General features: G+C 38.8%; 62 protein-coding genes (1 of these 62 cut by a window edge). 6 read left to right on the top strand and 56 right to left on the bottom strand.

What is annotated here, in order from left to right:
• The 14 genes from ABXH06_RS10155 to gspC all read right to left on the bottom strand — a co-directional run.
• Positions 1 to 1,747: the 5' portion of a bifunctional diguanylate cyclase/phosphodiesterase gene (locus ABXH06_RS10155; RefSeq protein WP_353518136.1), read on the bottom strand. The gene continues 578 nt to the left of window position 1, outside the view; only the first 1,747 of its 2,325 coding nucleotides appear in the window; it begins with the start codon at positions 1,745 to 1,747; its stop codon lies off the left edge, out of view.
• Positions 1,737 to 2,387: a methylamine utilization protein gene (locus ABXH06_RS10150; protein ID WP_353518135.1), complete on the bottom strand. Its 651-nt coding sequence runs from the start codon at positions 2,385 to 2,387 to the stop codon at positions 1,737 to 1,739. Before ABXH06_RS10150 ends, ABXH06_RS10155 begins: the two co-directional genes overlap by 11 nt.
• Before the next feature lie 238 nt (positions 2,388 to 2,625).
• Complete coding sequence (locus tag ABXH06_RS10145) at positions 2,626 to 3,369, bottom strand: type II secretion system protein N (RefSeq protein WP_353518134.1); 744 nt, start codon at positions 3,367 to 3,369, stop codon at positions 2,626 to 2,628.
• Positions 3,369 to 3,839, bottom strand: coding sequence for a type II secretion system protein M (locus ABXH06_RS10140; RefSeq protein WP_311581283.1), 471 nt, complete (start codon positions 3,837 to 3,839; stop codon positions 3,369 to 3,371). Before ABXH06_RS10140 ends, ABXH06_RS10145 begins: the two co-directional genes overlap by 1 nt.
• A complete protein-coding gene (gene gspL / locus ABXH06_RS10135; RefSeq protein ID WP_353518133.1) occupies positions 3,836 to 5,062 on the bottom strand; it encodes a type II secretion system protein GspL in 1,227 nt (408 codons plus the stop codon). The genes ABXH06_RS10140 and gspL overlap by 4 nt, the downstream gene beginning before the upstream one ends.
• Positions 5,062 to 6,048 carry a type II secretion system minor pseudopilin GspK gene (gene gspK / locus ABXH06_RS10130; RefSeq protein ID WP_353518132.1) on the bottom strand — a complete coding sequence of 329 codons (987 nt, stop codon included), beginning with the start codon at positions 6,046 to 6,048 and terminating at the stop codon, positions 5,062 to 5,064. The genes gspL and gspK overlap by 1 nt, the downstream gene beginning before the upstream one ends.
• Complete coding sequence (gspJ, locus tag ABXH06_RS10125; protein WP_353518131.1) at positions 6,045 to 6,776, bottom strand: type II secretion system minor pseudopilin GspJ; 732 nt, start codon at positions 6,774 to 6,776, stop codon at positions 6,045 to 6,047. Before gspJ ends, gspK begins: the two co-directional genes overlap by 4 nt.
• Positions 6,777 to 6,778: 2 nt before the next feature.
• The gene (gene gspI, locus ABXH06_RS10120; RefSeq protein WP_353518130.1) at positions 6,779 to 7,156 is read right to left on the bottom strand and encodes a type II secretion system minor pseudopilin GspI; all 378 of its coding nucleotides are present in this window, start codon (positions 7,154 to 7,156) and stop codon (positions 6,779 to 6,781) included.
• Positions 7,156 to 7,806 carry a type II secretion system minor pseudopilin GspH gene (gene gspH / locus ABXH06_RS10115; protein WP_353518129.1) on the bottom strand — a complete coding sequence of 217 codons (651 nt, stop codon included), beginning with the start codon at positions 7,804 to 7,806 and terminating at the stop codon, positions 7,156 to 7,158. Before gspH ends, gspI begins: the two co-directional genes overlap by 1 nt.
• Before the next feature lie 41 nt (positions 7,807 to 7,847).
• Positions 7,848 to 8,288, bottom strand: coding sequence for a type II secretion system major pseudopilin GspG (gene gspG, locus ABXH06_RS10110; RefSeq protein WP_311581301.1), 441 nt, complete (start codon positions 8,286 to 8,288; stop codon positions 7,848 to 7,850).
• A 1-nt stretch (position 8,289) separates the two neighbouring features.
• Positions 8,290 to 9,513, bottom strand: coding sequence for a type II secretion system inner membrane protein GspF (gene gspF / locus ABXH06_RS10105; protein WP_353518128.1), 1,224 nt, complete (start codon positions 9,511 to 9,513; stop codon positions 8,290 to 8,292).
• 7 nt (positions 9,514 to 9,520) lie between these two features.
• The gene (gene gspE, locus ABXH06_RS10100; RefSeq protein ID WP_353518127.1) at positions 9,521 to 11,053 is read right to left on the bottom strand and encodes a type II secretion system ATPase GspE; all 1,533 of its coding nucleotides are present in this window, start codon (positions 11,051 to 11,053) and stop codon (positions 9,521 to 9,523) included.
• Between the two features lie 5 nt (positions 11,054 to 11,058).
• Positions 11,059 to 13,161 carry a type II secretion system secretin GspD gene (gspD, locus tag ABXH06_RS10095; RefSeq protein WP_311581310.1) on the bottom strand — a complete coding sequence of 701 codons (2,103 nt, stop codon included), beginning with the start codon at positions 13,159 to 13,161 and terminating at the stop codon, positions 11,059 to 11,061.
• Between the two features lie 29 nt (positions 13,162 to 13,190).
• A complete protein-coding gene (gene gspC / locus ABXH06_RS10090) occupies positions 13,191 to 14,117 on the bottom strand; it encodes a type II secretion system protein GspC (RefSeq protein ID WP_311581312.1) in 927 nt (308 codons plus the stop codon).
• Positions 14,118 to 14,316: 199 nt separating this feature from the next.
• On the opposite strand from gspC, the gene ABXH06_RS10085 reads away from it, so the two are divergent.
• From ABXH06_RS10085 to ABXH06_RS10075, 3 genes are all read left to right on the top strand, one after another.
• Complete coding sequence (locus ABXH06_RS10085; RefSeq protein WP_311581315.1) at positions 14,317 to 14,724, top strand: RNA-binding S4 domain-containing protein; 408 nt, start codon at positions 14,317 to 14,319, stop codon at positions 14,722 to 14,724.
• A gap of 3 nt (positions 14,725 to 14,727) precedes the next feature.
• On the top strand, positions 14,728 to 15,591 hold the full coding sequence (hslO, locus tag ABXH06_RS10080; protein ID WP_311581318.1) for an Hsp33 family molecular chaperone HslO: 864 nt from the start codon (positions 14,728 to 14,730) through the stop codon (positions 15,589 to 15,591).
• Between the two features lie 167 nt (positions 15,592 to 15,758).
• Entirely contained in the window at positions 15,759 to 17,186 is a 1,428-nt protein-coding gene (locus ABXH06_RS10075; RefSeq protein ID WP_353518126.1) for a tetratricopeptide repeat-containing sulfotransferase family protein, read from the top strand.
• A gap of 70 nt (positions 17,187 to 17,256) precedes the next feature.
• Here the strand turns inward: ABXH06_RS10075 and ABXH06_RS10070 are convergent, their stop codons facing one another.
• Both ABXH06_RS10070 and ABXH06_RS10065 read right to left on the bottom strand, forming a co-directional pair.
• Entirely contained in the window at positions 17,257 to 17,748 is a 492-nt protein-coding gene (locus ABXH06_RS10070; RefSeq protein WP_353518124.1) for a DUF3016 domain-containing protein, read from the bottom strand.
• A gap of 198 nt (positions 17,749 to 17,946) precedes the next feature.
• A complete protein-coding gene (locus ABXH06_RS10065; RefSeq protein WP_311581328.1) occupies positions 17,947 to 20,898 on the bottom strand; it encodes a TonB-dependent receptor in 2,952 nt (983 codons plus the stop codon).
• A 443-nt stretch (positions 20,899 to 21,341) separates the two neighbouring features.
• On the opposite strand from ABXH06_RS10065, the gene ABXH06_RS10060 reads away from it, so the two are divergent.
• Positions 21,342 to 21,695 (top strand): DUF3802 family protein, encoded by a 354-nt coding sequence (locus ABXH06_RS10060; RefSeq protein WP_311581331.1) that lies wholly within the window; start codon positions 21,342 to 21,344, stop codon positions 21,693 to 21,695.
• Positions 21,696 to 21,762: 67 nt separating this feature from the next.
• Positions 21,763 to 22,167, top strand: a complete 405-nt coding sequence (locus ABXH06_RS10055) for an OsmC family protein (RefSeq protein ID WP_311581335.1) — start codon at positions 21,763 to 21,765, stop codon at positions 22,165 to 22,167.
• A 32-nt stretch (positions 22,168 to 22,199) separates the two neighbouring features.
• Here the strand turns inward: ABXH06_RS10055 and ABXH06_RS10050 are convergent, their stop codons facing one another.
• From ABXH06_RS10050 to ABXH06_RS09895, 32 genes are all read right to left on the bottom strand, one after another.
• The gene (locus ABXH06_RS10050; RefSeq protein ID WP_311581338.1) at positions 22,200 to 23,099 is read right to left on the bottom strand and encodes a phosphoribulokinase; all 900 of its coding nucleotides are present in this window, start codon (positions 23,097 to 23,099) and stop codon (positions 22,200 to 22,202) included.
• A gap of 171 nt (positions 23,100 to 23,270) precedes the next feature.
• Positions 23,271 to 23,678 carry a 50S ribosomal protein L17 gene (gene rplQ, locus ABXH06_RS10045; protein ID WP_303455115.1) on the bottom strand — a complete coding sequence of 136 codons (408 nt, stop codon included), beginning with the start codon at positions 23,676 to 23,678 and terminating at the stop codon, positions 23,271 to 23,273.
• A 41-nt stretch (positions 23,679 to 23,719) separates the two neighbouring features.
• On the bottom strand, positions 23,720 to 24,709 hold the full coding sequence (locus ABXH06_RS10040; RefSeq protein WP_303455114.1) for a DNA-directed RNA polymerase subunit alpha: 990 nt from the start codon (positions 24,707 to 24,709) through the stop codon (positions 23,720 to 23,722).
• A gap of 25 nt (positions 24,710 to 24,734) precedes the next feature.
• A complete protein-coding gene (gene rpsD, locus ABXH06_RS10035) occupies positions 24,735 to 25,355 on the bottom strand; it encodes a 30S ribosomal protein S4 (RefSeq protein ID WP_303455111.1) in 621 nt (206 codons plus the stop codon).
• A gap of 33 nt (positions 25,356 to 25,388) precedes the next feature.
• Positions 25,389 to 25,778, bottom strand: a complete 390-nt coding sequence (gene rpsK, locus ABXH06_RS10030) for a 30S ribosomal protein S11 (protein ID WP_076420861.1) — start codon at positions 25,776 to 25,778, stop codon at positions 25,389 to 25,391.
• A gap of 13 nt (positions 25,779 to 25,791) precedes the next feature.
• Positions 25,792 to 26,148 carry a 30S ribosomal protein S13 gene (gene rpsM, locus ABXH06_RS10025; RefSeq protein ID WP_303455101.1) on the bottom strand — a complete coding sequence of 119 codons (357 nt, stop codon included), beginning with the start codon at positions 26,146 to 26,148 and terminating at the stop codon, positions 25,792 to 25,794.
• Between the two features lie 130 nt (positions 26,149 to 26,278).
• Positions 26,279 to 26,392: a 50S ribosomal protein L36 gene (rpmJ, locus tag ABXH06_RS10020; protein ID WP_068545060.1), complete on the bottom strand. Its 114-nt coding sequence runs from the start codon at positions 26,390 to 26,392 to the stop codon at positions 26,279 to 26,281.
• 17 nt (positions 26,393 to 26,409) lie between these two features.
• Complete coding sequence (secY, locus tag ABXH06_RS10015; protein ID WP_303455091.1) at positions 26,410 to 27,735, bottom strand: preprotein translocase subunit SecY; 1,326 nt, start codon at positions 27,733 to 27,735, stop codon at positions 26,410 to 26,412.
• A gap of 8 nt (positions 27,736 to 27,743) precedes the next feature.
• The gene (gene rplO / locus ABXH06_RS10010) at positions 27,744 to 28,178 is read right to left on the bottom strand and encodes a 50S ribosomal protein L15 (RefSeq protein ID WP_303455090.1); all 435 of its coding nucleotides are present in this window, start codon (positions 28,176 to 28,178) and stop codon (positions 27,744 to 27,746) included.
• 2 nt (positions 28,179 to 28,180) lie between these two features.
• The gene (gene rpmD, locus ABXH06_RS10005; RefSeq protein ID WP_074496183.1) at positions 28,181 to 28,360 is read right to left on the bottom strand and encodes a 50S ribosomal protein L30; all 180 of its coding nucleotides are present in this window, start codon (positions 28,358 to 28,360) and stop codon (positions 28,181 to 28,183) included.
• A gap of 6 nt (positions 28,361 to 28,366) precedes the next feature.
• Positions 28,367 to 28,876: a 30S ribosomal protein S5 gene (gene rpsE / locus ABXH06_RS10000; RefSeq protein ID WP_303455086.1), complete on the bottom strand. Its 510-nt coding sequence runs from the start codon at positions 28,874 to 28,876 to the stop codon at positions 28,367 to 28,369.
• A gap of 9 nt (positions 28,877 to 28,885) precedes the next feature.
• Positions 28,886 to 29,239 carry a 50S ribosomal protein L18 gene (gene rplR, locus ABXH06_RS09995; RefSeq protein ID WP_303455085.1) on the bottom strand — a complete coding sequence of 118 codons (354 nt, stop codon included), beginning with the start codon at positions 29,237 to 29,239 and terminating at the stop codon, positions 28,886 to 28,888.
• Positions 29,240 to 29,248: 9 nt separating this feature from the next.
• Complete coding sequence (gene rplF / locus ABXH06_RS09990; RefSeq protein ID WP_311581358.1) at positions 29,249 to 29,782, bottom strand: 50S ribosomal protein L6; 534 nt, start codon at positions 29,780 to 29,782, stop codon at positions 29,249 to 29,251.
• A gap of 11 nt (positions 29,783 to 29,793) precedes the next feature.
• On the bottom strand, positions 29,794 to 30,183 hold the full coding sequence (gene rpsH, locus ABXH06_RS09985; protein ID WP_432280234.1) for a 30S ribosomal protein S8: 390 nt from the start codon (positions 30,181 to 30,183) through the stop codon (positions 29,794 to 29,796).
• Between the two features lie 19 nt (positions 30,184 to 30,202).
• Positions 30,203 to 30,508, bottom strand: a complete 306-nt coding sequence (rpsN, locus tag ABXH06_RS09980; protein WP_303455078.1) for a 30S ribosomal protein S14 — start codon at positions 30,506 to 30,508, stop codon at positions 30,203 to 30,205.
• An 11-nt stretch (positions 30,509 to 30,519) separates the two neighbouring features.
• Positions 30,520 to 31,059, bottom strand: a complete 540-nt coding sequence (rplE, locus tag ABXH06_RS09975; RefSeq protein ID WP_303455076.1) for a 50S ribosomal protein L5 — start codon at positions 31,057 to 31,059, stop codon at positions 30,520 to 30,522.
• A 15-nt stretch (positions 31,060 to 31,074) separates the two neighbouring features.
• A complete protein-coding gene (rplX, locus tag ABXH06_RS09970; RefSeq protein ID WP_303455075.1) occupies positions 31,075 to 31,389 on the bottom strand; it encodes a 50S ribosomal protein L24 in 315 nt (104 codons plus the stop codon).
• A 12-nt stretch (positions 31,390 to 31,401) separates the two neighbouring features.
• Positions 31,402 to 31,770 carry a 50S ribosomal protein L14 gene (rplN, locus tag ABXH06_RS09965; protein WP_303455072.1) on the bottom strand — a complete coding sequence of 123 codons (369 nt, stop codon included), beginning with the start codon at positions 31,768 to 31,770 and terminating at the stop codon, positions 31,402 to 31,404.
• 283 nt (positions 31,771 to 32,053) lie between these two features.
• Positions 32,054 to 32,302 carry a 30S ribosomal protein S17 gene (gene rpsQ, locus ABXH06_RS09960; protein WP_303455070.1) on the bottom strand — a complete coding sequence of 83 codons (249 nt, stop codon included), beginning with the start codon at positions 32,300 to 32,302 and terminating at the stop codon, positions 32,054 to 32,056.
• Positions 32,302 to 32,493 carry a 50S ribosomal protein L29 gene (gene rpmC, locus ABXH06_RS09955; RefSeq protein ID WP_303455069.1) on the bottom strand — a complete coding sequence of 64 codons (192 nt, stop codon included), beginning with the start codon at positions 32,491 to 32,493 and terminating at the stop codon, positions 32,302 to 32,304. Before rpmC ends, rpsQ begins: the two co-directional genes overlap by 1 nt.
• Positions 32,493 to 32,906 (bottom strand): 50S ribosomal protein L16, encoded by a 414-nt coding sequence (rplP, locus tag ABXH06_RS09950; protein WP_242283930.1) that lies wholly within the window; start codon positions 32,904 to 32,906, stop codon positions 32,493 to 32,495. The genes rpmC and rplP overlap by 1 nt, the downstream gene beginning before the upstream one ends.
• Positions 32,907 to 32,916: 10 nt before the next feature.
• Positions 32,917 to 33,609, bottom strand: coding sequence for a 30S ribosomal protein S3 (rpsC, locus tag ABXH06_RS09945; protein WP_303455063.1), 693 nt, complete (start codon positions 33,607 to 33,609; stop codon positions 32,917 to 32,919).
• A gap of 11 nt (positions 33,610 to 33,620) precedes the next feature.
• Positions 33,621 to 33,953, bottom strand: coding sequence for a 50S ribosomal protein L22 (gene rplV / locus ABXH06_RS09940; protein WP_303455060.1), 333 nt, complete (start codon positions 33,951 to 33,953; stop codon positions 33,621 to 33,623).
• An 11-nt stretch (positions 33,954 to 33,964) separates the two neighbouring features.
• A complete protein-coding gene (rpsS, locus tag ABXH06_RS09935; RefSeq protein WP_284244759.1) occupies positions 33,965 to 34,240 on the bottom strand; it encodes a 30S ribosomal protein S19 in 276 nt (91 codons plus the stop codon).
• A 25-nt stretch (positions 34,241 to 34,265) separates the two neighbouring features.
• Positions 34,266 to 35,090: a 50S ribosomal protein L2 gene (gene rplB, locus ABXH06_RS09930; RefSeq protein ID WP_311581379.1), complete on the bottom strand. Its 825-nt coding sequence runs from the start codon at positions 35,088 to 35,090 to the stop codon at positions 34,266 to 34,268.
• A gap of 12 nt (positions 35,091 to 35,102) precedes the next feature.
• Positions 35,103 to 35,405 carry a 50S ribosomal protein L23 gene (gene rplW / locus ABXH06_RS09925; protein WP_303455051.1) on the bottom strand — a complete coding sequence of 101 codons (303 nt, stop codon included), beginning with the start codon at positions 35,403 to 35,405 and terminating at the stop codon, positions 35,103 to 35,105.
• Positions 35,402 to 36,007, bottom strand: a complete 606-nt coding sequence (rplD, locus tag ABXH06_RS09920; protein ID WP_303455048.1) for a 50S ribosomal protein L4 — start codon at positions 36,005 to 36,007, stop codon at positions 35,402 to 35,404. The genes rplW and rplD overlap by 4 nt, the downstream gene beginning before the upstream one ends.
• Positions 36,008 to 36,022: 15 nt before the next feature.
• A complete protein-coding gene (gene rplC / locus ABXH06_RS09915) occupies positions 36,023 to 36,661 on the bottom strand; it encodes a 50S ribosomal protein L3 (RefSeq protein ID WP_303455045.1) in 639 nt (212 codons plus the stop codon).
• A 15-nt stretch (positions 36,662 to 36,676) separates the two neighbouring features.
• The gene (gene rpsJ, locus ABXH06_RS09910) at positions 36,677 to 36,988 is read right to left on the bottom strand and encodes a 30S ribosomal protein S10 (RefSeq protein WP_019026497.1); all 312 of its coding nucleotides are present in this window, start codon (positions 36,986 to 36,988) and stop codon (positions 36,677 to 36,679) included.
• Positions 36,989 to 37,245: 257 nt separating this feature from the next.
• Positions 37,246 to 38,868, bottom strand: a complete 1,623-nt coding sequence (locus ABXH06_RS09905; protein ID WP_353518123.1) for a PDZ domain-containing protein — start codon at positions 38,866 to 38,868, stop codon at positions 37,246 to 37,248.
• Positions 38,852 to 39,376 carry a hypothetical protein gene (locus tag ABXH06_RS09900; RefSeq protein WP_353518122.1) on the bottom strand — a complete coding sequence of 175 codons (525 nt, stop codon included), beginning with the start codon at positions 39,374 to 39,376 and terminating at the stop codon, positions 38,852 to 38,854. The genes ABXH06_RS09905 and ABXH06_RS09900 overlap by 17 nt, the downstream gene beginning before the upstream one ends.
• Positions 39,369 to 39,905 carry an RNA polymerase sigma factor gene (locus ABXH06_RS09895; protein ID WP_353518121.1) on the bottom strand — a complete coding sequence of 179 codons (537 nt, stop codon included), beginning with the start codon at positions 39,903 to 39,905 and terminating at the stop codon, positions 39,369 to 39,371. Before ABXH06_RS09895 ends, ABXH06_RS09900 begins: the two co-directional genes overlap by 8 nt.
• Before the next feature lie 572 nt (positions 39,906 to 40,477).
• Here ABXH06_RS09895 and fusA (ABXH06_RS09890) point away from each other — a divergent pair.
• Positions 40,478 to 42,565 carry an elongation factor G gene (gene fusA / locus ABXH06_RS09890; protein ID WP_311581402.1) on the top strand — a complete coding sequence of 696 codons (2,088 nt, stop codon included), beginning with the start codon at positions 40,478 to 40,480 and terminating at the stop codon, positions 42,563 to 42,565.
• Positions 42,566 to 42,934: 369 nt separating this feature from the next.
• Here the strand turns inward: fusA (ABXH06_RS09890) and tuf are convergent, their stop codons facing one another.
• The 8 genes from tuf to rplJ form a co-directional block, all read right to left on the bottom strand.
• Entirely contained in the window at positions 42,935 to 44,119 is a 1,185-nt protein-coding gene (tuf, locus tag ABXH06_RS09885; RefSeq protein ID WP_311581407.1) for an elongation factor Tu, read from the bottom strand.
• A 230-nt stretch (positions 44,120 to 44,349) separates the two neighbouring features.
• On the bottom strand, positions 44,350 to 46,464 hold the full coding sequence (fusA, locus tag ABXH06_RS09880; RefSeq protein WP_353518120.1) for an elongation factor G: 2,115 nt from the start codon (positions 46,462 to 46,464) through the stop codon (positions 44,350 to 44,352).
• A gap of 158 nt (positions 46,465 to 46,622) precedes the next feature.
• Complete coding sequence (rpsG, locus tag ABXH06_RS09875) at positions 46,623 to 47,096, bottom strand: 30S ribosomal protein S7 (protein WP_303455514.1); 474 nt, start codon at positions 47,094 to 47,096, stop codon at positions 46,623 to 46,625.
• Positions 47,097 to 47,203: 107 nt separating this feature from the next.
• A complete protein-coding gene (gene rpsL / locus ABXH06_RS09870; protein ID WP_074499547.1) occupies positions 47,204 to 47,578 on the bottom strand; it encodes a 30S ribosomal protein S12 in 375 nt (124 codons plus the stop codon).
• A gap of 212 nt (positions 47,579 to 47,790) precedes the next feature.
• A complete protein-coding gene (rpoC, locus tag ABXH06_RS09865) occupies positions 47,791 to 52,008 on the bottom strand; it encodes a DNA-directed RNA polymerase subunit beta' (protein WP_311581418.1) in 4,218 nt (1,405 codons plus the stop codon).
• 103 nt (positions 52,009 to 52,111) lie between these two features.
• Entirely contained in the window at positions 52,112 to 56,140 is a 4,029-nt protein-coding gene (gene rpoB, locus ABXH06_RS09860; RefSeq protein WP_311581423.1) for a DNA-directed RNA polymerase subunit beta, read from the bottom strand.
• 268 nt (positions 56,141 to 56,408) lie between these two features.
• The gene (gene rplL, locus ABXH06_RS09855) at positions 56,409 to 56,777 is read right to left on the bottom strand and encodes a 50S ribosomal protein L7/L12 (protein WP_311581426.1); all 369 of its coding nucleotides are present in this window, start codon (positions 56,775 to 56,777) and stop codon (positions 56,409 to 56,411) included.
• 124 nt (positions 56,778 to 56,901) lie between these two features.
• Positions 56,902 to 57,396 (bottom strand): 50S ribosomal protein L10, encoded by a 495-nt coding sequence (gene rplJ / locus ABXH06_RS09850; RefSeq protein WP_303455501.1) that lies wholly within the window; start codon positions 57,394 to 57,396, stop codon positions 56,902 to 56,904.
• Between the last annotated feature and the right edge of the window lie 275 nt (positions 57,397 to 57,671).

Below are 57,671 nucleotides of genomic sequence, written 5' to 3'. Positions count from 1 at the left end.
TAACAATGAGCCCTGACTTTTCAGCTAAACTGACAAAATGCTCTGGATTAACAAAGTTACCTGCTTTATTGATCCAACGTATTAACGCTTCCGCTTTCTCAATTTTATTATTTGATAAATTTAACTTAGGTTGATAGTTAAGAAATAACGGACTATTTTCCGAATGAATCGCCATTCTTAACTCTTCAATCATTTGAATTTTCTCTAGATAAGCTTCATCTTCTCCGTCTTCATATTGACGGATAGCTTTTTGCTCTTTTGTGGCTGAGCGCATTGCCATAATCACTCGGCGCATCAGTAATTCAGGTGTTTTGCCATGCATAATCGAGTTAACTGAACCAATATGTAATTCAAGGTTCATTTTAATATCATCAACCCAATAAGCTTGTGTTAATCGGTCGTGTAAGCTTAATAATTCAGGCTCAATTTCTTTTAAATCGGCAATGGCTAACACTAAAATAAATTCGTCTGAATCAATTCTTCCCGCAGCACCAAGATTAATATTTTCATGATGTGCGTTTATAGAATCTTGCAGTCGTTTTGCTAACTCTTTCAATATAACATCACCATTTTCAGGACCTATGGTGTCATTAATTTGGTTAAAGCCTTTTATATTGATACTGGCTAATAACAAATTTGCGTGTGCACTAATACACTTATCAATAATATTAAGCAACATTTGACGATTATATAAACCGGTCAGATGATCATGTTCCGCTTGAAATTTAATCTCTTTTTCTCGATGACTTATCGCTTCACCCATTGTAGAAAAGGCATAGTAAAGTTCATTAAACTCCGTCGGTAAACGGTGTTCATTTTTTTCAATTTTCAACTCTCCACGACTTATTCTGGCGGTAAGTTTCATTAAGTAATTAAGCGGTGTTGAGATGCCTTTAGAAAGCAGTCTGGATAAAAACATTGAAATTAATATGATCAACAAAGCAATAAACAAGATAGATGAAATAAGTTGATTAAATTCTTCGTGGACTTCTTTCAGTGATGTTGATAACAAGGCAGAAATCCCTGCATTTTCATCAAAAGGCACTTTTTTGTTAAAGTAATTTGTTTTACTAATCAATAAATCTAAGGTGGTAATAGGAGCAATTGAAAGATCATTACTGTCATTCTCAAGATCGCTAATACTGGAAACAATATTTTGTTCCTTCACTACCAAGGTAATATCTAACGACGTTAAGTTTTTCAAATTAACTAATGAGGCTTTACTCAATTGAAAACCAACAATAGCGTACCCTATTTCTCTTGGCGCTTTAACGGGGAGAATAATGAGCTGATAAATACGATTATTGAGGACTAAAAACTGAGTCAGGTTTGAACTCGAAATGAGTTTTTTCACTTTTTCCGTGACTTGTGCATTAGTAACCTTTTGCTTGGCGCTGATTGAAATTAGCTCACCTTGCAAATCAACCATCACCATCAAGTCAGCATTTATTCTTTCCCCATGATTGAGTAAAACACTTTCAATGGTATTTTTATCTCGTGTAGCAATCGCTTGCTTAAAGCCAAAGTCCGCCGTTAAAACACGCGTAGCGGTTACCAAAAGCTGTTCTTGTGAAGATAAATATTCAGTTAATACATTTTGAGCATATCGCATTTGACGCTCAATTTGTTTTTCCGTTAATTGCGCGGTTCTAAATGCGTAACTTGTCGTCAGCGTAATTGCGGTAATAACAATTAGTAATGCTGATAACCAGGCAACCTGTGATCGAATACTTAACCTAGTGAGCATGTTTACCTAACTCTCCAAAAGTGTTGCGTGGAACTGGAGTTTTCGTATTTAAAGTAAGGGTGATTTCTTTGTTATTAGCCTTAAGCAATGCAATGGGTAGCATTTCTCTATGTTCAACACCTTTCTTTGCATTTGGATGCCATAAATAAAATGATTTCGCCAAAGCAGGTATCTCATCTATTTCAATTTTTCCTGTCACATTAGATTTAACCGTATAGGTATTGTCATGAACATAAATATAGCCAACCATAGAGTCGTGAATATTACACCCCAAAACGACAATACCCTCTTGTTCAAATTTAATTGGATTTTTTGGGCGAGCAGCATACAACTTTAATTCGAAGGTTTTAGCCGCTGAAAATGAATACACATGGTGACGAATATCATCACTATTAGGAAAAGAGACTAAGCTGTTTTTTGGCGCTATTAAAACGTTAGGAGCAAACGATTTATCGATTTGGTCCATAATCAACGGTGTAGTGAAATCATTTTTTTCTGAGTGATGAAGAGGAATTTCGAGCACAACATCCGCTAATGGCTGACCATCTTGATTAATAACATTTATGGTTGTAGCGTGCGCCACATTACCAAGAGAAATGAGGAGAATGAAACCAACCAATATTGTTTTTTTATCAAGCATATTATTCTTAAATTAAACTTAGACGTTAAACAATGATGACTTGATTATGACAAGCTAACTCCAAATACGCAAAAATACTTAACCATCAGATCCTTAGGTAATTTTATCTTCCATTCAATCAATTATTCATTGAAAACGAACAGAGCCAAATCAACTACTTAAGTATTTTTTATATTCTACACTTTGTAAGCAGTTCTGAATCTTTAAAACGCAGGTTTTTCTCGCTAGCTAACAAACCTTAAAAACGTAACAAATAACGTCCTTGCCGATCAGGTTTTCCTAAAAAAGGTAATACTTGTTCAAGTGCTTTTGGCATAGTATTGTTCGGCGTCAAAAAGCCATTGCCAGAAACAGCAAACCCTTGACTGACAGAAGCGGTAAAACTTAACCCTAACTCATTTTGTTCATCTAAAGTGAGCACTACATCACCTTGCTCACAACTAAGTGATGTTGATAATTTTCCTAAGGCGACTTTCTGATCTAGCACAGTTACGGCCGCTTTATTCCAGGCAATGTCTCCTGTTAAAGACTGACAAATCGCATTACCGGCAACAAATTCAGACACGTTAATATCAACAAAGTCATGCGCTTTAACCGGCAGTGGTAACTTTAAATGAGAGGAAATATTATCAGCGCTTAGGGTTATTTTCGCATCCGTTATCCGTAATGCTGAAAATAATCCATGAATATTAGCAACACCTTCTGGACCTGACACCAACGCACCGCCGAAGGTAAGGTCAATGTTAGGATCAAGCGTTAATAATGACAGCGGGCTTACGTCTATTTTAATATCATTGACAATAAATCCATCATAATTAGCTGTTTTTATTTTACTCTGCCAAATAGTGCCATTAACAGTACTTAGCTGTAATTGACTAGGCAAAGTTACCCACTGTAAAACAAAGCTCGCTGGCATTAACGCCAATAAAAATATTACATAAGCGCCAATAACACCGACGCTGATCTTAAACCACTTAGCCATTAAATCTTTCCTAACTGCAAGCGTTTCACTCGCACTTGTCCAGGTTGCTCACCTTTTGTTAAATCAATTGTTTCTACTTGAATACCTTCATCGTTCGCGAGTTTTTCTAACCAGGATAATAATTGTGTAAAGGCAATATTATCTATCCACACTTGCACACTATCACTTTGCGGTTGAATACGCGTAATAGTTATCGCATGTTGTCTAGCACTACGATTGACTATTGACGACAGACTGCCTGAGCTTGCCTGAGTGTTACCCGCCTTTTTTGCCGCTTTATAACGTTGTGTTTCACTGGCGACAAAGGTTAATAACGTTTGTTGGCGCGTTAATTTACTCTGCCCTTTGTCAATATTTTCATGTAAAGGTTGCCAAACAAAGCTATAGAAAATAAACACGAATAAAACGCCAGCTAAAGAACCAACTAAACGTTGCTCGCGCGAATTAAGGCCTAACCACCAAGTTTTCATGAACGACCTCCTTTCGGGGCAGTAATACTAAATGATCCAGTAATTTGATCGCCTTGATTATTTTGAGCACCTTGCGAAACAGAAAAGCCTTGTCGTTCTAATAAGGTTTTAAATTGTTCAAACTGTTGATAACTCGTTGCCGTGGCCTGCATACGTAACTCATTTCGCTTACCATCAAACTTAATTGACTCGGGTTTTAACTGAGGAACTTGTGAAAAAGCGGGTTGTATAGTTGTTAACATCACCAAAAAACTTCCCTCATTGCTGGTGGTTCCGATCTCAGCCATTTTTCTTTTTAATTGTGAACGAATCGTTGAAATGCGCACTCGTTTAGTTTCAGGGAAAGCTAATTTATATTGCGCTATAATTTGTTGCTCAAGTGCGTGATTTTGATTATTTATCTGCCATAAAGTTGCAGATTTCAAAAGCAAATTAACCAACAAAGCTAGCCCAGCAAAACCTGCTGCCCAAACCCACGTTTTTAGCAAAGGGGAGCGTGTTGATTTAACTTGAAACTCACCCTGTAATAGATTGAAATTTGAATGAGAAAGTTGCTGAGCAAATAATGCCAGTGGTAATTCTTCGGGTTGAGGATGAATTAAGATATTTTCTTCACAATCGGGTAACGTTGAAAAAGCATCGATATTGATAGTTTCGCCGTTTTTCCAAAGCATATTTGCTTGTTGCCAAAGGTTTTCATCAAATAAGCCACCTTGCCAATTGTGTTGTTTTAATAACACTTGATTGTCAATCATAATTGCTTGCCAATTCTCTTGTGCATCAGGTAAAGCTAAAACATCAGGTAGCATTCTTTTTGTTGAAATACCCGCTTCATTTAACCAACTGAGCCAATAATTCATCTGTTGCTGTTCAACAACCGCAACAAAACAATTTTCATCCGATTGAGGGGCTTTATTGTCTCCGTAAGCAAAAAACAATTGCTCTACGTCTTGGGCCAATTCGTCTTCAAGCATGTAAGGTGCCGCTAAGCGAATGGCTTTCTGTGATTTTGCCGGCACATGTAAGCTTTTCAACGTAACATCGCAGCTAGGAACCAACACAACGACTTCTCTTGATTGTGCTTTTTCGGTTAATTGCGAGAGTTGATCAACGCCTGATAGCTCGCCGCTGGCAATGATTTCTTGCCCATGAGTGTTCCACACCATCCAATGAATAGTGTTGTGATGATTACTGCCTAAACGAATGATTAGATTTTCTGCCATTAGTCACGTCCTATAGTGCGGCTAATTACGCTAATTTTATTATTATCAGCTACATATAAAGTAGAATTTAATTGAAAGTAGCTATTATTAAAGTTTGCTGTTGCCTTTAGTTTAAAGTATTCACTATCAACAACAAACCGCTGTTTTTGTTCTTCGGTCAATTTTAACGTTTTAATTTCAGGTAATTCGAAAAACGCATTTACATCTTTAAAACCATTTTCTTCTCTTGCAGAAAGCGCTTGTTCCGCATCTTCTCGAGACATAGACAACATTGCTTGCAATATTTCGGGCGATTCCTGTGATAGCGTATTGATATTCACTTGATACAAGTTATTGTTGGGTATTACACATACATAGTCTTTCAATGCTTGGATCACCGGAAGTGTAAAATGCTCGATAACTCGTAATTCATTCACACTCGCCAAGAAGTTATTCGCTGAAAAATATGGAAATTCTTTTGCCGCATAATCATTATCCTCCGCGCCGCCTGCACTGACGATAGCAGAATCACCATCAAGCCAATCTGTCAGGGCATCCGCCATATATTCGGCCGAAAATTCATCGACCTCGTCAATATTTAACGCGATTAATAATTCTTCAAAGGCAAGTCTCGCCGGTGCTTTTTTATTACTTCCCCTTTCGACAGGTTGTGAACGTAGAGCATTTAAATTAAAACACGCTTGTAAATCGGTTATTTCACCCGATATTTCACCGTAATCAACAGGATAAGTGGTTTTTCCTTGTGCCCACATTTGCCCTAAATGTGTGCTGTCTTTTTCTTCATTAAAGGTAGTTAATAGTACACGTTTAGCAAAAGCCTCGGCCCCCATCGCATACCAATAAGCCTGTTGATTAAAGTTTATATTAGTGGTGCGTTGCACTTGTAATTGTAAACGGGCTAACATTTGAGTAGCAATAATGGCAGCTAATGCCACCACTAACATCACGGTAATTAATGCAACACCTTGGCATTTTATCGATTTCATCGTCGCTCACCTTGTGAAGAAGCAGGCGTATTACCACGTTGTGCATTTTTTGAATTGTTTAGACTCTCATCATTTGAGTTAGGTCTTCGAGGATCAATTGAACGAACTTTGTTCAATCCATCTGCCACTAAAAATTTTCGCTCGATAATGCCAATATCTTCTGTTTCTACAATCAATTTTATTGCTTGTGGAAATTGCGCTTTAATTAAAGTGTTCTGCCATTTATTTTTATAATAATATTCAATTTCAATCCCCGTTACTTGTTCAATTAATTTTCGAACTCTAGGCTCTTCTCCGGTTACTGCATCAACAAAATTAAAATGTAATCGCTCTAAAACATTTTCATTTATACGATAAGCGACTGATTGTAAGTCACTACGCGGGATCAATAACCCTGGGTTGGTCCAGCCATGTCTTACGAAGGCAATACTTTCATCACTAGTAGAAAAACTTCCTTGCTCAGTATGGATAAAATTTTCGAGTGGCGCTTCGCCCTCTATCCGCATTGAACGGGCCGCAATTTGTAGAAAATCTCGTTCGATAACCAACCATGCTCGCTGAATATCATTCAACCTTTGCATTTTTTCATTAGAAAATCGTTCACTTTGAATCACGCCATCAAAAACACTAAAGCTTGCTAAACTGATCATTGCAAAAATAGCAATCGCTAATAAAACTTCTATTAAAGTAAAGCCTCGACTCTTTTGACGTTTTTCAAGAAAACTCATCACTAAATGCCTTTTGAAACATAAGTCATCAAGCTAGTAAGTGCCAACTCTGAGTTTTCGCTTTGTCTTACTTCTATGACAATTGACCGCATGTCATTGTCTTGAGTTTTAATCACTTTTTGTGTCCAAAACCATTCGCGCCCTGCCATGGTTACTTTACCCGTTTTATTATTTTTAGGTGGCCAAGATTCATCAAGGCTAGCTTCAACAAGTTGATTAGACGCTACCCAATCAGCAATCATTTTATTTTCTAAATTATTTAAGCTATTAAAGTGTGTGTCAGCAGTATCAAGTAGTGCTAATCCCGCAAGTGAAAATACCGATAAAGCCAATAACACTTCAATTAACGTAAAACCTTGCCAAACTCGCTTTAAAACCATTACTCGTTTTTCCCATAATGATCTTCAGCAGAAAATATCTCACCATTAACGAACGGACCAACAACATCAACTGGTGTACTATATAATCCTATTACCGAGAACGAAGTATCAGGTGCGTCAAACCATTGTGGATGAAAAGAAAAATCAACACGAAACGGTGTGATATCTCCGCCAGATAATATATACACTTGTGGAATGATTGGTTTTTGATCTTCACTTAACCCTTCTTGCATCTCATCTAAATGTTCATCGTGCGGCGTAAACAATTCCGCAGACACTAAAGGAGGTTGTTCTAAGGGGAGATCATCAAACATTAAAGAGATGATGATATTTTCTGGTAATTCATGAGGAGTTAATATTTCGTTATCAGGTAGCGCAGTCCATCGCAATCCGTCATAACCGACAAATTGATATGTGTTTTCGTCAATAAATAAGCCTAATTCAAGATTATTCAATAAACCATATTCTGCCGCTAAATTAAAAACACCGGCAAAACGATGTGCTTCCTGTTCTAGTTGTGACTCAGGTTTATTGGAGGAAAAATTAATTTGAATGGCAGCCACCATCAAACCGATCACCACGATCACCAACAAGACTTCAATTAACGTAAAGCCTTGTGGTTGTCTTCTTCTACTACCTTTTTTTAACATTGCTTAAATAGGTGTGGGTAGTTTTATTTTGTGGCAATATTTTATTGATAATCAGCTAAATTCCAATTTCCAATATCATCGTCTGTATCGGCTTCGCCATCAGGACCCATTGAAAAAATATCCATTTTCCCATGTTCACCAGGGTTTAGAAGCTGATAGTCGTTACCCCATGGGTCTTGAGGTAAACGTTTAATATAACCACCTTCAGGAAAACGACGAGGGATCGGCTCTATTTCTGTTTGCTCAACTAAGGCTTCAAGCCCTTGTTCAGTCGTTGGATAATTATAATTTTGTGAGCGATACATGCCTAACGCGGTTTCCAATGAACCTATATCAATCACAGCTTTTTGTTCTCGAGCGGTGTCTTGACTGCCCATTAAATTTGGTACGATCATACTGGCAATGATGCCGATGATAACCAGCACCACCATGACTTCTAATAAAGAAAAACCTGATTGTTTAGACTGCATTTTCTTTTTCATGTTAACTTCCTATCAATGTATTTAATTGAAGAATCGGTTGTAAAATCGCCATTACGATAAACAACACGATACCTGCCATAGTCACCATAATTGCTGGCTCTAATGCCTTTAATGAAATATTCATTAAGGCTTCAAACTCTCTATCTTGGTTATCCGCCGCTCGACCAAGCATATGTTCTAGTTGACCACTTTTTTCACCACTTGCGATCATATGAAGCATCATAGGTGGAAATAATTTGGTTTGTTCAAGCGATAATCGCAAACTTGACCCTTCTCGTACTTTATCAGCCGACTGTTTAACTTTATCTTTAATGTACAAGTTTTCTAATACTTCACCGGCAATACTCATGCTTTCTAATAGCGGTACTGCACTTGCAGTTAAAATACTAAGCGTTCTGGCAAATCGAGCAGTATTCACTCCACGAATAACTTTACCAAGTCCTGGTAAAACCAACAGCCTCTCATGCACTTGATATCGAAAGTGTGGGCGCTTCATTAATTGTAAGAACACCATAAAAACGATAACGAGCAACAAAAATATTGCCAAGCCATAATTCTGTAAAAATTCACTACTGGCAATTAAAAACTGAGTCGTTCCTGGTAAGCTCGCACCTAAATGTTCAAACTGGCCAATTATTTGTGGTACGACTGAAGTCAGTAAAACGACAATAACGCCAATGGCAACCACGGTCATGATCGCAGGGTAAACCATCGCTTGGATCATTTGTGAGCGAAGCTTTTGACGTTGTTCAGTGTAATCAGCTAATCGGTCTAATACTTTATCTAAATGACCTGACTTTTCACCAGCCGCTACCATAGCACGAAATAAATGACTAAAAACATGTGGAAACTCAGCCATGCTTTCAGCTAAACCGTATCCTTCAGTAACTTTTGTTCGAACCGCCATTACCATACTTTTCATGGAGTTTTTATCACATTGCTCAGCAACCGCTAACAGTGATTCTTCAAGAGGTAATCCTGATTCGACTAAAGTGGCTAATTGACGGGTAAATAATGCCAACTCCGTAGCTGATATTTTCTGACGATTGCCAAACCCAGAGGATTGCTGCTTTTGTTTACTTTTTACTAAACTCGCCGTAACTTCTGTTGGCATTAAGCCTTGGTCACGTAGCAGTGCTCGTACATGTCTGGGCGTATCGCCTTCAATCACGCCTTTTTTTATTTTTCCACGGTTATCAACCGCTTGGTAATCAAAAGCTGCCATTTATTTATTAATCTTCTCGGGTAACGCGAAGCACTTCTTCAAGTGTGGTATTGCCGGCAAGTACTTCATCAAAACCATCTCGACGAATACTTGGTGTAGATTTTCGTATAAGTTTTTCGATTTCTTGTTCGCCTTTGCCGTTATGGATTAATTCGCGCACTTTATCATCTACTAGCAATAATTCATGAATACCGGTACGACCTTTATATCCTTTATGATTACACTCAACACAGCCGACAGCTCGGTAAATATGTGTTTGATTATCGCTAGTTAAACCTAGTAAGTGTAATTCTTCTTCATCAGGTAAGTGGCTTTCTTTACAATGTGGGCACAAAGTTCTTACCAAACGCTGCGCTAAAACCCCTAATAAACTTGACGATAATAAAAAGGGCTCTACCCCCATATCTTCCATCCGAGTAATGGCACCGGCAGCCGTATTGGTATGTAATGTTGATAACACTAGATGCCCTGTTAAACTTGCTTGTACAGCAATTTGCGCCGTTTCTAAATCTCGAATTTCCCCCACCATCACCACATCAGGATCTTGACGTAAAATAGCGCGCAATCCTCTGGCAAAGGTCATATCAACTTTGGTATTGACTTGAGTTTGACCGATTCCTTCGATGGCGTATTCAATCGGGTCTTCAACCGTTAAAACATTGCGCTGTTTATGATCAATTTGGCTTAATCCCGCGTATAAAGTCGTTGATTTACCTGAGCCAGTAGGCCCAGTGACTAAAATGATGCCATGAGGTTTATCGATCAATTGTGAAAATTTGACACGGTTGGCATCTGTCATGCCTAAATCTTGTAGGTCTAAGCGCGCAGAATTTTTATCTAATAAACGTAAAACAACGCGTTCACCATGACCTGTTGGCATTGTTGATACACGCACATCCACTGCTCGACCGGCAATACGTAATGAAATACGGCCATCTTGTGGAATACGTTTTTCGGCAATGTCTAATTTAGCCATAACTTTGATACGAGAAACTAACAATGAAGCGAGTTTACGATTTGGCTTTAAGACTTCTCGTAAAACACCGTCAACACGAAAACGTATTTGCAAAGACTCTTCAAAGGTTTCAATATGAATATCTGAGGCATTTTCTTTGATCGCCTCGCTAAGCATGGCATTGATCATTTTGATGATCGGGGCATCATCTTCATTTTCAAGTAAGTCTTCTGTTTCAACCATTTCATCAGCTAAGGAATATAAATCGACTTCATTGCCAATGTCTTCCATCATTTGCTTAGCTTCAGAAGAATCACGCTGATAAGCATTAGCTAATAATAACTCAAATTTGTCAGCGGTTTCGGTGACTAAAGTAAAAGGTTGTTTCACCACACGCCTAGCTTCAATCAACACATTAACATCAACATTTTCTAAACAATGTAATCTTAATTCATCGTCGACTTTTTGAAACAGCACACTATGCCGTTTGGCAAATCCAAACGGTAAGCGTATCGACTGTGGTACAACTTCATCCGGTGCATCTAGGATCGATTCTACAGTAGAGTTCAATATTTCTTCACTCATCCGCTTTACTTCTCTACGCCATTATCTGATTTTTTATCTTGTTGTTTATTATCAAGATATTCATCAAACGATGGCGGTAATGACAGTTCATCATTCCAAGCCGGTAACAAAGGTAATTTTTCATCCGATAATAACTCTAAACCGTCTTCTTGTTTACGAATTTGATCGGCACGAATGAAATTATATTTATCTTGACTGATTTGGTTCATCAACTTGCCGTCACGAATAATCGTAGGACGAAGAAAAACCATTAAGTTACGTTTTCGTTTCGTATTACTGGTTGATTTAAATAAATGACCGAGAATTGGAATATCGCCTAACAGAGGAACTTTTTGCACACTTTCTTGCACATCTTCATCAATTAAACCACCTAAAATTACCGTCGCGCCATTATCTGCCATAACAGTTGTTTTGATTTCACGCTTATTAATAGAAATATCAACACCTGTGGCACCACTGACCGACGAAACTTCTTGTTCAATGGTTAACTGTACGCCAGTGCCTTCATTCACTTGTGGAGTTACTTTTAATTTAATCCCAACTTCTTGACGATCGACCGTTTGGAATGGGTTGTTGTTATTACTGCCTGTTGTTGAACCAGTAATAATAGGTACTTCTTGACCCACTAAGAAATGGGCTTCTTCGTTATCTAACGTGGTGATACTTGGTGTTGCTAAAATATTGGAATTAGTATCCGCACTTACCGCTTGAATTACTGCCCCCCAATCATTTTTTAAGATGCCGAACATCATACCATTCACTGAGCCAAGCACTTGTGCGAGTAAGTTATAATCACCTTTAGTATCGTTTAAGCGATATTCATCACTTATTTTTTCACCAGTTTCAGAAGAGTAAACCGCTGGAACAATATCCCCTTCAATACTTTTAGCCGCTTCAGCAGCACCAGCAACTGCACTGATTGAAGCCGGTCCATTATTAAATTGAGTAAAGCCACCTTGTTCATGAAACCATTGAACGCCAAGATTTACGCCATCACTTTCGAACACTTCAACAATGATTGCTTCAATAAGTACTTGTGCACGACGTACATCAAGTTGACGGATAACCGCCTCTAATGAACGTAGCATGTCTGGCTGTGCAGTGATCACTAAAGTATTAGTATCTTTATGCGCTTCAATACTGATATTACGTTTTTGGCTATTACGTTTATTTGTACTGCTTGTATTGGCTTCAGCTTCTATTGATTCACTCACCCCTTTTAACACATCCACTAATTCTTCAGCTTTTGAGTACTTCAGGTAATAGACGCGCGTGTTACCGTTATTTTCCAGTTCACTGTCTAAACGTTGAATTAATTTTGCAATACGTTCGCGAGCCTGTTTTTCGCCACTGACGATAACACTGTTGGTTCTTTCATCTGCCACTATTTTTGGAATTAGAAAACTTGGTGTACTGCCTGCTTTACCTTGGCTTGATTTATTTAACGCTTCAACGATACGCACCATTTCGCCAGCCGATGCAAACTGTAGTTTAATGATTTGCTCAAATTGATCACCTGCTCGGTCAACACGTTTAATGATATTTGCTAAACGATTAACCACAGACGCTGTACCAGTCATAATAAAAACATTGGCGGGATCGTAATTTACTACTGTACCACCGCCCGCTTGGTCTGACATTTGACGTAATAATGGTGATAACTCGCGCACGGTGACATTTTTTACTTCAACCACTCGGGTAACCATTTCGTCACCAACCCCAGGGTTGTCATCATCTACTAAAGGCGTTGCGGCAGATTTTGCTTTTTTATTACGAACAACTTTGATGATGTTATTGCCGGTTTCTATTGCGGCAAAACCATAAACTTCTAAGACGTTTAGGAAAAATTGATAATACTGCTCTTCGGTTAACAAGTCGTAACTTCTGACATTTACTTTGCCACGAACATTAGGGTCAACAATCATGGTTTTTTTAAGGTTTTTACCAACAATATTGATAAACTCGTTAAGATCTGTACCCTTAAAATTTGGTGAATATTGAGCAGCACTGGCTGAACTTGCCGTTAGCAATAAGCCATTAAAAACACATACGGTAGATAAAATTACTACTGCTCGTTTTAACCAAGACGCATATACAGTCTTGCGCATGAAAAATTCCTTATATATTAAATTTATGACTATTGAATACTAAACAGTATTTCGGTCATTTCACCACTACGATCAACCAGTAATGATATTTCTTGTTCTTCTTTCAAAGCCTGTAAAGCCTGAGCGGCTTCACTCGGTATTGTCAGATCTAAACCGTTCATTTGAACCGCAACATCACCTGATTTCAACCCTGAAGATTGAAAAAACTCAGGGGCTTTACCCGGCATTAATTGATAACCAATAATATCGCCATTTTCCCTTTTCGGGATAATTTTTAAATAATCCGTTATCTTACCTGGGTCATTATTAATGTCACTTTTAAGCTGCATTGCTGTGCGACTAAGTATTTTATTATCGCGTTGATCAAGTACTTGTGGGCCGTTCGAAGGGGATGGTTTAACAATTCCTCTACTGGGTTTTCTCTCACTTGTCCTATTCACTGAATGTGTTTGTCGTTTATTATAATCAAAACCATCAAGCATTAAGGTTTCAAGGCGTCCTGATTGCTTAATTAACACTCTATCTGTTGCCACACTATCAAGTACCGCTCGCGTACCAGTAATTTTATCTCCAATACCATAAGTTTCTTGTTTGCCATTATTTTCGATAATGGCAGCGGCAATTGTAACATCATCACTGGCAACTGTGCCTGTTAAGGTTAATCTCAATTTTGTTTCAGGTGCATCTTGAACTTTGACTTCTTCAATAGTTTTTTGTTCAGAGTATTTGCCAAATAAATTGAGCTGACTAATTACACTCACGTTCACATCATGGCTATTATCATTTGCCGATGTATTGTATTTGGCGATAATAGGTGATGCTATTTTATTGTCTGCTGCGACTAACCAAGTAAATTGCGCTAATAAATAAGCAATATAACAAAGTAACAAAGCAGAAATTACTTTGGCAATATTCTGTTGAGGCAATTTTTGTAGTTGCTCGGAAAGCTCTGTCATACTCGATGGAAACTGCATTTTGATGATAATGAATTCATTTTAACTGTTATTATTCTCCCGATGATACTTGAGCTAAGCTTAAGCAACAAGAAATCTACCAAAAATTTAACTAATATTTACAAAGTAGTCTTTTTCATGGTGTAAAATACCAAGCTATGGTAACTTTCGCGATATTATGCACACGGTATATAACAAGACGATGACACAAGGTAAAGAATTAACAAAAAATACCTCAACACGACTTGATAAATGGCTTTGGGCGGCGCGTTTTTATAAAACTCGCGCCATAGCTAAGCAAATGATCGACGGTGGTAAAGTTTTCTATAATGGTCAACGGAGCAAATCAGGTAAATCTGTTGCGATTGGCGATGTAATAAAAGTTCGCCAAGGCTTTGAAGAAAAAGAAGTAACAATCATTGCCCTTGCCGATAAAAGAAAAGATGCGACATTTGCCCAAACACTCTATTTAGAAACACCAAGAAGCAAAGAAACTCGCGAGAAAAATGCCTTAGCTCGCAAACAAGGTATTTTGCTCAGTCCAGCTTCGGACACTAAACCCGATAAAAAACAACGTCGGAAAATTAGACAATTTAAAGAAAGGATTTAAGGTTTGAACTCACAACCTGATATTTTACATCGTTATTTATTTGATGACCTTCACGTACGAGGCGAACTCGTTCAACTTTCAGATACCTATCAGCAAATCATTGCTAACCATGATTACCCTTTAGGGGTACGCCAATTATTAGGTGAGTTAGTTGCCGCCACGTGTTTATTGACTGCAACCTTAAAATTAGAAGGTGAAATTTCCGTTCAATTACAAGGAGATGGACCAATAGGGTATCTAGCTGTTAATGGCGGACATAATCAAAAAATGCGTGGCATTGCCAAGTTAAAAGAAGATACAACTGCCGAAGGTTTACAAAACTTAATTGGTAAAGGCACCATGGTCATTACCATTCACCCTGAAAAAGGCGAAGCTTATCAAGGCGTTGTTGCGCTTGAGCAGTCAACTATCGCAGATTGTTTATCGCATTACTTTAAGGTATCTGAACAAATACCTACCATGATTTGGCTTTTTCATAATGATGAGACACAGCAAGTGGCAGGCAGTTTAGTGCAATTACTTCCTGATGGTGATGATAAAGAAAAACAACAAAATGATTTTGAGCACTTGTGTCAACTTACGCATACGCTAAAAGCGGAAGAAATCTTTACACTTGATGCAGAAACACTGTTATTTCGCTTATATAACCAAGAGAAAGTTAGGTTATTTGATCCGCAAGTTGTTGAGTATCAATGTAGTTGTTCAGAAGAAAAATGTATGAATGCTATATCGCAAATCCAAGCAACTGAAATAAAAAGCATATTAGAAGAGCAAGGCTGCATAAGCATGACATGCGATTATTGTTTAACAACCTATGCTTTTTATGAAAAACAATTAACGCATTTAATCAATGATGTGAAACATTAAATTTACCATTGATAGGATTTAATATTAAGGCGCAAGATTGCGCCTTTTTTTATGACTTTCATAACAATTTTCTCGTTATTTCAGGCACGAATTTTCCAAATAATTCCTCTACATATTTGACCTTTTATAATACTCTATAGCCATCATATTTTATTGAGTAATTCCCTTTGGATCATAAAGCTTTAGCTAACCAAGTGTTAGCAGATATTAAAAACAATAACAAAAAAACAGCCATGAGCAAGTTAGCTGATCTTATTAAACAACAAGCACCGCTAGAAAATTTATGGGGAGGATTAACACGCATTGCACTTTCGGTTGGCGAAGTTGATTTAGCGATAACATGTGCTGATAATTATCTAAAAATCTCACCCAAAGACGAAAATAGATTATTACAAGTAGCCAGTATTTACGCGGAAGCGGGAAAAATTCAACAAGCTATCGCGTTAATATCACCAATCAAAGATTCAACTCAGTCAATCGCTATTCATCATTTTCTCGGCACTGTATTTAGCCAAGTGGGAGAAATGGAAAACGCCATTAAACATTTACATATCACGTTAAAGAAAAATCCTTTATTAGGTATTTCATGGTTAACATTATCGGCGCTAATAACCTTCACTAAAAACAGTCCTGAATTTGAAACTTTAATCGCCATCGAAAGTAAGATGCGACAAGGTAATGATCAACAAAATCAAATACCTTATTGGTTTGCCTATGGTAAAGCATTACTTGATATTGGCGATGAAGAACAAGCATTAAGCAAATTCAACATTGGTTGTCAGCTTATGCAGGCTAAATTTAATTTTAACGATATTGCTTATCGACAAAATGTTAATGATATTATCAACCATCAAAATGAAGATTATTTCAATAGTTTACCTACCCCTAAACATAGCTCTGAACGCAAATACATTTTTATTGTTGGATTACCTCGAAGCGGTACCACGTTAATACAACAAATATTAACGTCACATAGTCAAATTCAATCAGGCGGAGAATCAAACAACTTAGCTTTAGCAATGGCTCCTTTTGGCGCAAATGCGCTTAATCGTCTCAATAAGCTAGATAATAATGAAAAAATATTAGCGGATATCGAACTTGAATATGACAACCTCTCTCGACAAAGGTACGGAGATGAAAATTTCATCATTGATAAATCCATGAACATTAACCATCATGTCGGTTTATTACAACATATCTATCCAAAGGCTACATTTATTCAAATCACACGCGATGAAACAGCCAATGCTTGGTCATGCTTTAGAACATTTTTCAGCCAAGGTCTTGCTTGGAGTTTTAACCTCGAACATATCAAAACGTTTTTCTCTTCAGAAAAAGCGTTAACAAGACATTGGCAGTCGCTGTTTAATGATAAGCTTTGTCAAATAAGCTACGAAGCATTGATAGAAAACCCAGAGGACGTTATCAGTAAATGTTGCCAACATATTGGTATTGACTATCAAGATGAAATGTTAAGTTTTTATAAGAATAATCATCCAGTTCAAACAGCAAGTGTTGGACAAGTAAGAAATAAACTAAACAAAAGCTCAATTAAAGCTTCTGAATTTATTAAAGAAAAGTTTCAATTATTGTGAAATGGTCAGTAATGATTATCAAAAAAACGCAGCCTGTGCTGCGTTTTTTATAGTCTATTTTTAACACGGATTAATTTTTCGCTAGTACGGGTGCAAAAGTATTGTCAAACCACCCTTTGATCAAATTTAACTCATGATAATAAAGTTTGTTTGCATGTAATGAGCGTTGAAATTTAAAGTGTTTAGGCCATAAATACACGCCTCGAGAAATTAATATTTTATTACTGTTATCCATCACTTGAAAATCAAACTCGATACGAGGTGGCGTTGAATCATCAACGACTCTTATTTTTCGACTATTAGCAAATGAAACCGCACCTGCTAAATCTAAATTTTTGACCTTAATATAAAGACTATATCCATCGGGTAATTGTGCCGCTAAATCTTCAAAATGATTCTCGAAAACGGCAAACAAATCACTTTGGAAAGTCTTTTTATTTTCAAAAGATGCATATATATCTGCGTATTTTTCTGGCGATTGCCAAGTAACCTGACTTGTCCCTGCATGGGCTGTTAATACCATTAAGCAACTTAACGTTAAAATAATTTTGCTAAACATCATCTGAAATCCTTATTCATTTTCAATTAATATAGCTTGGTAAGATCCGAGAAGCAAACCACACCTATTTATTGTTTTATAACTAATTAAGTGAAGAAATTCGTCACAACGAATCATTTTAGCGGGTTCATGTAAAATTTTGTCAAAAAAAACCCTAGATTACTCTAGGGTTTTATCAACAATCTTACTTTTTACACGATATTAGAATTCAGCATTAACACTGAAACGGAAATAACGTGGTGTTTGGAAGTCAGTTGGTAAACCGTAAGTTGGATTAGGTCCACCATCATAGCCGCCTAATTCAGCATCCCAACCAGCGTAACGCTCGTTAACTTCATTCATCTGTGTAGCTTTATCATTATTAGTGACGTTAAATACATCTGCACGGAAAGTAATTTTACTGTCATCCCAGTAATAATCATAAGATGCAGATAAATCTAATTGCCATGTATTGGCTGTGCGCCCTTCAGAACCACGTTGCACTAATTGGCCATCTTTAACAAATGATGCTGCTTGATATAGCGAAGCAAATGCATCTGTTGGATGGAAGCCAAATGAGTTCAGTGGACGACCTTCAGTCCAGTTAAAGTTAGCCCCTACTGTTAAGTTTTCAATAACTTGGTAAGCACCGTTAATTTTGAATGAATGACGACGATCATTTGGTAAGTTACCACTTGCACCATCGGTTAAGCCCGGTTGGTCAAAGTTTGTTGTTAAACCAGAATCGTTTTGGTCATTATCTGAACGCACGAAACCTTCATTGTTGCCCCAGCTATGTGCCCACGTATAAGTAAAGCCAAACATCCAATCGTCTTCCCAAGCACGATCAAAGGTAACATCTACAGAGCCATAAGAACGTTCTGCTGCAGGGTATCCTAATTGATCAGCGGTAATAGTATAGGCTTGATTTGCTAAAGGACCATCACCATCAGGGTCAGTAGTAATTGTTACATCTTCACCTGGATTGGTTAATACATAATAATGGAAACCACTACATAATGTACAACCACCATCTAGCATGGCATCAAAACCGGCATCAATCGCGATATCTTCTAAAGAACTACCTAAGTCGCGGTAAGTTGCCTTGATACCAAAGCTCCAAGAATCACCTAATAAGCGTTGGTAGCCTAAAATAAATTCATCTTGATACATAGGGTCAAGATCAGCATTTACTGTCTCTGCCGTATTCTTAAGAGTACCGTCACCATAAGTTGTAACACCAGTAAGTGCTTCGCCTAGTTGTGGAATAAAGTTAGCGTCAATGCTTTCAACAGCAAAAAACTGACGTGTATATAATTCATCACCCGCTAAACGTACGTTTGTATTAGTTGCTACTGGTAAGAAATAACGACCGTAGTTAGCAAATACCTTACTTTCACCATCACCGTTAATATCCCAGCTTAAACCAACGCGTGGTGCCCATTGATCTTGAACATCAACAAACTTATCACCAGCTTTGTTGTAGTTTTCAAAAGACTCATTACGTAAACCAATACGCGCAACGATATCTTCTGTTACTTGCCAAGTATCTTCAATGTAAAAAGCAGCTGACTTAGTTTCAAAGTCACCTTGGTTGATATAAAACTCTTGACGTACTGTTGAACAATCAAGTTGTCCCATATCCAACAAATCAGTATCACAACCTTCATAACGATAAGCTACACCACCTGCACGTTGTGTATCTTCGGTCGCTTCCATTTCTTCATAATCGATACCAAAACGTAAGGTATGATCATCATGTACATACCAATCAACATCGAAACGGTAAGCAGTACGTTTATCATTTTGAACAGACGGAGTGAATAAACCAAATGCACCAAATTCACGACCTGAAAAACGCTCATAAATTGCAGGTTTATCACCTAATGGGTTACTACCCATGTTCAAATTACTGTAACTGGCTTCGTTAATTGAATATTGCGCACTTACCGTTAAATCATCCGTTAAAATACCGGTATATTTTAAGCCCCATGTTTTACCACCACGCTCTAAAATATAATCACCGTACCACTCACCGGTAGTGTCTGTATCTGGGTTGTATAAATTTTTCGTGCTTTCTAGCTCAGAAGTATTATCCCAACCAGTAAATTCTAAAATATGATCATCAGTAATGTACCAATCAAGTTTTAAAGCATATAACGTATCATTTGCTTCACGATCATAAATAGCACTACTGTTTGCATAGTCACTATCACGATTTTCTTGATTCACTAAACCGAAAAAGAATAATTTATCTTCAATTAACGCGCCACTTGCCCAGACGTTAATATTAGTTTTTCCTCTATTATCTTTGTTATTAACTTGATAATACTCAGTTCCAGACGCATCTATATCGGCTTGATCTGTTCTGAAAACATCTGGCGACTCTTCACGCATTGAACCTGGTTCAAAATACGCACTTACACCAAATTTAAATTCATTGGTACCACTTTTAGTTACAGCATTAACAACACCACCCGTAGAGCGACCAAATTCAGCCGAATAACCACCGGTTTTAACTTCAAAAGATTTGTACATTTCAAATGGTAATTCAGACCCACCTAAACCATTACGGAAGTTGGTTGTATTGATGCCATTGACATAATAAGTATTTTCACCAACTGATGAACCACCGAAAGAAGCAAAGTTACCGAAATCACTATCACCTTTGATAGTTCCCGGCGCTAACATTGCTACTGAAGTTACGTCACGAGAAATTGGTACCTTGTTTAAATACTCAACATCAACAATTAATTGAGACTCACTTGAAGAGACATCAATCGCAGAAACTGCAGCACCAGTAACAGTGATACGCTCAATATCACCAGCTTCTAGTGTTAAATCTACCGTTGTAGAACCTGCTGGCCCAACTCTTAATGATTTTTCCTGTAAAACAGTAAAACCATCTTTTTTCGCTTCTAAAGAATAGTTACCTGAAGGTAAAAGTGGAAAACGATAATTACCTTGCGAATCAGATTGAACAGTACGCGTTAAACCTGTGGTTAAATTTTTAATAGTTACAGTAACATTAGCTAAAACATTGCCGGCTTGGTTTACAGAAGTACCTGTAATCGCGCCGTCATTTGCCATAGCAGGCATTGCAACGCCTAATGACATGGCAACAGCAGCAGCTGTGACAGATCGTTTAAACGATTTAGAAATATTTTTATTCATTTTATGTTTCTCTCTGGAGTGAAATTTTTATTTTTTATTATTATTATTATTTATATGACTACATGTTACAAAACGTAACATGACCTCTTAATAATGCCTTATGTGAAAATATATTCAAGTCGTTTTATTTACAAACTATTAATATTTCCTGAAAACACAAAATAAAGTAATAGATTGAATTTAAAGATAAAATTATATTGCTTTCCAAATGATTAAAATCTTTTGTATAAAAAACCGTACACTTGCCAACGTTTTATTGTTATTTCGTTTAAATTCATACCGTCAAAATGTTTCATCGTGAAACATTATATTGCGGTTGTTTTTTATCACCAACTTAGTTAAGTGATAGCCTGATGAAACTTCTACACTTAATACGCAATACTTGATTGTTTTTGTCTAGACAGAGTAATATTAACTTACTGCTAAATTTTGAAGAGTAAACTATGGTCATCGACACTGATGGATATGTACATGTTATTGAATATCTCACTGAACATTTGAGTTTATTTGAAAATAGTAGTGTCACTAATTCATCAAATGACTCAGTGATGGCTGTTATTGAACAGGAGCTTAGTGAACAAATCATCATGGTTTGTAATCAAAATGAGCAATTATCATTTAATCAACGTAATATTATTATCCGCGAAGTAGACGCCATCGTTTATGATTTAGAGGAAATCCTCTCTGGCGTTATTAATAACCCAGTCACTGAACAACAAAAAACCTTTTTAAAAGAATTTGCCCTATTAATAAAAAACCTGTTTGACACCGAAGTCCACGCTGGCACTACTGAGTAATTTCCCTTTACCTCTAGTTTATCTCTATTTGTTCCGTTATCATCCTGATTTTTTTAGGGGGAAAGTTATGAAAGCTCAAGTAAAATGGATTGGCGATGAAATGTTCGCAGGTATTTCAGAAAGTGGCCACACTATCGTTTTAGATGCTAATGCAGGTAGTTTAGCGCCTAGTCCATTAGAAAATGTCTTAATTTCATTGGGTGGCTGCTCATCTGTGGATGTGATCAGTATTTTAAAGAAAACACGTCAAAACGTAAGCGATTGTAAAGTCGAGATCAGCGGAACAAGAGTAGATTCTGTGCCCAAGTTATTTTCTGATATTCATTTACATTTCGTTATTTCAGGAACAAACGTGGAAGAAAAACATGTTAAGAAAGCAATTAGTCTTTCTGCCGATAAGTATTGCTCCGTTGCCTTGATGCTTAACAAATCCGTTAATATTACTCACGACTTTTCGATTATTGAATGTTAATGCTTTAAACAACTAGCTGGAGTAAGTGATACTTAGAGATCACTCATCCAGTCAAGTTGTTTATTGGCTTCATGCTTTTTTTGCATAATTTCTCGGATCAATGGTGTTAGGATTAACTCCATCGCCAAACCCATTTTGCCGCCTGGCACCACTAACGTATTCATTCTTGACATAAAAGCACCATCGATCATGCTGAGAAAGTACGGAAAATCAATGTGATTGCCATCGCGGCAGCGGATCACAACAAAGCTTTCATCAAGTGTCGGAATTGCTTTAGCACTAAAAGGGTTCGAAGTATCTACCGTTGGAACACGTTGAAAATTTATATGTGTACGTGAAAACTGTGGGGTAATAAAAGAAATATAATCTTCCATACTTCTGACAATACTTGCTGTTACCGCTTCACGACTATGCCCACGTTGGTTTGTGTCTCGAATTATTTTTTGGATCCATTCAAGGTTTACAATAGGCACCATACCAATGAGTAAATCTACATGCTGAGAGACATCATTTTTCTCAGTGACAACTCCGCCATGCAGGCCTTCATAAAATAATAGGTCTGTACCTTCGCCTAAGCTCTCCCAAGGAGTAAAGGTACCTGGCATCTGATTATAGGGTACTGCTTCATCAAAGGTATGCAGATAACGGCGCATTTTACCTTTACCGGTTTCTGAGTAATCTCTAAATAACCTTTCTAGTGCATCAAAGTCATTGGCTTCGTCACCAAAATAACTAATGTTTCGTTTATCTTCTCTAGCCTTTCTTTTTTCAAGATCCATTTCTTGGCGAGAATAACGATGAAAACTGTCTCCTTCGACTTTTGCAGACACAATCCCCAAAGAACGAAATATATGTTCAAAAGACTCAGTTGTTGTTGACGTACCTGCACCAGATGAACCTGTGACAGCTATTATAGGATTTCGAGACGACATAAAAAATCAAGCCTATGATTATCGGGGTTAATGTTATACGAATAATATCAAGGTAGGTCAAGAAAGTTTGTCTTCATCATGATTTGAAAAATAGGTTAGCGATTAAATTTAGGCAATAAAAAACGGAGCAAAAGCTCCGTTTTAAATAATTCACTTAACTACATTGAGTAATTAAGCTTCTTCGCTAACTTCTTCAACTTCTTCAGCAACTTCTTCAACTGCTGGACGGTCTACAAGTTCAACGTAAGCCATAGGCGCTTTATCACCAGTACGGTAACCGCATTTTAAAATGCGAGTGTAACCACCTGGGCGTTCTTGGTAACGTTCACCAAGTTCGTTAAATAAAATACCTACTACTTCTTGATCACGTGTGCGGGCAAATGCCAAACGGCGGTTTGCTACACTGTCGGTCTTAGCCATAGTAATTAATGGCTCTACAACGCGACGTAATTCTTTAGCTTTAGCAACAGTCGTTTTGATAACGCCGTGTTTAACTAAAGAACTTGCCATATTGCGGAACATCGCCTGGCGATGACTGCTATTACGGTTTAACTGGCGACCGCTTTTACGATGGCGCATAAGTTAATCCTTCTCTCAACTATTAAAAAACGATGATCGACTTAGTCGTTATCAGCTATGCTTTCAGGTGGCCAATTTTCAAGGCGCATACCTAAAGATAAACCACGAGACGCTAACACGTCTTTGATTTCCGTTAGAGACTTCTTACCTAAATTAGGTGTTTTAAGAAGCTCTACTTCAGCACGTTGTACTAAATCACCAATATATTGTATTGCTTCTGCTTTTAAACAGTTAGCAGATCGAACAGTAAGTTCAAGATCATCAACTGGGCGTAACAATATCGGATCAAACAGAGGTTTTTCCTCTTTAGGTTCTTCTTGAGTAATATCACGTAACTCAACAAACGCATCTAGCTGTTCAGCTAAAATAGTTGAAGCGCGACGGATAGCTTCCTCAGGATCTAACGTACCGTTAGTTTCCATATCAAGAACCAATTTATCCAAATCTGTACGTTGTTCAACACGTGCAGAATCAACATCATAAGCAATTCTAACTACAGGACTGAAAGATGCATCAACTAACAAACGTCCAATTGCACGATCTTCTTCCTCGGCATCACGACGAGTTGAAGCAGGAACGTAACCACGCCCCATTTCAACTTTAATGCGCATACTGATAGAGCCATCACCGGTAAGGTGACAAATCACATGTTCTGGATTTGCAATTTCTACATCTCCATCATGCTGAATATCAGCTGCCGTTACAGGGCCTTCACCTGACTTAGTTAAGGTAAGAACTGCTTCATTTTTGCCTTCTAAACCAATTGCTAATCCTTTAAGGTTTAACAGTATTTCGATGATGTCTTCTTGAACACCTTCTTTACTACTGTACTCATGTAATACACCATCAATTTCTACTTCAGTTACAGCACAACCTGGCATTGAAGATAAAAGTATACGACGTAAGGCATTACCTAAAGTGTGACCAAAACCACGTTCCAATGGCTCTAAAGTTACTTTAGCGCGTGTAGTGCTAACAGTTTCAATATCAACCAAGCGTGGTCTAAGAAATTCGGTTACAGAACCCTGCATATATGTCCTCTCTTAAAGTGCGACTTTACTTAGAGTAAAGTTCAACTATCAACTGTTCATTAATTTCGGCAGATAAGTCTGAACGATCTGGAACGCGTTTAAAAACACCTTCTAGCTTCTTGTTATCTACTTCAACCCAGACAGGCTTCTCACGTTGTTCAGCCAATTCTAAAGCAGCAATAATACGCGCTTGAGTTTTAGACTTTTCACGAACAGAAACTACATCTTCAGCTTTAACAGTGAAAGATGGAATATTAACAACACTTCCATTCACTACGATAGCTTTGTGACTTACAAGTTGACGTGCTTCAGCGCGAGTACTTGCAAAGCCCATGCGGTATACAACGTTATCTAAACGTTTTTCTAAAAGTTGTAACAAGTTTTCACCTGTATTACCTTTTAGACGCGCAGCTTCTTTATAGTAGTTACGGAATTGCTTCTCTAGTACGCCATAAATACGACGAACTTTTTGTTTTTCACGAAGTTGAACACCATAATCAGATAAACGACCGCGACGTGCGCCGTGCTGACCTGGGATCATTTCGAATTTACATTTAGTGTCAATAGCTCTAACACCACTTTTAAGGAACAAATCAGTTCCTTCGCGGCGGCTAAGCTTTAACTTTGGACCTAAATATCTAGCCATTTTCTTTCTCCAACTATCCTAAAAAATGAGCGATTAAACGCGACGTTTCTTAGGAGGACGACAACCATTATGAGGAATCGGTGTAACGTCAGTAATGTTGGTGATTTTAAAACCAGCAGCATTTAAAGCACGGATAGCAGATTCACGACCTGGACCCGGACCTTTAACGAACACTTCAATATTCTTCAAGCCAAACTCTTGTGCAGCTTTACCAGCACGATCTGCAGCTACTTGCGCAGCAAATGGAGTTGATTTACGTGAACCACGGAAACCAGAACCACCAGCAGTCGCCCAAGATAATGCATTACCTTGACGGTCTGTAAGAGTTACGATTGTGTTGTTGAAAGAAGCATGGATATGAGCCATGCCATCAGCAACTTGTTTTTTTACGCGTTTACGCGTACGTACAGGTGTTTTAGCCATTGTCTAGTTCCTCTTACTTCTTAATTGGCTTACGAGGACCTTTACGGGTACGCGCATTTGTTTTAGTGCGTTGACCACGTAGAGGAAGACTGCGACGGTGGCGAATACCACGGAAACAACCTAAATCCATAAGACGTTTAATGTTCATTGAAACTTCACGGCGTAAATCACCTTCTACGGTGTATTTATCCACTTCTGCGCGAAGCAAATCAATTTTTGCTTCGTCTAATTCACTGATCTTCGTAGATTCATCGATACCAGCCGCCGCACAAATAGCTTTTGCACGAGTTTGACCAATACCGTAAATCGCAGTAATGGCGATTACTGCATGTTTACGATCAGGGATGTTAATGCCAGCGATACGGGCCACTAACACATCTCCTATTTAAAGATTAAAATTAACCGGTTGAAAAGCCCGTTAGGATACTCAACCAGCGACTTATTTTGTAAATCGAAGCGGCATTATACAGAGTTATCTGCATAATGCTACTGCTAAAGATTTAGCCTTGACGTTGCTTATGCTTTGGTTCAACGCAAATTACGCGAACAACACCAGCACGTTTAACAACTTTACAGTTACGGCAAATCTTTTTTACGGATGCACGAACTTTCATTTTATACTCCGTTAAACCTAGCGGCCATAGCCTTTCAGGTTTGCTTTCTTAAGTACGTTATCATATTGATGAGACATCAAATGTGTTTGTACTTGAGCCATAAAATCCATAATAACTACAACAATGATCAGTAACGATGTTCCACCGAAGTAAAACTGTACATCCCATGCAATCATCATAAATTCAGGAACCAAACAGACAAAGGTAATATACAACGCACCCGTTAAGGTTAAGCGTGTCATTACTTTATCTATATATTTAGACGTTTGTTCACCAGGACGTATCCCAGGAATAAACGCACCAGATTTTTTCAGGTTATCTGCTGTTTCACGCGGATTAAAAACTAATGCCGTGTAAAAGAAACAGAAAAATATTATCGCTGCTGCTAGTAACATAACGTATAGCGGCTGACCTGGAGAAATTGCAATAGACAATTCCTGCAAAACGTCGGCTACCATGCCGTCACCCTGTCCGAACCAACTGGCAATAGAGCCAGGGAACAACAAGATACTTGAAGCAAAAATAGGTGGTATTACACCAGCCATATTTACTTTTAGCGGTAGATGCGTACTTTGAGCGGCAAACACTTTACGTCCTTGCTGTCTCTTTGCGTAGTTAACAACGATACGTCGTTGACCACGTTCAACAAATACCACAAAAAAAGTTACTGCAAATACAATTACTGCAATTAGCAATAATACTAATAGGTGTATTTCCCCTTGACGCGCCATTTCTGCAGTTTGACCCACAGCTGATGGCATACCAGCAACAATACCCGCAAATATTAAGATAGAAATACCATTACCTATACCACGTTCGGTAATTTGTTCACCTAACCACATTAAAAACATGGTACCAGTAACCAAACTAACTACAGCGGCAAAGTAGAAACCGAAACCAGCGTCCATCACTAGACCAGGCATCATTCCAGGTAAACTTCTTGCTATCGCGACAGATTGTACCGTTGCTAATATTAAAGTACCGTAGCGGGTGTATTGGCTGATTTTACGTCTTCCAGCTTCACCTTCTTTTTTCAATTCTTGCAAACTTGGGATCATATGAGAACCGAGTTGCATGATAATAGAAGCTGAAATGTAAGGCATAATACCAAGTGCCAATACAGAGGCTCGCTCAAGTGCACCACCAGAGAACATGTTAAACATTTCTACAATGGTGCCCTTTTGTTGTTCAAACAACTGAGCTAATACAGCGGCGTCAATACCAGGGATTGGCACGAATGATCCCAAACGGGCAACAATTAATGCGCCGAATACAAACCATAATCTTTGTTTCAGCTCAGACAGTCCGCCTGCGCCTTTATTATCCATTCCTGGTGTAGCCATAACCTGTATTATTCCTCGATTTTTCCACCGGCAGCTTCAATAGCCGCACGAGCACCTTTAGTAACACTTAAGCCACGAACAGTGATTGGACGAGTAATTTCGCCAGACAACATAATTTTAGCTGTCACAATGTTACGTGTGATTAAGTTAGCGTCTTTAAGCGCATGAATATCGACAACATCACCTGTGATGTTATTTAGTTCATGTAAACGTACTTCAGCGCGAACTAAAGATTTACGTGACGTGAAACCAAATTTAGGTAAACGTTGTTTCAATGGCATTTGACCGCCTTCAAAACCTGGACGAACACTACCGCCAGAACGAGACTTCTGACCTTTGTGACCACGACCACCAGTTTTACCTATGCCTGAACCAATACCACGACCACAGCGTTTCTTGGCTTTCTTAGCACCTGGTGCAGGAGATAAAGTATTTAAATGCATTATTAATCCTCCACCTTAATCATATAATGTACTTGATTGATCATACCACGTACAGATGGAGTATCTTCTAACTCAACTGTATGATTGATACGACGTAAACCAAGACCTTTTAATGTAGCTCTATGTTTCGGTAAACGACCAATAGAACTTTTTACTTGAGTTACTTTTACTGTTTTAGCCATGTTCAATTACCCCAAGATATCTGAAACGCTTTTGCCACGTTTAGCTGCAACAGCTTCTGGCGATTTCATGTTCGCAAGGGCTGAAACAGTAGCGCGTACTACGTTAATTGGGTTAGTAGAACCGTATGCTTTTGACAATACGTTCTGTACGCCTGCAACTTCAAGTACTGCACGCATCGCGCCACCGGCGATGATACCTGTACCTTCAGAAGCTGGTTGCATGTAAACTTTAGAACCTGAGTGACGTCCTTTAATAGGATGTTGAAGCGTTGTACCCTTCAAATCAACGGTTACTAAGTTACGACGTGCTTTTTCCATTGCTTTTTGGATTGCAGCAGGCACTTCACGTGCTTTACCGTAACCAAAACCAACGCGACCAGCACCATCACCAACAACAGTTAATGCTGTGAAACTGAATATGCGACCACCTTTAACCACTTTAGAAACACGGTTAACGGCAATTAGCTTTTCAGCCATATCACTTTGTTGTGAGTTTTCTTGATTATGATTAGCCATCATCAACCCCTAAAACTGAAGACCAGCTTCACGAGCTGCATCTGCTAACGCTTTTACACGACCATGATAACGGAAACCTGAGCGATCAAATGCTACAGACTCAATGCCTTTAGCTTTTGCACGTTCAGCGATTGCTTTACCTACAGCTTGCGCTGCAGCTACGTTACCTGTTTTTTCTAACTGAGCACTAACTTCTTTATCTAAAGTAGACGCTGTTGCGATTACTTCAGAACCTGTTGGTGCAATCAATTGCGCGTAAATATGGCGAGGAGTACGGTGAACGACTAAACGATTCGCACCCAGCTCGCTAATTTTTGCACGAGCGCGTTTAGCGCGGCGCAAACGAGATGTTTTCTTATCCATCGTATTACCCTACTTTTTCTTAGCTTCTTTACGGCGTACATATTCATCACTATAACGGATCCCTTTACCTTTATAAGGCTCAGGTTTACGGTATGCGCGAATGTTTGCAGCAGTTTGACCGACCAACTGTTTGTCAGCGCCTTTTAGCACGACTTCAGTTTGACTAGGAGTTTCAACAGTAATCCCTTCAGGGATAGCGTGATCAACCGGATGTGAAAAGCCTAAAGATAAGTTTAAGTTCTTACCTGCAGCTTTTGCACGGTAACCAACACCGTTTAAAACTAATTTCTTTTCAAAACCTTTACTAACACCTTCAACCATATTATTGATTAAAGCACGTGCAGTACCGGCTTGAGCCCAAGCGCCTTTAACATCAGCAACGATATTCGTGATGATGTTATTTTCTTCTTGAGAAATAACAACGTCACTGTGGATCGTGCGAGATAATTCGCCCACTGGACCTTTAACTTTTATGTCTTGACCTGATAACGTTACGGTAACGCCAGCAGGTACTTCGACAGGTGCTTTTGCAACACGAGACATAGTTCTGCTCCTTACGCTACGAAACCAAGAACTTCACCACCAAGACCCGCAGAGCGAGCGGCACGATCAGTCATTAGACCTTTAGAAGTAGAAACAATCGCAATACCCATGCCCGCTAATACTTTAGGTAACTCATTTGCACCTTTGTATACGCGAAGACCTGGACGTGAAACACGTTTAATTGTTTCGATTACTTCTTTACCTTCAAAATATTTTAAAGTAACAGCTAATTCTGGTTTTGCATCACCAGACACTGAATACTCTGTAATGTAACCTTCTTCTTTAAGTAAGTTAGCAATTGCAACTTTTACTTTAGAAGATGGCATTGTTACTGCAGTTTTTGCTGCAGATTGACCGTTGCGGATGCGTGTAAACATGTCCGCGATAGGATCAGTCATCATAACCATTTACTCCCGTGAATTACCAACTAGCTTTCTTAAGACCTGGAACTTCACCACGCATAGTTGCTTCACGCAACTTGATTCGGCTTAAACCGAATTTACGTAAGTAACCATGTGGACGACCTGTAACATTACAACGATTACGTTGACGGCTACTAGATGAATCACGAGGTAAACTTTGAAGTTTCAATACTGCATCCCAACGTTCTTCTTCCGAAGAATCAACACCTGAGATGATTGCTTTTAACGCTGCACGCTTTTCAGCATATTGTGCAACTAATTTGGTTCTTTTAGCTTCACGAGCTTTCATTGACGATTTAGCCATAACTCTACACCTTATTTCTTAAACGGGAAATTAAAGGCAGTCAGCAATGCATGACCTTCTTCATTAGATTTCGCAGTAGTAGTGATAGTAATATCCATACCACGAATCTTATCGATTTTATCATACTCGATTTCTGGGAAGATGATTTGCTCACGAACACCCATGCTGTAATTACCACGGCCATCGAACGATTTCGGGTTCAAGCCACGGAAGTCACGAATACGAGGAACAGAAATAGAGATTAAACGCTCTAAAAATTCCCACATTCTTTCACCGCGTAGAGTTACTTTTGCGCCAATAGGATAACCTTCACGAATCTTAAAGCCCGCAACAGATTTGCGTGCTACAGTCGTAATAGGCTTTTGACCTGAGATTGCAGTAAGATCATTTGTGGCATGTTCTAATACTTTTTTATCAGCAATAGCTTCACCAACACCCATGTTAAGGGTGATCTTTTCAATCCGAGGGACTTGCATGACACTTTTATAGTCAAACTTCTTTTGAAGTTCAGCTACAACTGTATCTTTATATAAATCATGCAGTTTCGCCATCGTTTACTCCAATTATTAAACTAATTCGTTATTAGATTTGAAAAAACGTACTTTTTTGCCGTCTTCAATTCTAAAACCTACACGATCTGCTTTACCCGTTGCTGGGTTAAGGATCGCTACGTTTGAAACGTTTAAAGGTGCTTCTTTCTCAACAATGCCACCAGGCTGCTGTAACTGAGGTACAGGCTTAGTGTGCTTTTTGATTAAGTTAACGCCTTCAACAAATACTTTACCGTCTTCAACAAGCACTTTAGTGACTTTACCAGTCTTGCCCTTGTCTTTTCCGGCTAGTATAACTACTTCATCATCACGACGAATTTTAGATGCCATTATCGTGACTCCTTATAGTACTTCTGGAGCAAGTGAAACGATTTTCATGAACTTTTCATTACGAAGTTCACGCGTCACAGGTCCGAAAATACGAGTACCAATTGGTTGTAAGTTAGCATTTAACATTACAGCCGCGTTTTCATCAAAACGGATGGCAGAACCATCTGTACGACGAACACCTTTCTTTGTGCGCACCACTACTGCAGTAAGAACATCACCTTTTTTAACCTTACCGCGAGGATTTGCTTCCTTCACTGCAATTTTAATGATATCACCAATGCGTGCGTAGCGACGGTGCGAACCACCAAGAACCTTTATACATTGTACACGTCGAGCGCCGCTGTTATCAGCTACGTTCAATTGTGATTGCATTTGGATCATTTAATATGTCTCCGCTATTTATCTTTCGTCTATAAAAAAGATAGAAATTTAAGGCCAGAAATTTGACCCGTCACTGCCTTTTAAATCCCACTCATATTAAGAGGGCGCGAGATTATAACACCAGTTAATAAAAAGTGGTACTTTATTTATACAATTATTTCTAATTATTCGAGATTATTTTTATCGATGAGGGCTAGCGTAAGCTATAGGTGGGGTATTAAATTTTTTACAATAAAAAACGGCTCCTTTAGGAGCCGTTTTAATAGTGACTATAAACTTAAAATTAAGCTTTTGTTACTACGTCAACCAATGTCCAGTTTTTAGACTTAGAAATTGGAGCGCATTCACGAATAGTTACTACGTCACCTGCATTACACTGGTTAGTTTCATCGTGTGCTTTCAACTTAGTTGAACGCGTCATGAACTTACCGTAAATTGGGTGTTTAACACGTCGTTCAATTAAAACAGTGATAGACTTATCCATTTTATCACTGATTACACGACCTTGTAGTGTACGAATTTTCTCGCTCATTACTTATCTGCCTTTTCAGTTATGATAGTCTTAACACGTGCAATATTGCGACGTACCGTTCTTAGCAAGTGAGTTTGTGCTAACTGACCTGTGCTTGCTTGCATGCGATAGTTAAACTGTTCGCGCAATAGCTCAAGTAATTCAGCATTTAACTCTTCAATGCTTTTTTCTCTTAAATCGCTAGCTTTCATTACATCACCGTTCTAGTTACGAAGGTTGTTTTAAACGGAAGTTTAGCTGCCGCTAAAGCAAATGCTTCGCGTGCTAATTCTTCAGATACACCTTCCATTTCATAAAGAACACGACCTGGTAGAATTTGACATACCCAATATTCTACAGAACCTTTACCTTTACCCATACGAACCTCAAGAGGCTTTTTAGTAATTGGTTTGTCTGGAAATACTCGGATCCAAATTTTACCTTGACGCTTAACGTGACGAGTCATTGCACGACGAGCCGCTTCAATTTGACGAGCAGTCATACGACCACGCTCAACTGATTTCAACCCGAAAGTACCGAAGCTTACTGAGCTACCGACTTGTGCAAGACCGCGGTTACGCAATTTAAATTGCTTACGGAATTTAGTACGTTTTGGTTGTAACATTACTTATCCCCTACTTGCTCTTGCGATTGTTTCTTTTTTTCGGTTTAGCTGGTGCTTCTACCTGAGTAGGCATGCCACCAATTACTTCACCTTTAAAGATCCAAACTTTAATACCGATAACACCATAAGTTGTGTCACCACGCGCGATTGCGTAGTCAATATCAGCACGTAATGTATGCAAAGGTACACGACCTTCACGATACCATTCAGAACGAGCGATATCAGCGCCGCCTAAACGACCGCTAACTTCAACTTTGATACCTTTAGCACCTAAACGCATTGCGTTTTGTACAGCACGCTTCATAGCGCGACGGAACATAACACGACGTTCTAATTGACTAGCAATACTGTCTGCAACAAGCTGCGCATCCATTTCTGGCTTACGTACTTCAGCGATGTTAATTTGAGCAGGAACACCAGCAATTTTCGATACTTGTAAACGTAATTTTTCTACGTCTTCGCCTTTCTTACCGATAACAACACCTGGACGAGCCGTGTGAATTGTTACGCGGATTGATTTAGCTGGACGCTCAATTACGATTTTTGATAATGATGCACGCTTAAGCTTTTCAGTTAAATATTCACGAACCAAGTGGTCACCGTGTAAATTCGCTGAAAAATCTTTGCTACTTGCAAACCAAGTAGACGCGAAAGGTTTAGTGATACCTAAGCGAATACCATTTGGATGGACTTTTTGACCCATTCTAATATCTCCTAGCTATCAGCTACAATCACAGTAATGTGACTTGTACGCTTAAGGATACGATCCGCGCGACCTTTCGCACGAGGCTTGATACGTTTCATTGTAGGACCATCGTCAACCATAATAGTTTTAACGAATAATTCATCAATGTCTGCACCTTCGTTATGTTCTGCATTAGCAATCGCTGAGTTCAAAACTTTTTTCACTAAGTCTGCAGCACCTTTGTTGCTGTAGTCTAAGATTTCTAAAGCTTTTTCAACACCCAAGCCGCGGATTTGATCCACAACTAAACGAGCTTTTTGTGCTGAACCACGGGCAAATTTATGTTTAGCAATAGCTTCCATTTAACTTCCCCTTATCTTTTCGCTTTCTTATCAACGACATGGCCGCGATAAGTACGAGTTGGTGCAAATTCACCCAATTTGTGACCGATCATTTCTTCGGTTACAAATACAGGAACGTGTTGACGGCCATTATGGACAGCTATGGTCAATCCGATCATATTTGGTATGATCATTGAACGACGGGACCAAGTTTTAATTGGCTTTTTATTCCCGCTTTCCAGAGCTTTCTCTACCTTCGTCAACAAGTGTAGGTCTATAAATGGACCTTTCTTGAGAGAACGTGGCATGGTGATTCCTCTTTAATTAGATGTACTATTTAGTACGACGACGTACGATAAACTTATCAGTACGCTTGTTTTTACGAGTCTTGTAACCCTTAGTTGGTACACCCCAAGGAGATACCGGATGACGACCGCCTGAAGTTTTACCTTCACCACCACCGTGCGGGTGATCAACTGGGTTCATGGCAACACCACGAACAGTTGGGCGAACACCACGCCAACGAGTAGCACCTGCTTTACCCAAAGAGCGAAGCATGTGTTCTGCGTTACCGATTTCACCTAAAGTAGCACGACAGTCTGCTTCGATTTTACGCATTTCGCCTGAACGAAGACGTAAAGTTACGTAAGCACCATCTTTAGCAACTAATTGAGCATAAGTACCCGCCGCACGAGCGATTTGAGCACCTTTACCAGGTTTAAGTTCGATTGCATGAATAACACTACCTAATGGTGTGTTACGCAATGGTAATGTGTTACCTGCTTTGATTGGAGCGTCAACACCAGACTGGATAGTATCACCAGCTTTTAAGCCTTTAGGGGCTAAGATGTAACGACGTTCACCATCTGCATATAATACTAACGCAATGTTAGCACTACGGTTTGGATCATATTCCAAACGCTCTACTTTTGCAGGAATGCCATCTTTAGTACGTTTAAAGTCGATCATACGATAATGATGCTTGTGACCACCACCTACGTGACGAACTGTAATACGACCAGTATTGTTACGACCACCAGACTTAGACTTAGTGTCTAATAATGGTGCGTAAGGCTTACCTTTATGCAACTCCGCGTTTACCACTTTAACAACGTGGCGACGACCCGGAGAAGTAGGTTTACATTTAACTATAGCCATTTTTGTAAACTCCTATGATTCCGCGCCGACGAAGTCGATGTCGCTGCCTTCAGCAAGAGTAACGTATGCTTTTTTCCAGTCGCTTCTACGACCAAAACGAGCACCAGTACGTTTTGTCTTACCTTTAACATTTAATGTGCGAACACCTTCAACTGAAACTTCGAAAAGTTTCTCAACAGCAGCTTTGATTTCAGCTTTAGTAGCAGTAGTTGCAACTTTAAAAACAACTGTGTTGTTTGCTTCAGCAGCCATTGTGCTTTTCTCAGAAATGTTCGGTGCCAAAAGCACTTTTAACAAACGTTCTTCGCTTATCATGCTAACATCTCCTCAATTTGCTTAACTGCAGAAGCAGTCATCAATACTTTTTCGAATCCAACTAAAGATACTGGGTCAATACCCGCAACATCGCGAACGTCAACTTTGTATAAGTTACGAGCTGATAAGAACAAGTTTTCTGTTACTTCTGGAGTAACAATTAACACGTCTTTTAACTCTAAACCTTGTAGCTTAGCTACTAATTCTTTAGTTTTTGGCGTTTCAACTGCAAAATCATTTACCACAACTAAGCGTTCTTGACGAACTAACTCAGATAAGATGCTAGCAATAGCACCACGGTACATTTTACGGTTTACTTTTTGGCTGTGATCTTGTGGCTTAGCAGCGAATGTTACGCCACCTGTACGCCAGATTGGACCACGAGTTGTACCAGCACGAGCACGGCCAGTACCTTTTTGACGCCATGGTTTTGCGCCACCGCCGCTAACTTCTGAGCGAGTTTTCTGAGCACGAGTACCAGCACGAGCACCAGCTGCGTATGCAACTACTACTTGGTGTACTAAAGCTTCATTGAACTCACGTCCAAAAGTTGCTTCGGAAACTTCAAGAGCGCCTTTAGCGTCTTTTAATGATAATTCCATCACAAATCTCCTGGACTAGGCTTTAACAGCTGGTTTAATGATTACGTTACCGTTAATTGCACCCGGAACTGACCCTTTAATAAGGAGTAAGTTACGTTCTGCATCAACGCGAACCAATTCTAGGTTTTGTGTAGTAGTCTTCACAGCACCCATATGACCAGACATTTTTTTGCCTTTGAAAACTCGACCTGGTGTTTGACACTGGCCGATTGAACCGTTTGAACGGTGAGAGATAGAGTTACCGTGAGTAGCATCTTGCATGCTAAAGTTCCAACGCTTAATACCACCTTGGAAACCTTTACCTTTAGAAGTACCGGTTACATCTACTAATTTAGTGTCATTGAATAATTCAACAGTAATTTCACTGCCAGCTTCAAGACCTTCACCTTCAGTTTCATTTAAACGGAATTCCCACAAGCCGCGGCCTGCTTCGATACCTGCTTTCGCGAAATGTCCAGCAGTTGGTTTGTTAACACGATTAGCTTTTTTGCTACCCGTAGTAACTTGCAACGCTGAATAACCATCGTTGTCTACAGTTTTAACCTGAGCAACGCGGTTAGCTTCAACTTCTAGGACTGTAACAGGAGTAGATGCGCCATCTTCAGTGAAGATACGAGTCATACCAACTTTACGTCCAACTAGACCTATAGTCATGTTAAAAACCCCTTATTAACCCAAGCTAATTTGAACGTCAACACCAGCTGCTAAGTCTAAACGCATTAATGCGTCAACAGTCTTTTCAGTAGGTTCAACGATATCAATTAAACGCTTGTGAGTACGAATTTCGTACTGATCACGTGCATCTTTGTTAACGTGTGGAGAAGTCAAGATAGTGAAACGTTCCTTGCGCGTAGGAAGTGGGATTGGACCACGAACCTGTGCACCAGTACGTTTTGCAGTATCAACGATTTCTGCTGTAGATTGATCAATCAAACGATGATCGAACGCTTTCAAACGAATGCGAATTCTTTGATTTGACATGAAGACAAATCCCCAATTATAAAGAACGAACAAAATACTGCCCATCGCCTTCCTGTTAGTAGAAGGGGGGAGTATCGCTAATAACATTCAACCTCCTATCGAGGTTGCTGTATGAACTAAATTCTTCCAAAGCAATTTAGTTGATTCACGAAGACCTAGGTCGAACGTGGACGCGTATTATACATAAGCATAAAAAAAGAGCAACTGCTATTTTCAGCTGCTCTTATAAATGTACATGCAACTTAATTTGCTAATTTTTAATTTGAACCGTTTCGCGGAGCTACAGGTCCTTTTAAAGGATAAGGGCTTCTAGTACCGCTATTACTACCAGGTCTATAATGTCTATTATGATTAGGAAATGTTAAATGATCTCTCTTTGTTCTTCGCTTAACTTGATTCAACGCTGTTCTAATCACTTCTATTGAATGCAGGTCTATGGCTAAATCAAAGCCCACTAGTTTTTCGGGTTGATAAACTTGGTCAATAGTAAACTGTCGATTTTCTCTTTTGACGGTCAAATTTAGTGCTGTGCCAGCTGTTTGCTTTGAAATAGAATCAAGCAATTTTTTCAAATTACTACTATTAGTATTAGTACCATTAATCGCAATAATTATATCTCCAACCTGCAAATTAAACTGCTGAGCAAGACTATCTGGAATAATGTTTTCAATCTTTAATCCAATCTCTCCCTGCTCTAGCACTCCTTTACCCGAGAAACCAAATACATTATCGAGCTTTTCATCCCTTGTGATCTTGACATGGCTGTCGTTATAACCACGCTTTTGATAAAAGGTTTTAATTTCCATAATTAATTCTTCAAATTCAAAATGAAGCTGTGAAGGTAAAGCTAATGCATTTATCAATGTTTGCTTATTGTCACTATTGCTTCGACTCACAATTTGATAATTTACTTCAGGAAATATTTTCGGTGCAAATTTCCCTGAGATCTCCACTTTTTCAGCATTTCGGATAACAGTTGCTTTAAACTCATCATCAATATGTAACGTCCTTGTGTATAAATTCAGTTGCATTGAAGTTGGTAACTCTTGCCCTCTATACTTTCTATCTTCATCATAACGTTTTATTTTTATTCCATTAAAATGGGTAATTTTATCGCCACTTTTAAAGTTAAGTTGACTCGCCAATGAAAAAGGACGAACTGACAGTATTTGAATGGCGGATCCATCATTCACATATTCATTATCAAATGAGGCACCAAAGAATTGATCAATATTTGAAGTGATAAAATTATTGTATGAGTCATCGCTTAAATCTTTATGGTAGGTATTAATTTTCGTCATTAACTTGCGTAATCGATATTCTAAAGCCTTAGGCAATGCTATAGGTTCATGTTCAATATTCGTTTGATTTACTGATTTTTTCGCAGGTAAAATTAAGTCTTGAGATAACCAATCTGTCTCAGCTTTACAGGCCTTTTTATTTACACGCTTTACCACAACTTTAGGACGCTTTTGAGTTTGCGATAAGAATTCTAACTCGTAATAATATCCCGCTTTTAAATTAATTAATATCGTTTGAAACTGTGTATCTACTGGTGTGTGTTTACTACTTATTCTATTATTTTTTCGAAGGAAGCGAAAAACTTCAGTAGGCCATTGCTCTACAATTAAGGAGTGCTGACCTTCTTCTAGGTAATATTCGTGCTCTTCATTATATATATCCCATTTGTTATCTACTTTTTCTATTATCTCTCCATTATGCTGAGTAATCATTGCCACATAACTCTCATTATTTTTAGTAGTAGAAGCAAACTTGATGGTTGAGCACTGTTGTGCGCTCACCTTAAGTGGCATTAAAAATATAAAAATAAACACGAGAATGACATCAGTATATTTAAAGGGTTTAAATACTGTATTCATAATCTTTTCCTTGTGAGTTCTTCACCATTTCAGTGATTAAATTTTGACGTTGTTTTAACAAGCTTAATTTCTCTTTTGAAGACGTGGCTGACATTAATGCTAATTCAACGATTCGCACTTTTGACAATAATTGCGCTTGATAAAACGTAGGGGTTGCATCTTGTACTAATTGTGATTCTAACGTTTGATTGATCAATAAAACTTCAACGAGTTGCTGCTGAAGAGAGTAATTGCTCCACATTAGCCAACCAAACGAAGCCATAAATAACGACGCCGCTGTAGCCATCGCCCAAATGCCTTTTTTAACGTTCTTTTTTTGCAAGAAAGGGATTATTTGAGCATCATTAATTGAAATCTCTTTTGCTAGCTCATGCCAAATATCTTCAGGCGGAGTCAGTTGATTAACTTCCTCTAGCTCTACTTTTGCGGCTTCAAATAAGCTACTTTCTGCCAATGCATTTTCATCAAGAGAAACAGCTTTATTGTGGAATTGGTTATCGTTATGCATTTATCACCTCGACTAACGCTGGAGACTTTTTTAATGTTGAAATGGTTCTTGAAACTACGAGCTTTGAATAACTTAAAGATTTCCCCATCAACTCGGCAATTACATGATGTTTGTATTGCTCAACAAAATATAACCACAGGATTATTCGTTCACTTAACGAGACTTTCGAAAGAATAAATAAAAATAGCCGTTCATTTTCTACCGAGGCTTCAATGGAATCGCTCACATCCACTTTATTTTGGGCATCATTATCACCATCAAATTTATTGCTTCGCTTTAAGGTGTTAATCACCTTGTTAAACGCTACTCGTTTTAGCCAAGCCAACATATTAGTGTCATGATTGAGCTCATGTGCTTGTTGAAAAGCCGTTAAAAACGTCTCTTGTACAATATCTTTTGATAATTCTTTGTCTTGGCAAGTTTTATATATGGCGCTATACACAAATGGAGATAATTGCCGATAACATAGTTCAAACGCGGTTCTATCGCCGGCGATTATCTTTCTTGTTAGTGTGTCATCCCAGATCATTCAATCGTCCATTGCTTCTTTTAATAACTAAAACAATTTAACCCGATAAAAAGTTACAACTCATTTTTAGTTATTGGATTATTTAATCATCAACGTCGCGCGATATGTGGTTGATGAATTCATTTCAAAGTGAATCAGAAGAGTTTAAGAATGAGTTATAGTAAATGATTAGATGAACGATAGACTATAAATATTATCGATGTTTGTCAGCATAATGTCAGGGTAATAACATCGCAATAATGTTTATTATTTTATAATCTAAGTTTTTTGTGCTCTTGATAAGGTTAAAAGTACTATCCGCTTGTTCTATTAACCATCATAGTTTTTTTAACGGATCATAACTCTCTTTATAAAGATCTTTAATAAAAACCGATATTTCAAAAGGATATATTCAAGGATAGTATTATTTTTTGCCCAATTAGAAAAATAAACAACAGAAAAAAATGCTAAAAGTAATTCGATCGAATAATTAATAATATTTTCTTTTGTTGATCGCTAGTAAGAATGGTATACTCCCGCGCAAATTTTCATCAATTCCACTTATTTTAGTAGAAATTAAATAGAGTAAAGTAATGGCAGATTTATCCAAATATAGAAATATTGGTATCTTCGCTCACGTAGATGCTGGTAAAACCACGACAACAGAACGAATTTTGAAACTTACAGGTATGATCCACAAAATCGGTGAAGTTCACGATGGTGAATCAACAACTGATTTCATGGAACAAGAAGCTGAGCGCGGTATTACTATCCAATCTGCTGCTGTTACTTGTGAATGGAAAAAACATCGTTTCAACGTAATTGACACTCCGGGTCACGTTGATTTTACAGTAGAAGTTTACCGTTCATTAAAAGTACTTGATGGTGGTATTGGTGTATTCTGTGGTTCTGGTGGTGTTGAGCCGCAATCAGAAACTAACTGGCGTTATGCGAACGAGTCAAAAGTTGCTCGTTTGATTTTCGTTAACAAATTAGACCGTTTAGGTGCAGATTTCTACCGTGTTAAAGCACAAGTAGAAAACGTACTTGGAGCTCGCCCACTTGTAATGACATTACCAATTGGTACTGAAGACGAGTTTGTTGGTGTTGTTGACGTATTAACACAAAAAGCATACATCTGGGATGATTCAGGTCAACCAGAAAACTACGTAGTTGAAGACATTCCAGCTGATATGGTTGACGATGCTGCCGCTTACCGTGAAGAAATGATCGAAACAGCATTAGAAGCTGACGAAGACATGTTGATGGAATATTTAGAAGGTGAAATGACACCGACTGAAGAACAAATCAAAGCGTGTATCCGTAAAGGTACTAACGAATTAATGTTCTTCCCTACATACTGTGGTTCTGCTTTCAAGAACAAAGGTATGCAACTTCTTCTTGATGCTGTTGTTGATTACTTACCATCACCAACTGAAGTTCCACCTCAGCCGTTAACTGACGAAGAAGGTGAACCAACAGGCGAATTCGCACTTGTTGATGCAGATGAACCTTTCCGTGCTCTAGCATTTAAGATTATGGATGACCGTTTTGGCGCCTTAACTTTCGTACGTGTATATTCAGGTACATTAAATAAAGGTGATACAGTTCTTAACTCATTCACGGGTAAAACAGAACGTATCGGCCGTATGGTTGAAATGCAAGCGGAAGATCGTACTGAGCTTACTTCAGCACAAGCAGGTGACATTCTTGCTATCGTTGGTATGAAGAACGTTCAAACGGGTCATACTTTATGTTCAACGAAAGAACCATGTACTTTAGAAGCGATGGTTTTCCCAGAACCAGTTATCTCTATTGCTGTTGCACCTAAAGATAAAGGTGGTTCAGAGAAAATGGGTATCGCTATCGGTAAAATGGTTGCAGAAGATCCAACGTTTAAAGTTGAAACTGATGAAGATTCAGGTGAAACCATCCTTAAAGGTATGGGTGAACTTCACTTAGATATCAAAGTAGATATCCTTAAGCGTACTTACGGTGTTGATTTAGTTGTTGGTAAGCCACAAGTTGCTTACCGTGAAACAATTACTCAAGAAATAGAAGATTCTTACACGCATAAGAAACAATCTGGTGGTTCTGGTCAATTCGGTAAAATTGATTACCGTATCCGTCCTGGTGAGCCAAACTCAGGTTTCACATTTAAATCAACTGTTGTTGGTGGTAACGTTCCTAAAGAATTCTTCCCAGCTGTTGAGAAAGGTTTCAAAGGCATGATGGAAACTGGTGTTTTAGCTGGCTTCCCTGTGTTAGACGTTGAAGTTGAATTATTCGATGGTGGTTTCCACGCGGTTGATTCATCTGCTGTTGCTTTCGAAATTGCTGCTAAAGGCGCTTTCCGTCAGTCAATTCCAAAAGCGGGTGCTCAGTTAATTGAACCTATCATGAAGGTTGATGTATTCACGCCTGAAGATCACGTTGGTGATGTTATTGGTGACCTTAACCGTCGTCGTGGCATGATCAAAGATCAAGAAGCTGGTACTACTGGCGTTCGTATTAAAGCTGACGTTCCTCTTTCAGAAATGTTTGGTTACATCGGAACATTACGTACAATGACATCTGGCCGTGGTCAATTCTCTATGGAATTCTCACACTACATGCCTTGTCCAAACAATGTTGCTGAAGAAGTTATTGCTGAAGTTAAAGAGCGTAACGCTAAGAAATAATTAGCTATTTGCTGATATATAAAGGATGCTTCGGCATCCTTTTTTATTACCCGTAATTTAAAGTACAGTTAGCGTTAAGTAATAGGTTTACTGTTTGGTCTACCAAAATACATTCAATACTTTAACTTTTGCTTACAGACCTGCATGATATTAACGCGGACAACAACTTGTCTGCACGATGAGGGGAACCTAGAATGCTATCACTGAGACTATCAGAGTTCAGGTTCTTAAATTAAAATGCTTTAATTCAAACGCTCTGACACTATTGATTTTGACCCTATCGATTTATTTCATCTCTAAACTCCAGACAACAAAAAAGGCGCCGAAGCGCCTTTTATATTCAGTTCTAGCATTAGCTAAAATCAGGAATTAATCCATGATTTTAGATACAACACCAGCACCAACTGTACGACCACCTTCACGGATAGCGAAGCGTAAACCTTCGTCCATCGCTACTGGGTTGATTAGCTCTACAACAAACTTTAAGTTGTCGCCAGGCATTACCATTTCAACACCTTCAGGAAGCTCTACTGCACCTGTGATATCTGTTGTACGGAAGTAAAACTGTGGACGGTATCCTTTGAAAAATGGTGTATGACGACCACCTTCATCTTTACTTAATACATAAACTTCTGACTCAAACTTAGTGTGAGGAGAAATTGAACCAGGTTGACATAATACTTGACCACGCTCTACGTCTTCACGTTTAAGACCACGTAATAAAATACCACAGTTCTCACCAGCACGACCTTCGTCAAGAAGCTTACGGAACATTTCTACACCAGTACAAGTTGACTTTTGAGTCTCACGAATACCAACGACTTCAACTTCATCACCTACTGTGATGATACCGCGCTCAACACGACCTGTTACTACTGTACCACGACCTGAAATTGAGAATACATCTTCGATTGGCATAATGAATGCACCGTCGATTGCACGCTCTGGCTCTGGAATGTATGTATCTAAGTGGTTAGCAAGTTCTAATACTTTCTCTTCCCACTGTGCTTCGCCGTTCAATGCACCTAATGCTGAACCTTGAATTACTGGTAAGTCATCACCTGGGAATTCGTATTCGTTAAGTAACTCACGAACTTCCATTTCTACTAATTCTAATAACTCTTCGTCATCAACCATGTCACATTTGTTCATGAATACGATGATGTAAGGTACACCAACTTGACGAGATAATAAGATGTGCTCACGTGTTTGTGGCATTGGACCATCTGTTGCCGCAACTACTAAGATTGCGCCGTCCATTTGTGCTGCACCGGTGATCATGTTTTTGATGTAATCGGCGTGACCTGGACAATCTACGTGTGCGTAGTGACGTGTTTCTGTATCGTACTCAATGTGAGAAGTATTGATTGTAATACCACGCTCACGCTCTTCTGGAGCATTATCGATTTGTGCGAAATCTTTTACATCACCACCGAAAGCTTTTGTTAATACCGCAGAGATAGCAGCTGTTAACGTTGTTTTACCGTGATCTACGTGTCCGATTGTACCAACGTTTACATGTGGTTTCGAACGTTCAAATTTTTCTTTAGCCATTTTTCAATTACCTTAAAAAGATATACGTTAAATTAAATGTTTTTCTCTCAGCGAGAGTTAAAAAGATAAGGAGATAACCGTCTATTCTAGATAAGGGAAGTACCCTTGTCAAAATCACTGTTAAATCTTTATCCTCAAACAAACTCACTGGGAGTTTGTCTTATATTGAATAGCTAAATACTCTCGATTCAGCTACTCAAAATTCTTAGTAATATTCCTCTATAAAAGAGTTATATTACGCCACCACGACCTTCTACAATTGCAGTTGCCACAGCCCTAGGGGTTTCACTATATTGCTTAAATTCCATTGAGTATGATGCTCTCCCTTGCGTTGCACTTCGAAGTGCAGTGGCATAGCCAAACATTTCTGATAATGGCACTGTAGCATTAACAATTTTGCTATTACTTGGCCCTTCATCCATACCATCAATTAAGCCGCGACGTCGATTTAAATCACCCACGACATCACCCATATTTTCTTCCGGTGTTGTTACTTCTACTTTCATGACAGGCTCTAATAACGCTGGAGATGCTGCCATTACGCCATTTTTGAAACCCATAGATGCCGCAACTTTAAAAGCGATTTCATTTGAATCAGTTTCATGAAATGAACCGCCAGTTAAAGTTACTTTAATATCTAACATTGGGTAAGACGCTAAGACGCCTGAATCCATTTGTTCTTGGAAACCTTTTTCAATGGCTGGGAAGAATTCTTTCGGGATATCTGTACCATCGATTATCGCGTTTTCATACACAAAACCTTCGCCTTCACCGGCAGGTTCGATCGTTAAACAAACATGACCATACTGACCTTTGGTGCCCATTTGACGCTCAAACTTACCTTCAACTTGTGCAGATTTAGTAATAGTTTCACGATATGAAACTTGTGGATTACCTATATTACAATCCACTTTAAATTCTCGCATCATACGATCAGTAATAATGTCTAGATGCAATTCACCCATACCAGAAATAATCGTTTGACCTGTTTCCTCGTCAATCACTACATGGAAAGATGGATCTTCAGCAGCCAATTTTGTTAATGCATTGGCTAACTTTTCTTGGTCAACTTGAGTCTTAGGCTCAACTGCCACAGAAATAACTGGTTCTGGGAATTCCATTTTGTCTAAAGTGATAACATTACTTGGGTCGCACAGAGTTTCACCTGTAGTAACATCTTTAAGGCCGATAGCTGCTGCAATATCTCCAGCACGGACTTCTTTAATTTCTTGACGGTCATTGGCGTGCATTTGAACAATTCGTCCTAAACGCTCTTTCTTACCTTTAAGCGGGTTAAACACCATATCACCGGTTTTTACTACACCCGAATACACTCGAAAGAAAGTTAATGTACCAACAAATGGGTCAGTTGCAATTTTAAAAGCAAGCGCTGCAAAAGGGGCATTATCGTCAGCTTCTCTTACAGCTTCTGTTTCAGACTTATCATTAAGTACCCCATGAATAGCTTGCACTTCAGTCGGTGAAGGTAAATATTCAATCACTGAATCAAGAACGGCTTGCACGCCTTTATTTTTAAAGGCTGAACCACATGAGCAAAGGATAATTTCATTGTTGATAGTACGTTGACGTAAACCTGATTTAATTTCTGCTTCGGATAACTCACCTTCTTCAAGGTATTTATCCATTAATTCGTCATTCGCTTCAGCAGCTTCTGATATCAAATTTTCGCGCCATTCTTCGGCTTCGTCTTGCATATCAGCAGGAATCTCTTCATAACTAAATGTCATTCCTTGATCCGCTTCATTCCAATTGATCGCTTTCATTTTAATTAAATCAACGATACCTGAAAATTCTTCTTCTGAGCCAATGGCTAGATGAATTGGAACGGCATTCGCGCCAAGACGATCTTTTAATTGAGTGACAACATTCAGGAAATTTGCGCCCGTTCTGTCCATTTTATTGACGAAGACAATACGTGGTACTGAATATTTTTCCATTTGTCGCCAAACAGTTTCAGTTTGAGGTTGTACGCCTGATGATGCACATAATACTAATACCGCACCATCTAAAACACGTAAAGAACGTTCCACTTCAATAGTAAAATCTACATGGCCAGGAGTATCAATAATATTTATTCGATGATCTTCAAATTGGCCTGTCATCCCTTTCCAGAAACAAGTGGTTGCCGCAGACGTAATGGTAATACCACGTTCTTGCTCTTGTTCCATCCAATCCATAGTCGCAGCACCGTCATGCACTTCACCGATCTTATGAGAAAGACCTGTATAGAAAAGAACACGTTCTGTCGTTGTTGTTTTACCAGCATCAACATGAGCACAAATACCAATATTTCGATAATGCTCAATCGGAGTAGTACGAGCCACTAATTTTTCCTTTGATTGTAAGAGATATAATTAAATAATTTCATCGATTTCATAAGAACCATTTAACTATATTCTCATTTTAAATATATCTAGAGTAGAAAAGCGCAGTTGCTGTTCTAAAACAATCAACTGCGCTGTTCAATTTTTTACTATCGTGCTTACCAGCGATAGTGAGCGAACGCTTTGTTCGCTTCGGCCATACGGTGAACGTCTTCACGTTTCTTAACCGCGCTACCTTTGCTATCTGATGCATCAAGCATTTCGTTAGCTAGGCGCTGAGCCATTGATTTTTCACCACGTTTACGAGCTGCTTCAACTAACCAACGCATGGCTAGAGCATTACGACGTACTGGACGAACTTCAACTGGCACTTGGTAAGTAGAACCACCAACACGACGAGATTTAACTTCGACTTGTGGACGGATGTTTTCAAGGGCAATTTCGAAAAGCTCTAAATGAGTTTTTTCGGTATTTTTTTCAGTTAAAATGTCTAATGCACCGTATACAATTTTTTCTGCAGTAGATTTTTTACCATCAACCATAAGGATGTTGATGAATTTTGCTAAAAGTTCATTATGGAACTTAGGATCTGGCAATATTTTACGTTGCCCAACGACGCGTCTTCTTGGCATCTTAATTCTCCGTTGTATTCAGGATTAACCCAAAATGTAATATCTTATTTGGCCTTACTTAACGTTTCTAATCTCTTCCTCATTTTCTAAGAAAGGAAATGGGAAACTTAAGATTTAGGTCGTTTAGCACCGTACTTAGAACGGCCTTGTCTTCTGTCGTTAACACCTGAACAATCAAGTGCGCCACGAACGGTGTGATAACGTACACCTGGTAAATCTTTAACACGACCACCACGAATCAAGATAACACTATGCTCTTGTAAGTTGTGACCTTCACCACCGATGTATGAAGTTACTTCGTAGCCGTTAGTTAAACGAACACGAGCAACTTTACGTAGTGCTGAGTTTGGTTTCTTTGGTGTAGTAGTATACACACGAGTACATACGCCACGACGTTGTGGACAAGCTTGTAACGCTGGAACGTTACTTTTTTGTACCTGTCTGACACGTGGTTTACGTACCAATTGGTTAATAGTTGCCATTATAGCTCCTGATTAATTAAAACTAAGGGTAAATTTTTATTGACTAAGTTTGCCAAAATCACCCGCTTATAAACGTGAAAAACCGCGACCATTTATATAAAGTACTCAAAGTACAGAATAAAAGGTCGCGGAATTCTAATGGTCAAGCTTTAACCTGTCAAGCTTTACTAGCAGAAGACAGGTTAAAATCGACTTTTTTTCTACTTTAGTGGTTATTCATCCACGCCAGAAGTTAAATCAGCATTTAAAGCATCGGTTAATGCTTGTGCAGCTTCGTCAGCTGATACTGTGATTTCTTCTTCCACTTCAGCAACACGCTGACGCGCGCGCTCTTGGTGGTAAGCGTAACCAGTACCTGCTGGGATCAAGCGACCAACAATAACGTTTTCTTTCAAGCCACGTAACTTATCTTTCTTACCTGCAACAGCTGCTTCAGTAAGAACGCGTGTTGTTTCTTGGAACGAAGCCGCTGAAATAAATGATTCCGTTGAAAGTGATGCTTTAGTGATACCCATCATCTGCATTTCATATACAGCAGGACGTTTACCTTCAGCTTCTAGTTCACGGTTAGCAATGTTTACATGTGCAACTTCTAACTGTTCACCTTTCAAGAATTCACTATCACCAGCATCAAGAATTTCACACTTACGGATCATTTGACGCACGATAACTTCGATGTGCTTATCGTTAATTTTAACACCTTGTAAACGATAAACTTCTTGTACTTCGTTCACAATGTAGTTTGCCACTGGAGCAACACCACGTAAGCGTAAAATATCATGTGGAGACTCAGGACCATCGGCAATAACTTCACCTTTAATCACTTGCTCACCTTCAAACACGTTTAATTGTCGTGTTTTAGGGATCATCTCTTCGTATACTTCACCACTTTGTTGTGTGATTAATAAACGTACTTTACCTTTCGTTTCTTTACCGAAACCGATAACACCAGTTTTCTCAGCAAGAATTGCAGGTAATTTAGGCTTACGTGCTTCAAATAAGTCAGCAACACGCGGTAAACCACCGGTAATATCACGGGTTTTAGAAGACTCTTGAGGAATACGTGCTAACGCATCACCAATATTAACTTCTACGCCATCTTCTAAGTTGACAATCGCGTTACCTGGCAAGTAGTACAATGCAGGGATATCAGTACCCGCAATGTTCACATCGTTACCTTTAGCATCAATCAATTTAACTGCTGGGCGCATTTCTTTACCAGCAGCGTTACGTTGACCAGCATCTGTTACGATGATACTAGATAAACCAGTTAGTTCATCTGTTTGACGAACCATAGTTACACCATCTACAAGGTCAACAAACTGAACTTTACCCGCAACTTCCGTAATAATTGGATGCGTATGTGGGTCCCAGTTAGCAATCGTTTCACCAGCAGTAATTTCACCACCGTCTTTCTTAGAAATTATTGAACCGTAAGGCACTTTATAACGCTCTTTCTCACGACCTAGTTCATCAATTACTGTAAGTTCTGATGAACGAGAAGTAATCACTAAGTGATCTTCAGAATTCGTTACAAACTTAGCGTTTTGTAATTTCAAGTGACCTGTATTTTTAACTTGTACGCTGTTCTCTGCTGATGCACGAGATGCCGCACCACCGATATGGAACGTACGCATGGTTAACTGTGTACCAGGTTCACCGATTGACTGTGCTGCCACAACACCAATCGCTTCACCTTGGTTGATCATATGACCACGAGCCAAATCACGACCGTAACAATGAGCACAAATACCAAAGTCAGTTTGACAAGTAATAATTGAACGAACTTTCATTTGATCGATTGAATTTTCTTCAATGAAATCACATAAAGCTTCATCAATTAACGTATTACGCGCTAATAGCACTTCATCGGTGCCTGCTTTTAATACATCTTCTGCAACCACACGACCTAGCACACGCTCACGTAATGGTTCAACAACATCACCACCTTCAATCAATGGTGTCATTAATAGACCATCGTGAGTACCACAATCATGTTCAGTTACCACTAAATCTTGTGCAACATCTACTAAACGACGAGTTAAGTAACCCGAGTTAGCTGTTTTAAGTGCCGTATCGGCCAAACCTTTACGCGCACCGTGAGTTGAGATGAAGTATTGTAAAACGTTCAAGCCTTCACGGAAGTTAGCGGTGATTGGTGTTTCGATGATTGAACCATCTGGTTTAGCCATCAAACCACGCATACCAGCTAACTGACGGATCTGAGCGGCACTACCACGAGCACCCGAGTCAGCCATCATGTAGATTGAGTTGAATGAGTCTTGCTCTTCCATCTCACCGTCACGGTTTAAAATCGATTCTTTTGATAAGTTGTCCATCATCGCTTTCGAGATTTTCTCGTTGGCAGATGACCAAATATCAATAACTTTGTTGTATTTTTCGCCTTGAGTAACTAAACCTTGCTCAAATTGAGACTGAATTTCAGAAACTTCTTCTTCAGACTCATCAATGATAGTGTATTTAGCATCAGGAATTACCATATCATCAATACCAACTGACGCACCCGCGATCATCGCGTAGTGGAAACCGGTATACATAATGTGATCGGCAAAAATTACTGTGTCTTTTAAACCAAGGTTACGATAAGCATGGTTAATCAGTTTTGAAATAGGCTTTTTACCTAAAGGCTGATCAATCAACTCGTAAGGCATACCTTTTGGACATACTTGCCACAAGATTGCACGACCAACAGTAGTATCACGTAAATTAGTATGTGCAACTAATTCACCTTCAGCATTACGAATATGTTCAGTAATACGAATTTTTACACGAGCATGTAACTCAGCAGCACCAGTGCGGTAAGCTTTTTCAGCTTCTTTCGTGTCGGCAAATACCATGCCTTCACCTAAACCATTTACACGATCACGTGTTAGGTAATATAAACCTAATACAACATCTTGTGATGGTACGATGATTGGGTCACCGTTCGCTGGAGAAAGTACGTTGTTCGTTGACATCATCAACGTACGTGCTTCCATTTGTGCTTCGATTGTCAACGGTACGTGTACCGCCATTTGGTCACCATCGAAATCGGCGTTATAGGCCGCACAAACTAATGGATGTAAATGAATCGCTTTACCTTCAATAAGAACAGGTTCAAATGCTTGGATACCTAATCTATGAAGTGTTGGTGCACGGTTAAGCATAACTGGATGTTCACGGATAACTTCATCAAGTACATCCCAAACTTCAGCGCCTTCACGTTCAACTAATTTTTTAGCCGCTTTAATCGTAGTCGCTAAACCACGCGCTTCTAATTTGCCGTAGATAAATGGTTTGAATAATTCAAGTGCCATTTTTTTCGGTAAACCACATTGATGTAAACGTAGAGTTGGACCAACGGTAATTACAGAACGACCAGAATAATCAACACGCTTACCAAGTAAGTTTTGACGGAAACGACCTTGCTTACCTTTAATCATGTCAGCTAAAGATTTAAGAGGACGTTTGTTTGAACCAGTGATTGCACGACCACGACGACCGTTATCTAAAAGTGCATCAACAGACTCTTGTAACATACGCTTTTCGTTACGTACGATAATGTCTGGAGCAACTAAATCTAGAAGACGTTTAAGACGGTTGTTACGGTTGATAACACGACGGTATAAATCGTTCAAATCTGATGTAGCAAAACGGCCACCATCCAATGGTACTAACGGACGTAAATCCGGTGGTAAAATTGGTAGTACGTTCATGATCATCCACTCAGGCTTGTTACCTGAAGCGGCGAATGCTTCCATTAATTTTAAACGCTTCGTAATTTTCTTGCGCTTAGTTTCACTACCGATTTCAGGAAGCTCTTCACGCATTTGCGCTACTTCGCCATCTAAATCAATTTGTTGTAGTAATGCTAATACCGCTTCTGCACCCATAAGTGCATCAAATTCATCACCATGTTCTTCTAACGCATCAAGATATTCTTCTTCGGTTAGAATTTGGCTTTTCTCTAATGTTGTCATACCAGGTTCAGTAACAACATAAGATTCAAAATAGAGTACGCGTTCAATATCACGTAACGTCATATCAAGTAATAAACCAATACGAGATGGTAATGATTTTAAGAACCAAATATGCGCAACTGGGCTTGCTAATTCGATATGACCCATACGGTCACGACGAACTTTAGTTAATGTAACTTCAACGCCACATTTTTCACAAATAACACCACGATGCTTTAAACGTTTGTATTTACCACAAAGACATTCGTAATCTTTTACTGGACCGAAAATACGCGCACAAAATAAACCATCACGTTCTGGTTTGAACGTACGATAGTTAATCGTTTCAGGTTTTTTAACTTCACCAAACGACCAAGAACGGATCTGATCTGGTGATGCTAGTCCGATACGTATACCATCGAACTCTTCTGTTTGATTTTGTTGCTTAAGAAACTTAAGTAAATCTTTCACACTCTTCTCCTGTCGGAGTTAAACTTTGAAGAGAAAGTCAGTTAACTGACTTTCTCCGCGTACTGAGCTTTAAAAGTAAAGCTCAGCAATACCGTTTTATCAGCTAGTCCTGATCTAATTCGATGTTAATACCTAACGAACGAATTTCTTTCAACAATACATTGAACGACTCAGGAATGCCTGGTTCCATTCTGTGATCACCGTCAACTAAGTTTTTATACATCTTAGTACGACCGTTAACATCATCAGACTTAACCGTTAACATTTCTTGTAGCGTATAAGCAGCACCGTATGCTTCTAATGCCCATACTTCCATCTCACCGAAACGTTGACCACCAAATTGCGCTTTACCGCCAAGAGGTTGTTGTGTAACAAGTGAGTAAGAACCCGTAGAACGTGCATGCATTTTGTCATCAACTAAATGGTTTAGTTTCAACATATACATGTAACCTACAGTAACAGGACGCTCAAATTCACGACCAGTACGGCCATCAGTTAACGTAAACTGACCGCTTTCTGGCATATCCGCTAATTTGAATAAGTCTTTAATTTCACGCTCACTTGCACCATCAAATACTGGTGTAGCGATTGGAAGACCTGCACGTAAGTTATTCGCTAGACGCATGATTTCATCATCAGTAAAGCTTTCAATATCTACTTCTTGACGAGACTCACCTAGTTCATACACTTCTTTTAAGAAGCCACGAAGCTTAGCAATTTCACGTTGCTCTTGTAGCATACGGTTAATTTTTTCACCGATACCACGAGCAGCCATACCTAAATGCGTTTCTAGGATCTGACCAATGTTCATACGTGATGGAACACCTAATGGGTTCAATACGATATCAACCGGTACACCGTGTTCGTCATATGGCATATCTTCAACAGGTACAACATTTGAAATAACACCTTTGTTACCATGACGACCAGCCATTTTATCACCAGGCTGAATACGACGTTTAACAGCAAGATATACTTTGATAATTTTTAACACGCCTGGTGCTAAATCGGCACCTTGTGTGATTTTACGACGCTTAACTTCGTATTTCTTATCAAAATCTGCTTTGATGTTGTCGTATTGCTCAGCGATTTGTTCAAGTTCTGATTGTTGTGCTTCATCAGCTAAGTTTTGAACTAACCACTTATCGCGTGACATACCGTTAAGGTCTGCATCGTTTAAGCCAGCTGTTAATAGAAGTTTCTTAGCACGAGCATAAATACCATCTTCTAAAATGCTAAATTCATCGCCTAAATCTTTCTTAACTTCTTTTAATTGTAATTCTTCAATTTCTTCTGCACGTTTATCTTTTTCAACACCATCACGAGTGAAGATTTGAACATCGATAATCGTACCTGATACTGAATTTGGTACACGTAAAGAACTATCTTTAACGTCAGCAGCTTTCTCACCGAAAATCGCACGTAATAGTTTTTCTTCAGGAGTTAACTGCGTTTCACCTTTAGGAGTAACTTTACCCACTAAGATATCACCACCGTTAACTTCAGCACCAATATAAACAACACCTGATTCATCTAGTTTGCTTAATGCTGATTCACCAACGTTAGGAATATCTGAAGTAATTTCTTCAGAGCCTAATTTAGTATCACGAGCAATACAGCTTAATTCTTGAATATGAATCGTTGTGAAACGGTCTTCTTGAGCAACACGCTCAGATAACAACATTGAATCCTCAAAGTTGTAACCGTTCCAAGGCATAAATGCGATACGCATGTTTTGCCCTAATGCTAATTCACCCATGTCCGTTGAAGGACCATCAGCTAATACATCACCACGAACAACAGGTTCACCCATACGACACTGTGGACGTTGGTTAATACAAGTGTTTTGGTTTGAACGTGTGTATTTTGTTAAGTTGTAGATATCAATACCCGCTTCACCAGCGTGCATTTCATTTTCATTGACTTTAACAACAATACGCGAAGCATCTACATAAGAAACAACACCACCACGTTTAGCTACGGCTGTTACACCAGAGTCAACGGCTACAATTTTCTCCATACCTGTACCAACAAGCGGCTTGTCCACTTTAAGTGTTGGCACTGCTTGACGTTGCATGTTCGAGCCCATCAAGGCACGGTTAGCATCATCGTGCTCTAGGAATGGGATTAATGACGCTGCAACAGAAACGATTTGTTGTGGAGATACATCCATGTACTGCACTTGTTCAGCAGACATCAAGGTAAATTCATTTCTGTGACGACAAGGTACTAAGCCTTCAACAAGTTTGCCAGCTTCATCAACTTTTGCCGTAGTTTGAGCGATAACAAAGTTACCCTCTTCAATTGCTGATAGGTAGTCAACTTCATCAGTGACTTTTCCATCTACAATTTTACGATATGGCGTTTCTAAGAAACCGTAATCGTTAGTTCGTGCGTAACAAGAAAGCGAGTTGATCAAACCAATGTTTGGACCTTCCGGCGTTTCGATTGGACAAACACGACCATAATGCGTTGGATGTACATCACGTACTTCAAAACCAGCACGTTCACGCGTTAAACCACCTGGGCCTAATGCAGAGATACGACGTTTATGCGTCACCTCAGATAACGGGTTGTTTTGATCCATAAACTGTGACAATTGCGAAGAACCGAAAAATTCTTTCACTGCCGCAGAGATTGGCTTAGCGTTGATTAGATCTTGCGGCATGATTGCATCTAAGTCACCAAGACTTAAACGTTCACGTACTGCACGCTCAACACGAACAAGACCAACACGGAATTGGTTTTCTGCCATTTCACCTACAGAACGAATACGACGGTTACCTAAGTGATCAATATCATCAACATCACCTTTACCGTCACGAATGCCGATAAGCGTTCTCATGACTGCGATGATGTCTTCTTTAGATAAAGTTCCTTCACCTACTTCAACATCACGACCAACACGACGGTTGAACTTCATACGACCTACCGTTGATAAGTCATAACGCTCTAAAGAGAAGAATAAGTTATTAAATAACGTTTCTGCCGCATCTTTTGTTGGTGGCTCGCCTGGGCGCATCATGCGATAAATTTCAACTAACGCTTCTAAACGGTTAGTTGAACTATCAACACGTACTGTGTCAGACATATATGAACCAACATCAAATTCGTTCATATATAAAGTAGAAAGAACTTTATGACCCGCTTGACTTAATTCAGCAAGTAATTCTAAGGTTAATTCAGCGTTCGCTTCGGCAATGACTTCACCGGTTGATTCATCAACATAAGCTTTCGATAATACTTTACCGATAATATATTCTGCTGGTACTTCTAACTTATCCACTTTTTCTTTTTCAAGTGTGCGGATATGACGAGCAGTAATACGTCGACCTTGTTCTACTAATACATCACCATTGGCTAATTTAATATCAAAGGTTGCTGTTTCACCACGTAAGCGTTCAGGAATCAAATCCATCACTAGCTTATCGCCTTTAATAGTGAAATCAGTCGTATCGTAGAAAATATCTAGAATTTCTTCTGTAGAATATTCTAATGCACGTAAAATAATAGACGCCGGTAATTTACGACGACGGTCAATACGAACAAATAAGTTATCTTTAGGATCAAATTCGAAATCTAACCATGAACCACGGTAAGGAATAACGCGTGCGTTATATAACACTTTACCTGAAGAATGTGTTTTGCCTTTATCATGATCGAAAAACACACCTGGGGAACGGTGTAATTGTGAAACAATAACACGCTCTGTACCATTAATAACAAACGTACCGTTGTCTGTCATCAATGGGATTTCACCCATATATACTTCTTGTTCTTTGATATCTTTTACTGTACCTGCAGCAGCTTCTTTATCATAAACTACTAAACGTAATTTAACGCGAAGCGGCGCAGAATAGGTAACACCACGAATTTGACATTCTTTCACGTCAAATAATGGTTCACCTAAGCGATAGCTTACAAATTGTAATTCTGAACTACCAGAATAGGCTTTAATTGGAAAAATAGAACGAAACGCGGCTTCTAAGCCTGTTTCACCTGTCGGATCAATATCAATAAACTTACGGAAAGATTCGAGTTGGATAGATAACAAGAACGGATAGTCCATTACTTGCACACTTTTACCAAAGTCCTTTCGAATACGTTTCTTTTCAGAGTAAGAGTAAACCATGGGGTTCCTCAGCTTGCTGGTTATGGCCGAATCTGCCTAAAAATACCAATTGGACTAAGTAATTGATCAGAATATATGATTATTTTGACCACTTATCTAATCCAATTGGTATCAGACAGGGTATTGCTGTGATGCTTTTTTTCTTTAAGCATCAAATAATGCACTGTTTTGGTTTAAAAAAAAACCACTTTCTTTAGCGCAAAAAGGCCGGTGACGTTTAAATCACCAGCCATTGCCTTTTCAGGCAAATAATCTGTTTAAAAACAGATTATTTGATCTCAACAGAAGCACCTGCTTCTTCAAGAGCTTTCTTAAGTTCTTCAGCTTCAGCTTTTTCAACACCTTCTTTAAGTGCTTTAGGAGCTGATTCAACTAAGTCTTTAGCTTCTTTTAAGCCAAGACCTGTAGCGCCACGAACTGCTTTGATTACTGCAACTTTCTTCTCACCGAAACCAGTTAAGATTACGTCGAATTCAGTTTGCTCTTCAGCAGAAGCACCAGCGTCACCACCAGCAACAGCAACAGCTGCAGCAGCAGATACGCCGAATTTTTCTTCCATTGCTTCTACTAATTCTACAACGTCCATTACTGACATTTCAGCAATTGCGTTTAGGATATCGTCTTTAGAAATAGACATTTTTAATTTCCTGTTTTAATTAACAGCCTTTTCAAATAAAAGGGTCTGTTATAAATAACTATAAATACAAAAAGTGCGAATTGTGCTCTGCGTTTCATTAAGTAAGTGCAGAGGTAAACAATTATTAAGCAGCTTCTTGCTCTTTCTGATCGCGTACTGCAGCAAGTGTGCGGGCAAGTTTGCCTGCAGATGCTTCTTTCATAGCGCTCATTAAACGTGCAATTGCTTCGTCGTATGTAGGTAGTTTTGCAAGTACCTGAACATCAACTAAGTCACCTTCAAATGCGGCTGCTTTTAATTCAAAGTTTTCGTTAGTTTTAGCGAAATCTGTGAATAAACGCGCTGCTGCACCCGGATGCTCGTTTGAAAATGCAATTAATGAAGGACCTTTTAAAGTGTCAGTAACACATTCAAAAGCTGAACCTTCTAATGCGCGACGTGCTAATGTGTTACGGATAACTTTCATCCATACACCATTTTCACGTGCTTGTTTACGCAAAGTAGTAATTGCTTCAACTGTAACACCGCGTGAATCCGCGATTACAGCTGACTGAGCGCCAGTGGCAGCTTCTTGAACTTCAGCAACAATTGCTTTTTTGTCATCAAGATTGATAGCCATTGGCTTTAACTCCTGGTTCACCGGTAAAAAACCGGTATTTACTATCCCTAATTTTTTACTAAAATTTTGTAAAAAATTAGGCCGTTACGGCGAGGACCAGAATTGGAAATACTGGGTAATCACCATCTACGTAGGAAATATTAAGCAAACATTCCAGAAGAAATGCTTGCTCCTACGGTCTTTGACGGGGTTGTTGATACTTTTATTAAAAATAAGAGAATAAACAACACCTACCAAAATTTAAGGGGCGAAATTATATGCTACAACTTCACCCG

Origin of the sequence: Thalassotalea sp. SU-HH00458, from assembly GCF_040362795.1 — a bacterium.
Taxonomy (GTDB): domain Bacteria; phylum Pseudomonadota; class Gammaproteobacteria; order Enterobacterales; family Alteromonadaceae; genus Thalassotalea_H; species Thalassotalea_H castellviae.
The sequence above is the reverse complement of the archived record's forward strand: the minus strand, read 5'-3'. Positions and strand labels throughout refer to the sequence as shown.

Coding starts and splice junctions, on each gene's coding strand:
- ABXH06_RS10150 (WP_353518135.1), bottom strand. CDS start 2,387: ATGCTTGATAAAAAAACAATATTGGTTGGTTTCATTCTCCTCATTTCT.
- ABXH06_RS10145 (WP_353518134.1), bottom strand. CDS start 3,369: ATGGCTAAGTGGTTTAAGATCAGCGTCGGTGTTATTGGCGCTTATGTA.
- ABXH06_RS10140 (WP_311581283.1), bottom strand. CDS start 3,839: ATGAAAACTTGGTGGTTAGGCCTTAATTCGCGCGAGCAACGTTTAGTT.
- gspL (WP_353518133.1), bottom strand. CDS start 5,062: ATGGCAGAAAATCTAATCATTCGTTTAGGCAGTAATCATCACAACACT.
- gspK (WP_353518132.1), bottom strand. CDS start 6,048: ATGAAATCGATAAAATGCCAAGGTGTTGCATTAATTACCGTGATGTTA.
- gspJ (WP_353518131.1), bottom strand. CDS start 6,776: ATGAGTTTTCTTGAAAAACGTCAAAAGAGTCGAGGCTTTACTTTAATA.
- gspI (WP_353518130.1), bottom strand. CDS start 7,156: ATGGTTTTAAAGCGAGTTTGGCAAGGTTTTACGTTAATTGAAGTGTTA.
- gspH (WP_353518129.1), bottom strand. CDS start 7,806: ATGTTAAAAAAAGGTAGTAGAAGAAGACAACCACAAGGCTTTACGTTA.
- gspG (WP_311581301.1), bottom strand. CDS start 8,288: ATGAAAAAGAAAATGCAGTCTAAACAATCAGGTTTTTCTTTATTAGAA.
- gspF (WP_353518128.1), bottom strand. CDS start 9,513: ATGGCAGCTTTTGATTACCAAGCGGTTGATAACCGTGGAAAAATAAAA.
- gspE (WP_353518127.1), bottom strand. CDS start 11,053: ATGAGTGAAGAAATATTGAACTCTACTGTAGAATCGATCCTAGATGCA.
- gspD (WP_311581310.1), bottom strand. CDS start 13,161: ATGCGCAAGACTGTATATGCGTCTTGGTTAAAACGAGCAGTAGTAATT.
- gspC (WP_311581312.1), bottom strand. CDS start 14,117: ATGACAGAGCTTTCCGAGCAACTACAAAAATTGCCTCAACAGAATATT.
- ABXH06_RS10085 (WP_311581315.1), top strand. CDS start 14,317: ATGACACAAGGTAAAGAATTAACAAAAAATACCTCAACACGACTTGAT.
- ABXH06_RS10070 (WP_353518124.1), bottom strand. CDS start 17,748: ATGATGTTTAGCAAAATTATTTTAACGTTAAGTTGCTTAATGGTATTA.
- ABXH06_RS10065 (WP_311581328.1), bottom strand. CDS start 20,898: ATGAATAAAAATATTTCTAAATCGTTTAAACGATCTGTCACAGCTGCT.
- ABXH06_RS10060 (WP_311581331.1), top strand. CDS start 21,342: ATGGTCATCGACACTGATGGATATGTACATGTTATTGAATATCTCACT.
- ABXH06_RS10055 (WP_311581335.1), top strand. CDS start 21,763: ATGAAAGCTCAAGTAAAATGGATTGGCGATGAAATGTTCGCAGGTATT.
- ABXH06_RS10050 (WP_311581338.1), bottom strand. CDS start 23,099: ATGTCGTCTCGAAATCCTATAATAGCTGTCACAGGTTCATCTGGTGCA.
- rplQ (WP_303455115.1), bottom strand. CDS start 23,678: ATGCGCCATCGTAAAAGCGGTCGCCAGTTAAACCGTAATAGCAGTCAT.
- ABXH06_RS10040 (WP_303455114.1), bottom strand. CDS start 24,709: ATGCAGGGTTCTGTAACCGAATTTCTTAGACCACGCTTGGTTGATATT.
- rpsD (WP_303455111.1), bottom strand. CDS start 25,355: ATGGCTAGATATTTAGGTCCAAAGTTAAAGCTTAGCCGCCGCGAAGGA.
- rpsK (WP_076420861.1), bottom strand. CDS start 25,778: ATGGCTAAAACACCTGTACGTACGCGTAAACGCGTAAAAAAACAAGTT.
- rpmJ (WP_068545060.1), bottom strand. CDS start 26,392: ATGAAAGTTCGTGCATCCGTAAAAAAGATTTGCCGTAACTGTAAAGTT.
- secY (WP_303455091.1), bottom strand. CDS start 27,735: ATGGCTACACCAGGAATGGATAATAAAGGCGCAGGCGGACTGTCTGAG.
- rplO (WP_303455090.1), bottom strand. CDS start 28,178: ATGCATTTAAATACTTTATCTCCTGCACCAGGTGCTAAGAAAGCCAAG.
- rpmD (WP_074496183.1), bottom strand. CDS start 28,360: ATGGCTAAAACAGTAAAAGTAACTCAAGTAAAAAGTTCTATTGGTCGT.
- rpsE (WP_303455086.1), bottom strand. CDS start 28,876: ATGGCTAATCATAATCAAGAAAACTCACAACAAAGTGATATGGCTGAA.
- rplR (WP_303455085.1), bottom strand. CDS start 29,239: ATGGATAAGAAAACATCTCGTTTGCGCCGCGCTAAACGCGCTCGTGCA.
- rplF (WP_311581358.1), bottom strand. CDS start 29,782: ATGTCTCGTGTTGCAAAAGCACCTGTCGAAGTACCTGCTGGCGTTACC.
- rpsH (WP_432280234.1), bottom strand. CDS start 30,183: ATGATGACTGATCCTATCGCGGACATGTTTACACGCATCCGCAACGGT.
- rpsN (WP_303455078.1), bottom strand. CDS start 30,508: ATGGCTAAATCGTCAATGAAAGCTCGTGAAGCTAAAAGAACCAAATTA.
- rplE (WP_303455076.1), bottom strand. CDS start 31,059: ATGGCGAAACTGCATGATTTATATAAAGATACAGTTGTAGCTGAACTT.
- rplX (WP_303455075.1), bottom strand. CDS start 31,389: ATGGCATCTAAAATTCGTCGTGATGATGAAGTAGTTATACTAGCCGGA.
- rplN (WP_303455072.1), bottom strand. CDS start 31,770: ATGATCCAAATGCAATCACAATTGAACGTAGCTGATAACAGCGGCGCT.
- rpsQ (WP_303455070.1), bottom strand. CDS start 32,302: ATGAGCGAGAAAATTCGTACACTACAAGGTCGTGTAATCAGTGATAAA.
- rpmC (WP_303455069.1), bottom strand. CDS start 32,493: ATGAAAGCTAGCGATTTAAGAGAAAAAAGCATTGAAGAGTTAAATGCT.
- rplP (WP_242283930.1), bottom strand. CDS start 32,906: ATGTTACAACCAAAACGTACTAAATTCCGTAAGCAATTTAAATTGCGT.
- rpsC (WP_303455063.1), bottom strand. CDS start 33,609: ATGGGTCAAAAAGTCCATCCAAATGGTATTCGCTTAGGTATCACTAAA.
- rplV (WP_303455060.1), bottom strand. CDS start 33,953: ATGGAAGCTATTGCTAAACATAAATTTGCCCGTGGTTCAGCACAAAAA.
- rpsS (WP_284244759.1), bottom strand. CDS start 34,240: ATGCCACGTTCTCTCAAGAAAGGTCCATTTATAGACCTACACTTGTTG.
- rplB (WP_311581379.1), bottom strand. CDS start 35,090: ATGGCTATAGTTAAATGTAAACCTACTTCTCCGGGTCGTCGCCACGTT.
- rplW (WP_303455051.1), bottom strand. CDS start 35,405: ATGATAAGCGAAGAACGTTTGTTAAAAGTGCTTTTGGCACCGAACATT.
- rplD (WP_303455048.1), bottom strand. CDS start 36,007: ATGGAATTATCATTAAAAGACGCTAAAGGCGCTCTTGAAGTTTCCGAA.
- rplC (WP_303455045.1), bottom strand. CDS start 36,661: ATGACTATAGGTCTAGTTGGACGTAAAGTTGGTATGACTCGTATCTTC.
- rpsJ (WP_019026497.1), bottom strand. CDS start 36,988: ATGTCAAATCAAAGAATTCGCATTCGTTTGAAAGCGTTCGATCATCGT.
- ABXH06_RS09905 (WP_353518123.1), bottom strand. CDS start 38,868: ATGAATACAGTATTTAAACCCTTTAAATATACTGATGTCATTCTCGTG.
- ABXH06_RS09900 (WP_353518122.1), bottom strand. CDS start 39,376: ATGCATAACGATAACCAATTCCACAATAAAGCTGTTTCTCTTGATGAA.
- ABXH06_RS09895 (WP_353518121.1), bottom strand. CDS start 39,905: ATGATCTGGGATGACACACTAACAAGAAAGATAATCGCCGGCGATAGA.
- fusA (WP_311581402.1), top strand. CDS start 40,478: ATGGCAGATTTATCCAAATATAGAAATATTGGTATCTTCGCTCACGTA.
- tuf (WP_311581407.1), bottom strand. CDS start 44,119: ATGGCTAAAGAAAAATTTGAACGTTCGAAACCACATGTAAACGTTGGT.
- rpsG (WP_303455514.1), bottom strand. CDS start 47,096: ATGCCAAGAAGACGCGTCGTTGGGCAACGTAAAATATTGCCAGATCCT.
- rpsL (WP_074499547.1), bottom strand. CDS start 47,578: ATGGCAACTATTAACCAATTGGTACGTAAACCACGTGTCAGACAGGTA.
- rpoB (WP_311581423.1), bottom strand. CDS start 56,140: ATGGTTTACTCTTACTCTGAAAAGAAACGTATTCGAAAGGACTTTGGT.
- rplL (WP_311581426.1), bottom strand. CDS start 56,777: ATGTCTATTTCTAAAGACGATATCCTAAACGCAATTGCTGAAATGTCA.
- rplJ (WP_303455501.1), bottom strand. CDS start 57,396: ATGGCTATCAATCTTGATGACAAAAAAGCAATTGTTGCTGAAGTTCAA.